The organism is Bacillus sp. Xin1, from assembly GCF_013314535.1.
Taxonomy (GTDB): Bacteria; Bacillota; Bacilli; order Bacillales; family Bacillaceae_G; genus Bacillus_A.
Window position 1 is genome coordinate 517025 of the sequence record NZ_JABUAE010000001.1, and the last position, 56144, is coordinate 573168.

The window sequence follows — 56144 nt, forward strand, 5'->3', positions numbered from 1 at the left end:
TAAACGTTGTCGCGGTTCATATGCCGCGTTCAGAGGAAGATTTAGAGCTTGAACAAGTGGAAACAGTCGCAAAAGAGAATGGAATCACGCAAACTATTTTAGTAGATAATCAACATAAAGTTACAGATGCATTTGAGAATCAATATGTACCAGCATATTATGTGTTTGATAAAAATGGTGTACTTCGTCATTTCCAAGCAGGTGGAAGTGGGATGAAAATGCTAACAAAACGAGTAAATCGTGTGTTAGATGAAGCGAAACAAGAAGTGGAATAAAATCTGAAATTTTCTACTTACGCATTAGGGGCAGTTTGGAAGTGGAAGTTTCTTTTGATATGCGCAAAAACCTCCTTTTTCATTAGGAGGTTTTTGGTTTTTATCTCATATTAACGTGCAGTAAGCTCTTGCCTTAAGGTTTTGATAGATAGGGGGCAGACAACTACCTGCAAAAGTTTGACTCGTGAGGGCTTTCCATCAGTGAAGGATAAAGAATGCCCCTGCTAATGGAAGCTTTACTTTAAAAATAGTAGAAGATATGGGAGATACGCCTATTGGTTGTTAGTTGAGAAATGAAAATTGTACTATAGGAAATAGAACTGTATGTTTTAGTTTACTTTTTATACGGAAAATGTGTAAAATCAATGTGATACATAGAAAAAAGGGTGGGGAATCAAGTGCAGATTGGCAGTGCAATCTTATGTTTCTTTTTATATGCATATGTTATAATTGCAGCGGTTTATTTCGGAATAAGTTTTTATGCATACCGTCTAACAAATAAACGCGATTATGAAGAAACATATAAATGGGTGAAAGGTTACTTATCACCAGTATTAGAAATCATGAATGGATTTGTTCTTTTTTTATTTATTGGTTTAATTGCTTTTTCAACAAGCTTAGTTGGAAATAAGACAACGTTATTTGTAATTGGCGTCATTATTTTTATGCTTTTAGGTATTCGAATAGGCAATGCTGTGTTTTGGAATGAAAGGAAAATTGACGGGTGGACAGGTATGCTGATTCCAAGTATGTTAGCAGCTATCGTTACGAATATAGAACATGAATATAATCAATTACATTTTTGGTTAATCATCGTATTAACAATTCTTTCGGTCTTGTATATAAGTACAGTATTTTTAACATATTGTGCAAATGAAAAAGGTGATTCTCATGGTCGCCGATTTTTTCGAAGTCGAGCGTTATTTTGGAGTGTTCCCACGATGTTGGTCATTGGAATCATTGCACTTGTTGTAAATGGATATAACTTCACAGGATGGAAAGTTTTTTTAGAAACTTGGTGGATTTTTATCATTTCATTTTGTGCATTTTTAGGAGCAACACATTATTTGTTTCATCAACATCATTATAAATGGGCGCTCTTATTTGCTTTTACACAACTCTTATTCGCTTTTTTTGGTCAAGAAACATTATTATTTGTGTTTCAAACGTTTAGTTCATTTGGAAATATTTTTGTATTTGGTATGCTCATTTGTATCATCGCATTTTATTTGCAGCAGTATTTCTATATACAAAAACAAAAATAATTATAGGTTAATTGCTATTCTTTGTAGTGAATATAAAGTATGCTACAATAAATATGGACAGGACTTGATGTTATTGGAGGAATTCATGTGAGTGAGAAAGAAAAAGAATTTGCTGTCATTGGACTTGGACGTTTTGGAGGCAGTATTTGTCGTGAATTGGCTCAATTAGGTATGGAAGTAATGGCTATTGATCTTGATGAAGATAAAATAAATGAATTTGCAAATATTGCTTCACATGCAGTGATTGCTGATTCAACAGATGAAATGGTGTTAAAAAGTCTCGGTATTCGTAATTTTGATCATGTTGTTGTTGCAATTGGTGATAATCTGAATGCAAGTATTTTAACGACACTTATTTTAAAGGAATTAGGCGTGAAAAATATTACAGTTAAGGCGCAAAATGATTATCATGAAAAAGTGTTAAGTAAAATTGGAGCTGACCATATTGTTCACCCAGAGAGAGATATGGGAAAACGAATTGCAAATAATATCGCTTCAAGTAACGTATTAGATTACTTAGAGCTTTCAGATGAGCATAGTATTGTAGAGATTATTGCTAATAAAAAGATTGATGGGCACTCTTTAATTGAACTAGATATTCGTGCGGAATTTGGATTAAACATTGTTGCAATTAAGCGAGGGAAGGAAGTTATTGTTTCTCCTCGAGCTACAGAAACCATCCAGGCCGGGGATATTCTAATTGTAATTGGTCATGATGATGAAGTGGATCGTTTTAAACATTATTTACGATAGAATGAAATGAAAAAGGACAATGCCCAGGAGGCATTGTCCTTTTTTATATTTCCATAATGATTGGTAAAATCATTGGACGACGTTTTGTTTTTTCGTATAAGAATGGTGCCAATGTATCTGTAATCTCATTTTTAATTTCAGACCATTGTGTCGTTTTTCGCTCCATTACTTTTTCGAGATGTGTTGTAATTAAAGTTTGAGCATCATTGATTAAATCGCTACTCTCACGCATATAAACGAATCCTCGAGAGATAATATCAGGTCCTGCTGCTACTTTAAATTCTTTCATATCAATGCTAACGACTACGATAACAAGTCCTTCTTCGGAAAGAATACGACGGTCGCGAAGTACAATGTTACCAATATCACCAATACCGTTTCCATCAATATAAACAGAACCGGATGGGATTTTCCCAGCAACGTTCGCTTCATCTGAACGTAAAGCAAGAACATCACCATTGTCCATAATGAAGCAATTTTCTTCTGGAATACCACAATCGTTTGCCAATTTCATATGCATACGTTGCATGCGGAATTCACCATGAATTGGCATGAAATATTTAGGTTTAATAAGACGTAGCATTAGCTTTTGTTCTTCTTGTCCACCATGTCCACTTGTATGGATGTTTGAAAGTTTTCCATGAATCACATCAGCACCAGCACGGTATAACATATTAATCGTACGGCTTACGCTAACTGTATTCCCTGGAATTGGTGAAGAAGAGAAAACAACTGTATCGCCAGGAATAATTTGAATTTGACGGTGTGTTCCATTGGCGATACGGGAAAGTGCCGCCATTGGTTCTCCTTGACTACCTGTACATAAAATAACAACTTTGTTAGCTGGTAGTCGATTGATCTGAGACGATTCAATAAATGTATCTTTTGGACAGCGAATATAACCAAGATTGTGACCAATCTCAATAGCAGCTTCCATACTTCGGCCAAATACAGCCACTTTACGATTATTTTCAACAGCAGCTTCAACAACTTGCTGCAGGCGATGAATATTTGAAGCGAAGGTTGCAAATATAATACGACCTTCCACTTTGCGGAAAATATCTTGAATACTATCGCCGACGCGGCGTTCAGACATAGTAAAGTTAGGTACTTCACTATTGGTACTATCAGATAAGAGGCAAAGCACGCCGTCCTTACCGATTTCAGCCATTTTTGTTAAGTCTGCTGGTTCACCCACTGGTGTGAAATCAAATTTAAAGTCTCCTGTATGAACAATTTGTCCTTGCGGTGTTTTCACCACAACACCGTATGAATCTGGAATACTGTGTGTTGTGCGGAAGAACGATACAGATGTCTTTTTAAATTTGATGACATCATCCTCTTGGATTTCGTATAATTTTGCTTTTCGAAGTAATCCGTGCTCTTCTAATTTGTTTTTAATTAAAGCAATTGCTAATTTACCGCCGTAAATTGGGATGTTCACTTGACGTAATAGGTAAGGGATGCCACCAATATGATCTTCATGACCATGAGTAATGAATAGACCCTTAATTTTATCTTCGTTTCGTACAAAATATGTGTAGTCAGGAATCACATAGTCGATTCCGAGAAGTTCGTCTTCTGGAAACTTAATTCCAGCATCAATTATAATAATTTCATCTTGAAATTGGACAGCGTATGTATTTTTGCCGATTTCACCGAGTCCACCAAGAGCGAAAACGGCTGCCTGATCATTTTTTAGGAATTTCATAAATTATACGATCTCCGTTAATGTTAAATCAGCATTTTGCTTTTCGTATTCAAGATGAGCGCCAGTAACAGATTGGACAAACTCAATATTATATGCGAACTTTTGTAATTTTGTACGAACGTCTTTTTGTGATTCAGCCTCTAAATATAAAACTTTTGTATTTTCACGTACTGGAACCTCAGTCATTTTTTCTTGATAGAATACTTTAAAAATCATTGGAAAAACCTCTCCTTGTCTATGTTTTGCATTATCTGTTACCTATTATAAAGCAAATAGTGATGATTTTCATGTTTTTTCGAATGAGAATGAAGAAAAAGCCCGAAATGGGCACGATTTAAGCCATAGTCTTTTTCTGGACTAAATTGTTTAAATACCGTTTTAGCTTTTTCTTCAGCTTCTTCAGCATGATTACTCCTTCCTTTCCTTATTTTCAAACATGCATACTTTTTATTTAATTGTAGTAACTCTTTATCTCTATATACTAGAAAATCATAGAAGATAAATGAGGGAATTACCGTCCGAATGTTTAGAGATTTGATTGGCTCATGCAGATGTAATCTTGTGTTATGTTTTTACTCTCACAGGCAGTATGCCCCCAGTTATGAATATAGTATGAGATAGATTAGAGAAGAAAATTCATTCAAACAAATATCAATATTCTTTTGATAGTATATGCATATTGTACGAATAAGGTTAGGAAGTGAACGCTTTCTTCACAGGTGTTTAATATGTTATACTTTTTTTTAGGATTTGAAAAGAAATAGTCAAGGTAGGAATAGAGGTAGGTTAGAAAGGATTTTAAGAATGAATGATAAAATCGTCTTTTTTGATATTGATGGAACATTACTAGACCATGATAAGAAAATTCCGCAATCTACAAGAGAAGCTGTACGTATGTTACAAGAAAAAGGAGTACATGTGGCAATTGCGACAGGGCGTGCACCTTTCATGTTTGAAGATATTCGTAATGAGCTTAATATCCATAATTATGTGAGTTTTAATGGACAATATGTTGTATTTGAAGGTGAGGTTATATTTAAAAATCCACTACAACCTAATGCATTACATACATTTACAACATTTGCGAAGCAAGAGGGATACCCACTTGTTTATTTAGATCATAAGGATATGAAGGCGACAGTAGAATACCATGATTATGTAAAAGAAGGCTTTGGTAGTCTACAATTTGAGCATCCGTTATATGAACCAAGTTTTTATGAAAATCGTGACATTTATCAAACTTTGCTCTTCTGCCAAGTGGGTGAGGAAGAAAAGTTTATTCATGATTATCCAGATTTTCATTTTATTCGTTGGCATGCATATTCTATGGACATTATTCCAAATGGCGGTTCAAAAGCAAAGGGAATTGAAAAATTCATTAAAAAATTAGGATTTAAGCGTGAACAAGTCTATGCTTTTGGAGATGGATTAAATGATTTAGAAATGATTGAAGCAGTCGGAACAGGCATTGTAATGGGGAATGGCCATGAAGATTTGAAAAAACTTGCTAATTATGTAACAAAAGATGTTAGTGAAGATGGGATTTTCCACGGTTTACAATGGGCGCGTTTATTGTAACAAAAGAGTATGAGAACCATTTCAGTATAGAAAAAAGCAGGAGCTTTAGCTCCTGCTTTTTTTATCTTTCGAATGGTTTTGCATCATCAGGAGATGCAAAAGGGTTTTCTTGATTAATATGGTCATAGAACATTACGCCGTTTAAATGATCAATTTCATGTTGAAATACAATTGCTGGTAACCCTTTTAAACGTAATTTTACCTCTTCACCATCGATAGTAGTTGCTTTAACTGTAATTCGTGTATAACGTGGAACATAGCCAGGTACTTCACGATCTACAGATAGGCAGCCTTCTCCGCCTGATAAATATGTACGTTCAACAGAGTGGCTAATAATTTTTGGATTGAATAAAGCATAGCTGTATAATGTCTCATTTGTATCAGTAACATGAACAGCAATCATTCTTTTTGAAATGCCGATTTGTGGTGCAGCAATCCCGATTCCTGGACGTAAATTATATTTTTCAACCATTTCAGGGTTTTGACTGTTAATTACAAGTTCAATCATTTTTTTAAGAGTACGTACATCTTCTTCACTTGCTGGCAGAGGTACTTCTTCTGCTACTGCTCGTAGAATGGGGTTTCCTTCACGAATTACATCATTCATTGTAAGCATTCACAATCTCTCCTTTCTCCTTTAGTCTACCAAAGGAGCTGAAAAAAGTCATGATAAAGTGCATAGTGCCTGCATAATTCGAGCGGATTAAGAGTATGTAAAGTAGGTATTTTCTTCATCAATATGTGCTTAATAAAAAAGAAAAGACGGCTGAGCCGCCTGTTTCTTTCTATAGTTGTTTTGTTTTACATTAACGAATGCAAGCAGCACCAACGATAATTAAAAGGATAAACAACACAACGATTAAGGCAAAGCCGCGTCCGGATCCTCCACAAGAACCTCCATAGCCATAGGAAGGATATGAACAAGTTGGATAACAATATGTGTATCCGTACATGAGATGACCTCCTTTATCATTTCCGTACATGAGATGACCTCCTTTATCATTTCCCGCTAATACTGCGGTTATTATAATGTATGGAATCGTGGTTAGGAGTGTATAGACATTCGCCTAGGAAAGGAAGATGTAATTGTATATTTTTATTATAAAGAGAGAAAAACTAAGAAGAATTAATCGTTTACAGATTATTCTATGATGAAAAGAGGGTTAAAAAGGGAATAATATAACAGTAGGTTATCACTTACTAATACAGGTGTGAAAATGAAAACGCCTATGTATAGTGAAAACCTCAATGTTATTCATAAAAAAACGTAACCAAAGTAATTGACATCGTGATTAGAATAGTTGTAAACTAAAAAACGTGATCAAGATTGTATTAATATGTTTCTGAAAAAACATTAGTACAGATTGTTAGGTACACAAAATTATTCTCAACCGACAAGGTTTCCTGTCGGTTTACATGGTTGCGTTTTCTTTCTAGCGGATTGCTAGTGAAAGCGTTTCAGAATATGGTTCAAGAGAGGAAGAGGTGAACGGAATGGGTACTAAAACAAAAAAGACCCTATTTAATGTTGATGAGCAAATGAAAGCTATCGCAGCTCAATTTGAAACATTACAAATTTTAAATGAAAAAGGCGAAGTTGTGAATGAAGCAGCAATGCCTGAATTAACTGATGATCAATTAAAAGAATTAATGCGTCGTATGGTGTATACTCGCGTACTAGATCAACGTTCTATTTCTTTAAACCGTCAAGGACGTTTAGGTTTCTACGCACCAACAGCTGGACAAGAAGCTTCTCAATTAGCAAGTCATTTCGCACTTGAAGCAGAAGATTTCATCTTACCAGGATATCGTGACGTTCCACAATTAGTATGGCATGGTTTACCATTATACCAAGCATTCTTATTCTCACGTGGACACTTCATGGGTAACCAAATGCCTGAAAATGTAAATGCACTTGCTCCGCAAATCATCATCGGTGCGCAAATCATCCAAACTGCTGGTGTTGCGTTAGGTATGAAATTACGTGGTAAAAAATCTGTTGCAATTACTTACACTGGTGACGGTGGTGCTTCACAAGGTGACTTCTACGAAGGTATGAACTTTGCGGGTGCATTCAAAGCTCCAGCAATCTTCGTTGTTCAAAATAACCGTTATGCAATCTCTACTCCAGTAGAAAAACAATCTGCAGCAAAAACTGTAGCACAAAAAGCAGTAGCAGCAGGTATTTACGGAATTCAAGTAGACGGTATGGATCCATTAGCTGTATACGCAGCAACTGCTTTTGCTCGTGAGCGTGCAGTAAATGGTGAAGGTCCTACTTTAATCGAGACTTTAACATTCCGTTATGGTCCACATACAATGGCTGGTGATGACCCAACTCGTTACCGTACAAAAGATATCGAAAACGAATGGGAACAAAAAGATCCAATCGTACGCTTCCGTGCATTCTTAGAAAACAAAGGCCTATGGTCTCAAGAAGTAGAAGAGAAAGTAATCGAAGAAGCAAAAGAAGATATCAAACAAGCAATTGCTAAGGCTGACCAAGCTCCAAAACAAAAAGTAACTGATTTAATGGAAATCATGTACGAAAAAATGCCTTACAACTTAGCTGAACAATATGAAATTTACAAAGAAAAGGAGTCGAAGTAAGCCATGGCTCAAATGACAATGATTCAAGCAATCACTGATGCTTTACGTGTTGAAATGAAAAATGATCCTAACGTACTTGTATTTGGTGAAGACGTTGGTGTAAACGGCGGAGTATTCCGTGCTACTGAAGGTTTACAAGCTGAATTCGGTGAAGACCGTGTAATGGATACTCCACTTGCAGAGTCTGGTATTGGTGGACTTGCAGTTGGACTTGCACTTGAAGGATTCCGTCCAGTTCCAGAAATCCAATTCTTCGGTTTCGTTTATGAAGTAATGGATTCAATTTCTGGTCAATTAGCTCGTATGCGTTACCGTTCTGGTGGACGTTGGACTGCTCCAGTAACAGTTCGTTCTCCATTCGGTGGCGGCGTTCATACTCCTGAACTACACGCTGATAGCTTAGAAGGATTAGTTGCACAACAACCAGGTCTAAAAGTTGTTATTCCATCTACTCCATACGATGCAAAAGGCCTTTTGATCTCTGCGATTCGTGACAACGATCCAGTTATCTACTTAGAGCATATGAAATTGTACCGTTCATTCCGTCAAGAAGTACCAGAAGGCGAATACACAATTGATTTAGGTAAAGCTGATATCAAACGTGAAGGTACAGATGTATCTGTTATCGCTTATGGTGCTATGGTTCATGCTGCATTAAAAGCTGCTGAAGAACTTGAAAAAGAAGGTATCTCTTTAGAGGTTGTTGACTTACGTACAGTTCAACCATTAGATATCGAAACAATCATCGCTTCTGTTGAAAAAACAGGCCGTGTAGTTGTAGTTCAAGAAGCTCAAAAACAAGCTGGTATTGCAGCAAACGTTGTAGCGGAAATTAACGACCGTGCAATCTTAAACTTAGAAGCTCCAGTTGTACGTGTTGCAGCTGCTGATACAGTATTCCCATTCTCTCAAGCTGAGAGCGTATGGTTACCAAACCATAAAGATATTGTTGAAGCTGTTAACAAAGTAATGAACTTCTAATTTTAGTTTCATGTGCAAAAGAAATCAGCACATGCTGATTTCTTTTGTGCTATTCCATAATAATGATATGAATCAGGGGGATGAATTCCGTGGCATTTGAATTTAAACTACCAGATATTGGTGAAGGTATCCACGAAGGTGAAATCGTAAAATGGTTTATTAAACCAGGCGATGAAGTAAATGAAGATGATGTACTTCTTGAAGTACAAAATGATAAAGCAGTAGTAGAAATTCCTTCTCCGGTTAAAGGTAAAGTACTTGAAGTACTTGTAGAAGAAGGTACAGTTGCAGTAGTAGGAGATACTTTAATTAAGTTTGACGCTCCTGGATACGAAAACCTTAAATTTAAAGGTGACGACCATGATGACGCTCCAAAAGCTGAAGAAGTGAAAGAAGAAGCTCCAGCAGCGGTAGCTACTCCAGCAGCAACTGAAGAAGTTGTAAATGAGCGCGTAATTGCTATGCCATCTGTACGTAAATACGCTCGTGAAAAAGGTGTAGATATCCATAAAGTAGCTGGTACTGGCAAAAACGGTCGCGTTGTAAAAGCTGATATCGATGCATTTGCAAATGGTGGACAAGCAGTAGCAGCAACTGAAGCTCCAGCAGCAGTAGAAGCTACTCCAGCAGCAAAAGAAGAAGCACCAAAAGCACAACCAATCCCAGCTGGTGAATACCCAGAAACTCGTGAGAAAATGAGTGGTATCCGTAAAGCAATTGCGAAAGCAATGGTTAACTCTAAACATACAGCTCCTCACGTAACATTAATGGACGAAGTAGATGTAACAGAACTTGTTGCTCACCGTAAAAAGTTCAAAGCAGTAGCAGCTGATAAAGGTATTAAATTAACTTACCTTCCATACGTTGTAAAAGCTTTAACATCTGCATTACGTGAATTCCCAATGCTGAACACTTCTTTAGATGATGCATCTTCAGAAATCGTTCATAAACATTACTTCAACATCGGTATCGCAGCTGATACAGACAAAGGTCTATTAGTACCAGTTGTTAAAGATACAGATCGTAAATCAATCTTCACTATTTCTAACGAGATCAATGATCTTGCTGGTAAAGCACGTGAAGGTCGCTTAGCTCCAGCTGAAATGAAAGGTGCTTCTTGCACAATTACAAACATTGGTTCTGCAGGTGGACAATGGTTCACTCCAGTTATCAACCACCCAGAAGTAGCAATCCTTGGTATCGGCCGCATTGCTGAGAAACCAGTTGTGAAAAACGGTGAAATCGTTGCAGCTCCAGTATTAGCATTATCTCTAAGCTTTGACCATCGTTTAATTGACGGCGCAACTGCTCAAAAAGCATTAAACCAAATTAAACGTCTATTGAATGACCCACAATTATTAGTAATGGAGGCGTAATAACAATGGTAGTAGGAGATTTCCCAATTGAATTAGATACAGTCGTTGTTGGTGCAGGTCCTGGTGGATACGTAGCGGCAATTCGTGCAGCACAATTAGGTCAAAAGGTAGCAATTATTGAAAAAGCTAACCTTGGTGGCGTATGCTTAAACGTTGGATGTATTCCTTCAAAAGCGTTAATCAATGCAGGTCATCGTTATGAGAATGCAATGCATTCTGATGACATGGGTATCACTGCAGAGAACGTAAAAGTTGACTTTACAAAAGTTCAAGAATGGAAAAACGGCGTAGTTAAGAAATTAACTGGCGGTGTTGAAGGCCTTCTTAAAGGTAACAAAGTTGAAATCATTCGCGGTGAAGCTTACTTCGTAGATGCTAACACATTACGCGTAATGACTGACGATGCAGCTCAAACTTATACGTTTAAAAATGCTGTTCTTGCAACTGGTTCTACACCAATCGAAATTCCTGGATTCAAATACTCTAAACGTGTTATCAACTCTACGGGTGCATTAAGCTTACCTGAAATTCCTAAAAAACTTGTTGTAATCGGCGGCGGTTATATCGGTATGGAATTAGGAACTGCATATGCTAACTTCGGTACAGAAGTTACTGTAGTAGAAGCTGGCGATGAAATCTTAGCTGGTTTCGAAAAAGCAATGAGCTCTGTTGTTAAGCGTGCTCTTCAGAAAAAAGGCAACGTAAACATCCATACAAAAGCTATGGCTAAAGGCGTTGAAGAAACAGAAAACGGCGTAACAGTTAGCTTCGAAGTTAAAGGCGAAGTACAAACTGTAGAAGCTGATTATGTATTAGTAACTGTAGGTCGTCGTCCAAATACGCAAGAAATCGGTCTTGAGCAAGTTGGAGTTAAAATGACTGACCGTGGCATCATCGAAATCGATGAGCAATGCCGTACAAACGTACCAAACATCTATGCAATCGGTGATATCGTTCCTGGACCACCATTAGCTCACAAAGCTTCTTACGAAGGTAAAGTAGCTGTTGAAGCAATTAGTGGCCATGCATCAGCAATCGATTACATCGGAATTCCAGCAGTATGCTTCACTGATCCAGAATTAGCATCTGTTGGTTACACTAAGAAACAAGCTGAAGAAGCTGGGATGAGTGTAGCTGTATCTAAGTTCCCATTCGCTGCAAACGGTCGTGCTTTATCATTAAACAGCACAGATGGTTTCTTACAACTTGTAACACGTAAAGAAGATGGTCTTCTTGTAGGTGCACAAGTTGCAGGTGCAGGTGCTTCTGATATTATCTCTGAGATTGGTTTAGCTATCGAAGCTGGAATGACAGCAGAAGATATCGCTCAAACAATCCACGCTCACCCAACATTAGGTGAAATCACAATGGAAGCAGCAGAAGTTGCTCTTGGAATGCCAATTCACATTGTAAAATAATAAGAACAAGCAAAATAACCCGCCTCTTATCTATTCAGAGGCGGGTTATTTTCTATTTAATAAATCTATCTATAAATACTTTAGAAGAGCTTATAGGGTCATTATGTGTATTTGTCGAATGGATATGTAATACTATATATCAAAAATGGGAATGCACGTTAATAGAAATAAACTGGACACAAATCCATTACATCTTTTTGTATTATGTAATGGATTTGTGTCCAGTACCATATCTTATTATAAAATAGAGCATGTCAAAGGAGACGGTTCCATGAAAATCATCCATGTTATATTTTATCATTTCCTTTTATGGAGTGGATTTTCTATTGTGTTATTCTTATCGAATGGTGATAAGCTTCATTATAAAGTGATGCTTTTTTTCGTGTTTCTTTACTTAGCATATGTAATTGCTTATGTTGTTCTTAGTGTAAGAAAGCAAGCGCTATTTCTTACTTGTGCAAATAGTATGTTCTTTTTAATAATATCTTGCTTTTTTAGAAATTAGCGTTTATAAAAGTACATTGTTCTCCCATTAAATAACCTTAATTCACCCTCTAGTTTCTTTGCTAAAAAACGGCAGAATTCATTTGCTTTTCCTTTATCCCCAAATGTGGCAGTAGAAGGCAAGGAGATTTGAACAAAAGCTTGCTCGTTTTCTGTTCCAACCCCCACATAAATAGAATTATATCGATCGTGACTAGATTTTAGTTCAAGTGTAGTCTCTGATGTATTAAGTATCTCATATGGAAATGCCACGTTAGTATATGCATAGCTAACTTGTGCACCAGTTTGGGAAGTAATTGTTTGATAATAATGAAAAAGTTGTTTTACATCTTCTAATGTGACAGCTTGTTGCTTAGATTTAGGTACAAGTTTAATAAATGCATGTTGCATAAAGAAATTCCTCCTGACGTAATATATATAGCTATTTTAACACTGTTGTAAATTTTTTGACAATTAAAAAGGAATCCTTACTCATTCTGTTTAATATATACAAGTAGAAAGTGCTGTGAAGAACGGAGGGAGTAAATGTTTGAAAAATTGTATGATGAACATGAAAGTGTGAAGGTACGATTTTTGGGATTTATGACACATGAAAACCGTTATGATTTTGGGGTTATTTATACAAATATGTTTTTTGGGAAACCTCTTGTTGTTTGCATGCAGACAGGGAGAGCGACTCTACTAGGTCAAGACGATGTAGATAATGTTCAACATTTACAGCAAGTCTTTAAATTACAATCGGAGGAAGAAGCGGATGATCTAGCACAATTTTTTAAATTTCTTGTACCGCCAACGTCCTTACATGCTGAATATGAAGAATAAATAAATGGAAACAGTCGTACTTATTAAGATATGACTGTTTTTTTATGTTATTGTCGCATACTAATATAAAATAAAATTTTTAATGTGTTATACTAAAAACCTATTGACTGAAAAAGTATAACATATTAAAATAAAGACAGAAAGTTAAGCGGTTACAAAAGTTTTTGGGATTATAAACTTAGGGGGAAATAGAAAATGGGAACAATCGTATGTCAAGATTGTGAAAGTACAATTGCACACTTCGAGGATGAGAAAGTAACAGTACTTTACGGGAAATGTGGATCTTGCGGATGTGATCACAAGGAGCATACAAAAGCCCAATAATATATAGGAATCTTGCTACTGAAAAAGTTTTTAGGACCATAAACTTAGGGGGAAATGAAAAATGGGAACAATCGTATGTCAAGTTTGCGAAGAAACAATTGCACACTTTGAAGATGAAAAGATAACAGTACTTTACGGAAAATGTGGATCTCATTGCGAATGTAATCACAAGGAACATACAAAAGCTAAGTAAATATATAGAACGTGTAAATATAAAGGTTTTCAATCATAATGTAAACTCAGGGGGAAATGAAAAATGGGAACAATCGTATGTCAAGTTTGCGAAGGAACAATTGCACACTTTGAAGATGAAAAGACAACAGTGCTTTACGGAAAATGTGGGTCTCATTGCGAATGTGGTCACAAAGAGCATACAAAAGCCCAATAATAAAAAGCGCCTGCATATTTGCAGGCGTTTTTTAATAAATTGTAGTTGTGTGACCAATGGTTGCAACAATTGCATCATCTCGAATGGGAATGAATTTGAAGGTGGTTTGTAAGGTATTAGTAGAAGCATGTTGGCTCATAAGGCGGCTATCTATGCGGGTAATAAGATCTGTTAAATATGCTGAGATAAAGGCATAGGGAATCCTTCGTTCATTTAATAAATAAATGATTTGTTCTTTTGTTTTTACTCCTACACCGTGTCCATAAAAAAAGAAATTACCTAAATAAAAAGCATTCTCTCCTTGCCACTCAACTGAAGCTGGACTTACTTGTGGATTTTTAAAGTAAACAAGATCGCCAGGAACGATATCCCCACCGGTTTTTGTCACCAGTTTTAAATCTCGATCATAATCCCATGTATATAGTAGAAGGTTTGCGAATAAGCGATTAAAAGTTTGCTCATCATATAGAGCTAAAAGTGCTTTGTAAAAAATAATAATCATCGCTGTTGCACATTCTGTTCCGTACTTTTTTCCATTTTTAAAAATATCTCTTATCGCGACGGAGGGTAGTACATTTGGAAGCAGTTGAAACCCTCCTAGTGGTGTCCTTTTCCAAAATTCAGGATTACAATAGGATTGTTGGAATGTACGGAACTGAAGCCCACTTTGAAAGAGCTCTAAGGCAGATGTAATAATATGGACTCGTAAATTCAGATCAAAACTAAGTTCGCCAACTGTTTGGAATGCATATACTTCTTGATTTCCAGCCATGATGGCTAAGATTTGTTGTTTTTCAGTAGCGAACGGTTCATTTTCACTCGTGATATAAGGATGTACAATGGAACGACCAATCACAATCATAACTGTATCCCCACCTATACGTTACATTCTTTAGTATGGTATGAGTAAAAGGAGAAATGGTGAAAAAAAAGCCTATCAAATGATAGGCTTATATTCTTTAATAACGCGTAATGTTTGTAATGTCATGTCTTCGGGACCTTGTACTGGTAGACCTGCTTCTAAATTTTTATGAATGTAGTCTAAGTTTTCTTGTGTAATAATTTCACCTGGAGTAAAGATTGGAATCCCTGGTGGATAAACCATTACAAAATCAGCTATAATGCGACCAGCAGCATTTTCAAACGGGATGACCTCTGTCTCTGAATAAAAAGCATCTCGAGGAGAGAGGGCAAGTACAGGGATTTCTGGAATTTCAACTTGTACTTGAACACCTTTGTCAGCTCTATCTTTAAATGTTGTTGCTAGTTCTTGTAAGGCTTTAATAAGAATGTTTGTCTCATCTTCTGTATCGCCCAATGTAACAAGGCATAAGATGTTATATAAGTCTGAGAGTTCAACTTCAATGTTATAACGCTCTCTTAACCATAACTCTGCCTCATGACCTGTAATTCCTAAGTCTTTTACAGATATAATTAGCTTTGTTGGGTCATAGTTAAATGTGGCATCTGTACCTAACATATCTTTTCCAGGACAATAAAGATGTTCAATATCATTTATGGCGTTACGAACCTGCTCAGCTAACTGTATTGTCTTTGATATTAATGCCTTTCCTTCAGTTGCAAGTCGTTTCCTTGCAACATCAAGGGAAGCAAGCAAAATGTAAGAAGTCGATGTTGTTGTAAGCATACTAATAATGGATTGGACATGTTTTACATTCACAAGGCCCTCTTTTACATTTAGAATAGAGCTTTGTGTTAACGAACCGCCGAGCTTATGCACACTTGTCGCTGCCATATCTGCCCCAGCTTGCATAGCTGACATTGGTAATTCGTCATGGAAATGAATATGAACACCATGAGCTTCATCAACTAATACAGGTATTTCGTAGGAGTGAGCTAATTCTACAATTTGCTGTAGGTCTGCAGCGAACCCAAAGTATGTTGGATTAATAACGAGTAATCCTTTTGCATCTGCATGTTCTTCGAGTGCTTTTTTTACAGATTGAATTGTAATTCCGTGTGAAATACCGAGCTTTGGATCAATTTCAGGATGAATGAAAATTGGTTTTGCTCCTGAGAAAATAATGGCTGACATTACAGATTTATGAACGTTTCGTGGTACAAGAATTTTATCCCCTGGGCCACAAACACTCATCACCATTGTCATAATCGCACCGCTTGTACCTTGAACGGAAAAGAAAGTATGATCTGCACCAAACGCAGCAGCGGCTAAATCTTGGGCCTCTTTAATCATACCCTTCGGATGATGTAAATCATCGAGCGGTGCGATATTAATTAAATCAATTGCTAATGCATTATGCCCAATAAATTCGCGAAACGTAGGATCCATTCCTTGTCCTTTTTTATGACCTGGGATATGGAATTGAATTGGATTTCGCTTACTGTGCTCTACTAAAGCGGTAAACAATGGTGTTTTGTATTGGGACAATCTATACACCCCTTCTTCTTAGTAATATTTATTATAGAGTTGTTTTATGTGTATCTTGTTCAATAAGAAAGTTATTTCCCCTTGTATAGTTATATAACCGTCTAGAAGAACTTGATTTGTTTACTTACCATTCAAAAGTTTTTTCATGGAAGCTTCACTTTATTTTCAATAAAACAAAAGCATTATATCACCAATGATTATATATGTATAGGGAAAATTATTATTTTTATTATATGCATAATTAGTAGTAAGTTTATCCCATTGTGTGTAAGTAATAAACGCTCATCTTAAGGTTTAAAGAAAGTGAGAAGACACGTTGGAATCTCGGCAATAGAAGTTTTGGTTTATCCTGCTCGTAGTCAATCAGATCTTTACAGCGGAATTTAGCGGAAGTAAAGGAGTTAGGTAAGGGGAAATAATACTTAAAGTTACATTTTTAGGTGGCTGAAGAGGTATATTTTTATTAATCTGCTATTTTCAATCTGGCGGGAGATAATTCCATCATAAAAGGGAAATAGTGTATAATGCAAAGTGACCATAGTGAAGAAGGATGGAAGTTTTATTTTAAGATAGCACAATGGTAAGGATAAAAATGAATGAGGTGTACATATGGAATATCAATACCCACTTGATTATGACTGGTCAAATGATGAGATGATTGCAATCGTGACATTCTATGAGGCCATTGAAAAGGCATATGAGAAAGGTATCGTAAGAGAAGAACTGATGGGACTATATCGTCGCTTTAAAGAAATTGTACCATCGAAAGCGGAAGAGAAGAAAATTGATAAAGAGTTTCAAGAGGTAAGTGGTTACTCAATATATCGGGTAATTCAAAGAGCAAAAGAAGTAGAAGAACAAAAGATTATAAAAATGTAAAAAGATTTTGAAAAATAAAACACACAGTGCTATAATGGGATAACAACTTAAAACGGACAATATTTATATTGTCCGTTTTCTACTATCGATTGCAAATTTTATATAAAGGAAGGAGTGAGTGCATAGTAGTTTCAACCTTCGCAAGAAATTGTTCATCAGTAAGTGTTGAAAATTCTTCTGGTGTGATGTGAATACCAACTAGTAACTCGGCTTTTTTTATAGTTGCTAAGCGTTCAATCATTTTTTGCAAATCAGTTATTTCAAGTGAGTTATGTAGTTTTACAGCTGGTTTAGTATGGTCAATGGACCAAACGAAGTCATTTGGTATACTTGTTTTTAAATCATTTAAATGTTCTAAGAAGGCATGAGCCGCTTCCACTTTTTGTGGACACTCATAGATTAAACCAAAGTATATGAAAGCATGGGTACCCCATAAACCAATTTGAAAATGTGGCAGCATTTTATATCCGCGTTTATTTGTTGAAAAAGCAACCCAAGTATCGTTTGGTGGATTGACTTTACGTCGTGCATGTTTTGCAACATGATAGAAAAAAGTTTCCCCAGTTTGTTCTGATAAATAATGAGAAAATTGCTCGCCTAGATCTTCTAATTTAGGATGAATATTCGTTTTAATAGCATTCATTCGTTCTTCGAGACCATCAACTGCAAAGACAGCAAAGTCAGTTGATTTAAATGTTTGTAATGTCATGATAGTTCCTCCAACTCCTAGTTTGTTTTTAATTTTAGCATAGCTTGTACGATTGATAAAAAAACAGTACAAAAAAATTTCAGTAAAAAAATATAATTTTGTTGCATAGATGATTTCTCCAACATAATATAGTATAAAACAAAAAATCAGAAAATTGAGTTAATTCTAGTCCGAGGGCAGACGAATATTGGGAGGAGGCAATAAAAATGAGACAGGTGATTAACGCGTTAAAGAGAACAGATGCTGAAAAAAGAATTCCGGTGCTAAGATTGGAGTTAGATTATGAATTAGCAACGCTATATGATGCAATGATGGAAAATGATAACCAGAAAAAAGAAGAGTGCGTGCAAAAATTAGAAGTGCTAAGACTTGAAATGATCCGTTTAGAGGCGTAATAATAGTATATGTATAAAAATTAAGTTGGTGCGAACCTTATAAAGGGTTCGTTTTTTCTGTGAACAGTATAGATCGGAGTGTTTAAACATGCAAGAGGTATGGAAAGAAATCGATACAAATGCGAAGCGGTGGATTCGAGAAGCTGGTGAGCGTTTAATGGCATCATTGCAAAAGACACTTACCATAGAGACGAAATCAAGTGCAGCTGATTTAGTAACGAATATGGATCGAGAAATAGAGCAGTTTTTGATTGGAGAAATTAAACAAACATTTCCAAATCATTATATTTTAGGTGAGGAAGGATATGGGGATGAAGTAGCTTCTTCTGAAGGAGTTGTTTGGCTAATTGATCCAATCGATGGCACGATGAATTTTGTGCATCAAAAAAGAAATTTTGCAATTTCAATTGGCATTTATGAGAACGGTATCGGAAGAATAGGCCTTATCTATGATCCAGTTCACGATGAGCTTTATCATGCTGTAAAAGGAGAAGGGGCTTTTTGTAACGGTGTATCCATCCCTTCTTTAGAGGAGAGTGCCATAGAGAATGGAATAATTGCTTTAAATGCAACTTGGCTCACCGATAATCCATTACTTAATATGGAGAAAATGATGCAACTTGTAAAATTGGCAAGGGGAACACGTTCATACGGATGTGCAGCATTAGAAATGGTTTATGTTGCAACGGGAAGACTAGATGCCTACGTGACACCTCGATTATCTCCATGGGATTTTGGCGGGGGAATGATTATTGTAGAAGAAGTCGGTGGTAAGGTAACGACATTCGCCGGCACGGTGCTTTCTATTGTTGAGAAGAGCAGTGTGTTAGTTGCAAAACCTGGAGTGTATGAAGAGTTATTACCATATGTATCACAGTAACAAAAAAGTAAGAGGCTCAAGATGTAGCTTCTTACTTTTTTATGTCACTGTGATTTGCGCATTTTGCGTTTTGTTATAAATCCATATCCGACTGTAACAAATGTACCAATAATGCAAATAATAATACCAATGGGACTATTTTCAGCAATCATAATGCCTATGCCAATTAAGAAAATAACACCGATGATAGCGGTTAATAAAAAGCGATATTGAATGTGTTCCATTTCTTCACCCTCCAATTTCATTTTACTTTCACAAAAGTAAGAATACAACTATATTTTCATTCTTGATTTTATTTTGATTGCCATTGTATCCCCTTCGCTCTTATAATAGAGAAGGATTAAAAAGACACTAGGAGTTGGACATGTTGAAAAAACGACAAGATTTACGTAATATAGCAATTATTGCCCACGTTGACCATGGTAAAACAACACTTGTTGACCAATTATTACGTCAAGCGGGGACGTTCCGTGCAAATGAGCATGTAGAAGAGCGTGCAATGGATTCGAACGATTTAGAAAGAGAACGCGGTATTACTATTTTAGCAAAAAATACAGCGATTCATTATGAAGATAAACGAATTAACATTTTAGATACACCAGGACACGCTGACTTCGGTGGTGAAGTAGAGCGTATCATGAAAATGGTTGATGGTGTTTTACTTGTTGTTGATGCATATGAAGGTTGTATGCCACAAACACGATTTGTTTTAAAGAAAGCTCTTGAGCAAAACTTAACTCCAATCGTTGTAGTAAACAAAATTGACCGTGACTTTGCTCGCCCGGATGAAGTAGTTGATGAAGTAATCGACTTATTCATTGAGCTTGGTGCAAACGAAGATCAGTTAGAGTTCCCAGTTGTATTCGCATCAGCAATGAACGGAACAGCAAGCTTAGATTCAAACCCAGCAAATCAAGAAGAGAATATGAAATCATTGTTTGACACAATTATTGAACATATTCCGGCACCAATTGATAATAGCGAAGAGCCACTTCAATTCCAAGTAGCACTTCTTGATTATAACGACTACGTTGGTCGTATTGGAGTTGGGCGTGTATTCCGCGGTACAATGAAAGTCGGACAACAAGTTGCATTAATGAAAGTTGACGGAAGTGTAAAACAATTCCGTGTAACGAAATTGTTTGGTTACATGGGCTTAAAACGTCAAGAAATTGAAGAAGCAAAAGCTGGAGATCTAGTAGCTGTTTCAGGTATGGAAGACATTAACGTTGGTGAAACAGTATGTCCAGTTGAACAACAAGAGGCTTTACCATTATTACGTATCGATGAGCCAACATTACAAATGACGTTCCTTGTAAATAACAGCCCATTTGCAGGTCGTGAAGGTAAATACATTACATCTCGTAAAATTGAAGAGCGTCTTCGTTCACAATTAGAAACAGATGTGAGTTTACGTGTAGATAATACAGAATCTCCTGATGCATGGATTGTATCTGGACGTGGAGAGTTACATTTATCTATCTTAATTGAAAACATGCGTCGTGAAGGATATGAATTACAGGTATCTAAACCAGAAGTAATCATTAAAGAGGTTGACGGCGTAAGATGTGAGCCGGTAGAACGTGTACAAATTGATGTACCAGAAGAATATACTGGTTCTATTATGGAATCAATGGGTGCACGTAAAGGTGAAATGTTAGATATGGTCAATAATGGAAACGGCCAAGTTCGTCTTACATTTATGGTGCCAGCACGTGGATTAATTGGTTACACAACAGAATTCCTAACATTGACTCGTGGTTATGGTATTTTAAACCATACATTCGATTGCTACCAACCAGTACATGCTGGACAAGTTGGTGGACGTCGCCAAGGTGTTCTTGTTTCACTTGAAACAGGAAAAGCATCACAATATGGTATTATGCAAGTTGAAGATCGCGGTGTAATCTTCGTTGAACCAGGTACAGAAGTATATGCTGGTATGATTGTTGGGGAACATACACGTGAGAATGATTTAACAGTTAACGTTGTAAAAATGAAACAACAAACTAACATTCGTTCTGCAACAAAAGACCAGACATCAACAATGAAAAAACCACGTATTATGACTTTAGAAGAGTCATTAGAATACTTAAATGAAGATGAATACTGTGAAGTAACACCAGAATCGATTCGTCTTCGTAAAAAGATTCTTGATAAGAGCGAACGCGAAAGAGCTGCTAAGAAAAAGAAATCTGTAGAAGCATAAAAAATGAAGAAGCTGCCTTTTTATGAAAAGGCAGCTTTTTTTATTTAAATATTTTTAGAAAATTTCTTCATTTATCTAGACAGTATTTTTTCTGCAAGGTACTCTTATAGTAGGTAGCATAGAGTCTGAAAATGGAGATAAGGCATTACTAGTTAGTGAAAAGTGTTTATAGGGATTTTATTAGATAGGGGGGAAGTGTAATGATAGAGAGAATGTCATTTTTCGCAAAGTTATACAATGTAGAAACGAATCCAGAAATAGGTATGTGGCTACTTTATGGTACGATGATTATTTTGAGTATGCTTGTATATAATTTAGGTTTTGCAAGGAAATTATCGTTATTACAAAATGTTGTGATCTATGTGGTATTAGCGATTGGGTGTACGGTTCTAACTTTTTTTGCGGTATTTTTACCAGTGGGAGAAGGTCTTGTTGTGGCGGCAGCTGTGCTTGGCATTTATAGATTGCGCTTACATCAAGCGCGGAAACAGAGAGTGAATTAGGGAGGAGATGTTTCATGCGCTCTGTACAAGATACATTATATAATTGGTTAACGATTAAAACAGTTGCGGAAGCACGTCCGCATGATGAAGCTGCACAAGAAACTTATATACTGTTCCATAGTACGTTACATGAAGATCATCAATTAAGAGAGGTAACGGTAGAAAAGAAAGAAGATATGTATTTGGTTACGTATGAACAAGAAGGGGAAAAGCATTCTACAAGATTTCCAGTAGAGCTTATAGATTGTTTCTTAGATCAAATGAAACGAGAGCCGGAGAAATATAAATAAGTCCTCATCTGAATGATTGAGGACTTATTTGGCAGTTTACCACTCATCTTCTATTGTTTTATCACGATATAAGTGGAATTTTCCGGTTGCATGGCGTTCCATTGTACGTTCTGCAATACGTTCTGTGCATTCCATGCACATATATGTATGAATAGGACGGTTACGAAGCCTTTTGGCCATAGGATTTTCGTCATCTAACTCTTCTTTTTTATCACAAAGCATGCATTTGACTCTCATTTCGTCACCTCAATACAAATTCTATCGATATAAGTATATCATGTAAAATTGATATTTTTGAACTATAGGGGGAAAAAATAATATTTTCGCAATTCAAAAAATAAGTTATTATTAGGATAAAGAAAAATTTGGAGGTGGAAATATGGCAAATGTAGTAGAACCTGCATTGACAGATTCTTTAATTCAATCTTTACGGGAAGGGCATATCATTACAATTGCAACGATTGATTTTGAAAAGACTATTCCAAATGTAAGTGCTATTTCATGGGTATATGCAATGAATAAGACAAGCATACGATTTGCAGTTGATCAACGCTCTCGCATTGTGGAAAATTTACGCCATCAGCCAGGGCTTGTACTTACTGTCATGGCAAATGAATCTGTATTTTCCATTAGCGGTGAAGCAAAGATTTTAAAGGAGAGATTGGAAGGTATTCCGCTTAAGTTAACTGTAGTAGAAGTATCTGTTCAAGAAGTGCGTGATGTTATGTTTTATGGAGCAAAGCTTACTTCGGAACCAACATATGAAAAAACATATGATCTTCGTGCTGCTGAAAAACTTGATAATCAAGTTTTGACAGCAATGAAAGAATTATAGAAATGGATGAACGCGAGGAGTTTCATCCTTTTTTATTCTTTCAGCCAAAGTAAATAGCTGAACTTTGTTACATGTTAGAATATAAATTTTGCAGAAAGAATACGATACCTAGTAATAAATATGAAAAAATGAAGAAGAAAAGTTTTAATTTCTATGAATTTCGATTCTACCTCGTTAATACATTACATATAATTATAACAATGGTTCGTCCATATCACGATCATGGATGAAACCCTTGTTCTACAAATTTAAAAGTGGAGTCAGGGGGTAACAGGTTGGATAAAATTTATGTGTTAGATACGAATGTACTTTTGCAGGATCCTTTATCTATTTTTTCTTTTGAAACAAATGAGGTAGTGATTCCAGCAGTTGTATTAGAAGAGGTTGATTCGAAAAAACGCTACATGGATGAAGTTGGACGAAATGCCCGTTATGTATCTAAGTTGATAGATAAATTTCGCGAATTAGGAAAATTGCATGAGAGTATACCTCTTGAAAATGGAGGGACATTTCGTATTGAATTAAACCATCGCTCATTTGTTCAACTGCAAGATATTTTTGTTGAAAAAACAAACGATAATCGCATTTTAGCTGTGGCGAAAAATTTATTTTTGGAAGAGCAAGAGAAAGAGAATGGAAAGTCTGTCATTTTAGTCAGTAAGGATGTGCTTGTAAGAGTAAAGGCGGATGCTCTTGGTTTACAAGCTGAAGATTATTTAAGTGATCGTGTAATTGAAGTGGACAATATATATTCAGGTTTTTTAGAAGGCTACATATCAAAAGAAAAATTAAATCATTTTTATGAAAAAGGAGAGCTTCCTTTATCAGAAATTGCAAATCATCCATTTTATCCGAATCAGTTTATTGTGATGAAAGATGCGCTCGGTGGTTCTAGCTCTGCACTTGGAATTGTTGATTTTTCAGGAAAAAAAGTGAAGAAACTGGTTTTTCATAATGAGCAAGTTTGGGGAATACGTCCGCGGAATGTGCAGCAAACTATGGGATTGGAATTATTGCTTCGTGAAGATATTCCGCTTGTAACATTAACGGGTAAAGCAGGAACTGGAAAAACTTTACTTGCGCTAGCAGCTGGCCTTATGCAAACAGAGGATTTAGGATTGTACAAAAAACTCCTCGTTGCCCGGCCGATTGTTCCGGTTGGAAAAGATATCGGTTATTTACCAGGGGAAAAAGAGGAAAAATTAAGACCATGGATGCAGCCGATTTTCGATAATCTAGAGTATTTATTTAATACAAAAAAACCAGGTGAATTAGATGCGATTTTAGCGGGAATGGGTTCAATTGAAGTAGAGGCGCTTACTTATATAAGAGGGCGAAGTATTCCAGATCAATTTATTATTATTGATGAAGCGCAAAATTTAACAAAACATGAAGTAAAGACAATATTAACAAGGGTTGGAGAAAAGAGTAAAATTGTCTTAATGGGAGATCCGCAACAAATTGATCATCCTTACTTAGATGAATATAATAATGGTTTAACGTATGTTGTAGAGAAATTTAAAGAACAAAAAATTAGTGGACATGTAAAGTTTGTAAAAGGAGAACGTTCAAATTTAGCGCAGCTAGCAGCAGATTTATTATAAAAAGGAGTGGGACTTTGTCCCACTCCTTTTTATATAATTGTAAACTTACGGATGTCTCGAATTGGATTGTTTATATTAGAGCCATTACCAAAATAAAGGTGGACAGGTCCGTCTTCTCGTAATGGTTTTCCGTCTTTTGAAAATCCAAGAATAATTTCGTTTGCTTCTTCTAATGAAAGACTGATGATATCATGCAGTGTATGAATTTCAACATGTGTCGCTTCAGCTTTAATTTCAGCGTTTTTTAAAAAGGGATGAAGTGGTATACCAAACGTTCCTGTAATGAGCTGTTCTTTTTTGAATTTTTTTACACTCTTTTGAATAGGTGGGAAAGCGGCACCATCACGGATTTCACGATCCCAATGTTCAGAAGTATGCTTGAGATAGTCTTCTAATTCAGATTTTTCTTCTCTAGTTTCGGTGAAGTAAGTTGTTAAATCTACTTTTCGATCATCAAAAATCCAAACGCTTGGATCAAGTGTGATTGGAAAACGGACTTTCCCGTTTATAAATAAAATTTCACTCATTGTTGTTCCCCCATTTGTAATATGCTCCCACTTTTCAGTATAATAGCATTAGACACGATTGTCACAAAAAATGTTTCTATTGCAATTTATGAAAACTATCGCTAATATTAATAGATAGGATAGGAGAGTAGGACGGAAACGGAGGGAATCAATTTGGCGTCTGAGACAGTAGCAAATCATCAGGAAAAGGCACTTGCCCTTCTACAAGCGGATGCGGAGAAGATTTTAAGACTTATTAAGGTGCAAATGGACCACCTTACAATGCCGCAATGTCCATTATATGAAGAAGTGCTCGATACACAAATGTTTGGATTATCCCGTGAAGTTGACTTTGCGGTTCGTCTTGGTCTTATTGCAGAAGAGCAAGGGAAAGATATGCTAGGAGAGCTCGAACGGGAATTATCGGCACTTCATGAAGCGTTTACAAACAAGCAATCTTAACGGGTTCAAATAAGGGGGCTCAAACTGACTAAGTTTGAGCTTTTTATTTGTATAATAAAGCAGGAAGAATTCTAATACATATGGAATACAACAATTAAACGAAAACAGAAAGAGGATATTGAATGAAAAAAGTATGGAAGTCGATGGATTATTCATTATTGCTTCCACTTGTTATTTTATGTGTACTGGGAGTTATAATGGTATACAGTGCTAGCTCTATTGTAGCGATTACAAGGTTTGAAAAAGCGGCTAATTACTTTTTTAATAAGCAATTAATAGCATTAAGTATAGGTACAGTATTGGGGTTAGGGATAATCGCTGTGATTCCATACCAGTTTTGGAGAAAAAGAATTGTTTTATTACTCATGATGCTAGGAAGTATTGGTTTGCTATCGTTAGCGTTATTACTAGGAAAAGAAACTAATGGTGCGCAAGCTTGGGTATTTGGTATACAGCCAGCTGAATTTGTTAAACTAGCTATCATTATCATACTCGCGCGTTTCTTTGCAAGAAGGCAAGAAACGGATACCTCAGTATGGAAAGGATCGGCAGGTACAATTCTGTTTATAGGGTTAATCATATTTTTAATCCTAAAACAAAATGATTTGGGGACAGTTCTGTTAATCATTGGTATTGTCGGAATTATGTTCCTTTGCTCTGGTATTCCGATTAACAAGTGGATAAAGCGTATTTTATTAAGTACAATTGTATGGATTCCGCTTTTGTATTTAGTTGGTAACTTTGCATTGAAGCCTTATCAAAAAGCACGTTTTTCAGTGTTTTTAAATCCGTTTGAAGATCCACAAGGTGATGGGTTCCAATTGGTAAATTCTTTTATTGGTATTGCTTCGGGTGAATTAAACGGAAGAGGTCTTGGGAATAGTATACAAAAATTTGGATATCTACCGGAGCCTCATACAGATTTTATTATGGCAATTATATCGGAAGAGCTTGGTTTTATTGGAGTAGCGATTGTTTTGATTAGCTTATTGCTTATTATTATTCGTTCACTTCGAATTGCTCAAAAGTGTAAAGATCCATTTGGAAGTTTAATTGCTATAGGTATTGCTAGTATGCTTGGCGTGCAGACGTTTGTTAATATTGCTGGTATGTCTGGGCTAATGCCTCTTACTGGCGTGCCTTTGCCATTTGTCAGTTATGGAGGCAGTTCTTTAATGGCGAACCTATTTGCAATGGGGATATTATTGAATGTGGGTAGTTATGTGAAGCGACAAGAGAAACAAAAAGAAAAACAACAAATAGTGAAAAAAGAACCAGGTGAACCACATCTTGTTGTTGTGAAATAAAAAGGCTTTGTGTTTGATGCACAAAGCCTTTTTATTATGGTCTTTTAAATAAGTTATACTTTCCGGGATTAAAACATCAATAGAGTGTCATATTTATTTTAATGTGTTATACAATAAATCTATCAGAAAAAGAAGAGTTGTGCTATACTATTTTTGTGAAACAAATTGATCAGAAAACTTATCATTTGTTGAAAAATAAGGTATGATGTATAAAAATAAAGTGAAGCTTTCCGATTATAGTTTAGAAAAGAAAGTGAAGAACTTCACGCTCTTTAGAGCGTGTACCTATTTAATCTCTAGAGTGGTAGGAAAGTAGAGGGGGAAAATCATGACAAAGCTGCAACGTATTCAAAAAGTATTAGTAGCTAACCGTGGAGAAATTGCAATTCGTGTATTCAGAGCTTGTTCAGAACTTGGATTAAACACAGTTGCAATTTACTCAAAAGAGGATAGCGGTTCTTACCATCGCTATAAAGCAGATGAATCTTATTTAGTGGGAGAAGGAAAAAAGCCAATCGATGCCTATCTTGATATTGAAGGTATTATTGAGATTGCGAAAAGCAATCATGTGGATGCAATTCACCCAGGATATGGTTTCTTGTCAGAAAATATTCAATTTGCTAGACGCTGTGAAGAAGAAGGGATTATCTTTATCGGACCAAAAAGTAAACATTTAGATATGTTTGGAGATAAAGTAAAAGCAAGAACGCAAGCGCAATTAGCTAATATTCCAGTTATTCCTGGTAGCGATGGACCTGTTAATTCACTAGAAGAAGTTGAAGAATTTGCTAAAAATTATGATTACCCGATAATTATTAAAGCATCACTTGGTGGTGGTGGCCGTGGTATGCGTATCGTACGTAACGGTAATGAATTAAAAGAATCTTATGATCGTGCAAAATCAGAAGCGAAAGCAGCTTTTGGTAACGATGAAGTGTATGTTGAAAAATTCGTTGAAAAACCTAAACATATAGAAGTCCAAATATTAGCTGATGAAGAAGGAAATGTTGTACATTTATACGAACGTGACTGTTCTGTACAACGTCGTCATCAAAAAGTAGTTGAAATTGCACCAAGTGTATCGCTCCCAGATGAACTTCGTCATCGTATTTGTGAAGCGGCAGTAAAGCTAACAAAAAACGTAAACTATTTAAATGCTGGTACAGTTGAATTCCTTGTAAAAGGTAATGAGTTTTATTTCATTGAAGTAAATCCACGTGTTCAAGTAGAACATACCATTACAGAAATGATTACAGGAATTGATATTGTACAGTCTCAAATTTTAATTGCTGATGGACACTCTTTACATAGTTCAACAGTGAGTGTACCAAAACAAGAAGACGTCGTTGTGCATGGATATGCAATCCAATCTCGTGTAACAACAGAAGATCCACTGAATAATTTTATGCCTGATACAGGAAAGATTATGGCATATCGTTCTGGTGGTGGTTTTGGTGTTCGTCTTGACACAGGTAACAGCTTCCAAGGAGCCGTTATTACGCCGTATTATGATTCATTACTTGTTAAAGTAACAACTTGGGCACTTACATTTGAACAAGCAGCGGCGAAAATGGAGCGTAACTTAAAAGAGTTCCGTATTCGTGGTATTAAAACAAATATTCCATTCTTAGAGAATGTTGTAAAACATAAAAATTTCTTATCAGGAGAGTATGATACATCGTTTATCGATGCTTCACCTGAACTGTTCGTCTTTCCAAAGCGTAAAGACCGTGGAACAAAGATGTTAAGTTACGTAGGTACAGTAACAGTAAATGGTTTCCCTGGTGTAGGAAAGAAAGAAAAACCGATTTTCCCGGATGCACGTATACCAAATGTGAAACATTCTGAACCAGTTCAAAATGGAACGAAACAAATTTTGGATGAACGTGGTGCAGATGGGTTAGTAAAATGGGTACAAGATCAAAAACGTGTACTATTAACGGATACTACATTCCGTGATGCACATCAATCATTACTTGCAACACGTATTCGTACAAAAGATTTAAACACAATCGCTGAGCCGACAGCTAGACTGTTACCAAACTTATTTTCAGCGGAAATGTGGGGCGGTGCAACATTCGATGTTGCGTATCGTTTCTTAAAAGAAGATCCATGGGAACGCTTATTAGAACTTCGTGAAAGAATGCCAAATGTTTTATTCCAGATGCTTCTGCGTTCATCGAACGCAGTTGGTTATAAAAACTACCCAGATAATTTAATTCAAAAATTTGTAGAATGTTCAGCGCAAGCTGGTATCGATGTATTCCGTATTTTTGATAGCTTGAACTGGGTGGAAGGTATGAGAGTTGCTATTGATGCTGTAAGAGACAGTGGTAAAATTGCAGAAGCAACAATGTGTTATACAGGGGATATCCATGATCCAATGCGTAGTAAATATGACTTGAATTATTATAAAAACTTAGCAAAAGAATTAGAAGCATCAGGAGCGCATATTCTAGGTATTAAAGATATGGCGGGACTATTAAAACCTAATGCAGCTTATGATTTAGTTTCTGCTTTAAAAGAAACGGTATCGATTCCGATTCACCTTCACACGCATGATACAAGTGGAAATGGTGTTTTAACGTATACAAAAGCTATTGAAGCGGGTGTTGATATTGTCGATGTAGCTGTAAGCTCAATGGCTGGTCTGACATCGCAACCAAGTGCAAATACGTTATATTATGCGCTAGGTGGAAATGAAAGACAACCAGATGTGAATGTGGATTCATTAGAAAAACTTTCACATTACTGGGAAGATGTTCGTAAATATTACACATCATTTGAAAGTGGTATGAATGCACCTCATACAGAAGTATATATGCATGAAATGCCAGGTGGTCAATATAGTAACTTGCAACAACAAGCGAAAGCAGTTGGTTTAGGAGATCGATTTGATGAAGTGAAAGTGATGTATCGCCGTGTAAATGATATGTTTGGGGATATTGTAAAAGTAACACCTTCATCAAAAGTTGTTGGCGATATGGCATTATTCATGGTACAGAATCATCTTACAGAACAAGATATTTTTGAACGTGGCCATTCGCTAGATTTCCCAGGTTCTGTTGTAGAAATGTTCTCTGGAGATCTTGGACAGCCTTACGGCGGTTTCCCGAAAGAATTACAAAAAATCATTTTAAAAGGGAAAGAGCCATTAACAGTAAGACCAGGAGAATTATTAGAACCAGTTGATTTTGACGCTTTAAAAGAAGAGTTATTCCATAAGCTTGGACGTGAAGTAACGATTTTTGATGTTGTTGCATATGCACTATATCCAAAAGTATTTATGGATTATCAAAAGGTAACTGGACTTTATGGAAATGTATCTGTACTTGATACACCAACATTCTTCTATGGAATGAGACTGGGTGAAGAAATTGGTGTGGAAATTGAACGTGGTAAAACATTAATTGTTAAGTTAGTGTCAATTGGTGAACCGCAACCAGATGGAACGCGTGTACTTTACTTTGAATTTAATGGGCAACCACGTGAAATTGTTGTGAAAGATGAAAATATTAAAGCAACAGTTGCGCAACGTGTGAAAGGGAACCGTGAGAATCCCAATCATATTAGTGCAACAATGCCAGGGACAGTCATTAAAGTCGTTGTAAACGAAGGCGATGAAGTGAAAAAAGGTGATTCCATGACAATTACAGAAGCGATGAAAATGGAAACAACGGTTCAGGCGCCATTCAATGGGAAAGTAAAGAAAGTACATGTAAAAGATGGCGATGCGATTCAAACAGGAGATTTACTGATTGAATTAGAGCAATAATCATAAAGAAAAGAGCTACTTAAAAGTAGCTCTTTTCTTTATATAAAAATAATAAATCATCATAATGGTAAGTTATTAAAAGGATTGGTTATTTTGCGTTGTAGTGGATTGTTGGGTCTTTTTTTCATTTGCTGTGCTTCGTGTACCTAACATAACTAAATAGCATAGTACAGCAAAGAGGCAAGATATAAAGAGCGAATGTAACAAAGCCATTGATAAACTTGCATTTGTATAAACGACTAAAATACCAACAATTGCTTGAAGTGTAACAAGAATAAACGAAATAATCCATCCCCAATATATCACTCGTTGCTGTTTGTAGTGGCGAATAGCAAGAATCATCGCGTATAGGATCCAAGCGAATATTAATATTGCAGCAGCCCTATGTCCCATTTGCACCCATTCATGCAACTGAGTAGGCCAGGGTCTACTTTTACTACAAAGTGGGAAGTCTGGACAAGCTAAACTAGCACGCTCATGACGTACTAAAGCTCCTGTATAGACAACAATATAGCTGTAAATTGTTACACCATAAATATGAAATTTCATTTTTTTGTCCATAATGAGGGACCGTGCATCGAATTTTTTGTCAATCTCAAAAATAAGACATGCTAGTAAAATAACAGAAGCAAATGAAATTAAGGAGATACCAAAATGAATAGCAAGTACAGCAGGTACTTGTCCCCATACAACTGCGGCTGCTCCCATTAATGCCTGCGCAACTAGAAATACAAAGGATAAAATAGCAAGCGTTTTTGTTTCACGTACATGCTTATAATATTTCCATGATAGTATACAAAGAAGTGTAACGAGAATTCCAGCAGATCCTGATGTTAAACGGTGACTTAGTTCAATAATCGTTTCCATTGATAAATTTGAAGGGACGAGTTCACCATTACAAAGTGGCCATGATTTACCGCAACCTTGTCCTGAACCTGTTTTTGTAACTAAAGCCCCTCCTAATAAAACAAATAATAGGTCGAGACTTGTAATGACTGCTAACCATTTAATAAAACGTTGCAATCTTTTCACCATCTTTCTGTTATGAAGTTATTGCGAAATATTTTCATTCCATCAATTTTATAGAACAAAACGTGCTACAGTCCTATGATATATAAAAAATAATAAAATAGCAAAGGAATGGGAGGATTGATAAAGTGCTTGCAAAAAACAAAAAAATGGAATAAAAAACACCTATTTTAGGGGGAAATACTTCTATTATAAAAAGAAATAGGGGGAATATATGCCAAATATGACAAAATAGTTTATTATAGAAGATAATCTCATGTTATGATAGGGAGTAATAGGAGAAACTTTTTTGTTGTTCGACACAAAAAGTTCATGTTTTCTTCACAAATTATTTAGGAAATATGATTTAATATATTCGAGTATGAGCGTAGATTAGTAGTAGAGTAAGAAAACAACATTTCTACTGTAATAATATTGCTAAATAGAAGCGTACTACTCTTGTAAAGTAAAGACGCGAAAGAAGGATGAAAGTTTTAAGAGGGGGTTGAAATGATGAACCATGCAACAAGTGAGCTGCATGATGAGTCAGCTATAACAGATGTGCCGGAAACAACACGTGTACAAGATTTATTAGCGCTCGTTAAGATGGGGATTGTAAACTCGAATACACTTACGGTGTTTACAGGATTTTGGTTAGCTTTACATTTTAATGGATTGAATGCTGCTAACCATTTGGATAAAATGTTCTTTACAATTGTCGGTTCTGCTTTAATTATGGCAGGATCATGTAGCTTGAATAATTATATTGACCGGGATATCGATCATTTAATGGAACGGACAAAAAATCGTCCAACCGTAACCGGGAAATATAAACCTAGTTTTGCGTTAACATTAGGTATTACTTTATTGCTTCTTGGTTTTGTATTCTTGCTATTTACAACACCAATGGCAGCAATTATAGGTTTTATTGGTGCTTTCACATATGTTGTTTTATATTCGCTTTGGACAAAACGAGCATATACACTAAATACAGTAGTAGGTAGTGTATCTGGAGCAGTTCCACCTTTAATTGGTTGGGCAGCAATTGATCCTAGTTTAGATCATCCGATTGCTTGGATGTTATTTTTAATTATGTTTATTTGGCAAATCCCACATTTCCTCGCATTAGCGATGAAACGTGTTGATGAATATCGAAATGCAGGCATTCCAATGCTTCCTGTTGTACACGGATTTGATATTACAAAACGTCAAATCATGATTTGGACAATATGTTTATTACCACTACCATTTTATATGAGTGGACTTGGAGTAACATTCATGGTAATTGCAACATTGCTTAACATCGGATGGATTGTATTAGGATTCTATGGATTCCGTAAGAAAGATGACATCAAATGGTCCGTACAAATGTTTGTTTACTCCTTGAATTACTTGACAATCTTATTTGTGTCAATGATTGTAGTTACATTCTTCTAAGACAACGACATAAGGGGATTTCTTTACGTTGAGATTTACTTTACTTACTATAAATAAAGTACAATCTAATTCACAAAGAAAGTGGGGGTTGTTTGTATGAAGAAACAGTGGCGACTGCTTTCATTCGTTTCACTGCTGGCTTTACTGTTAGGGGGATGCGGTAAAGCCTTTCAATCTACTTTAATTCCGCAAGGTGAAGTAGCAAAAATGCAATATGATTTACTCTTGTTAGCAAGTGCGATTATGGTAGGCGTTGTACTTGTAGTTACTATTATTTTCTTGTATGTAATTGTGCGTTTCCGACAAAAGAAGGGTCAAGAGGATTATATCCCAGAGCAGGTTGAAGGAAATCACAAACTAGAAATTATATGGACAGTCATTCCAATTATTCTTTTGCTAATATTGGCTGTTCCGACTGTTACATATACCTTCAAGCTTGCTGACGTAAGTGCGATGGAGAAAAAGAATATTGATAAAGATACAATCGTTGTTGATGTAACAGCGAATCTTTATTGGTGGGAATTTTCTTACAAATCAGAAAAGATAGTAACTTCGCAAGATTTAGTTATCCCTACAGGTAAAAAAGTGTATTTGAATCTGAAAGGTGCTGATATTAAACATTCGTTTTGGGTTCCATCTTTAGCTGGAAAAATGGATACGAATACAGATAATGTCAACAAAATGTGGTTAAAGGCAGATAAATCGGGCACTTATAATGGTTTTTGTACAGAATTTTGCGGCCCATCACATTCTTTAATGCAATTTAAAGTAAAAGCTGTTGATGAAAGCGAGTACAAAACTTGGATTGCAGATATGAAGAAACTTGATGGCAAGAAGGAAGTAGCTTCTACAGAAGAACAAGAAGGTAAAGAAATATTCAACAAAAGCTGTATCGGTTGTCATGCAACTGGATCAAATGATAGTAGACCACCTTCTGCACGTATCGCACCGAACCTAGCGAATTTTGCTGATCGCGATATGGTTGCCGGCATTGCTGAAAATAATGAAGAAAACCTAAAAAAATGGCTAAAGGATCCTGAAAATATGAAGCCAGGAAATAAAATGACTGGTAAATATGGCAACTTAACGGATAACGAAGTAGAGGCGTTAAATGCCTATTTGAAAACGTTAAAAGTTGAGAAGTAAAGAGGGATTATTTGCGAAGGGGAGGTTGAAAACGTGAGTTCTGTAGCAAAGAAACAGGGGATGGGTGCTGTTATATGGGATTATTTGACGACAGTAGACCATAAAAAAATTGCCATTCTCTATTTAATTGCAGGTGGATTATTTTTTATCATCGGCGGAATAGAAGCATTATTTATCCGTCTTCAATTAGCCATTCCAAACAATGCTTTTCTTGTTGGGGATGCTTACAATCAAGTATTAACAATGCACGGTACAACAATGATTTTCCTCGCAGCTATGCCGCTCGTGTTTGCATTTATGAACGCTGCTGTGCCACTTCAAATTGGGGCACGCGATGTGGCGTTTCCATTTTTAAATTCACTTGGATTTTGGTTGTTTTTCTTTGGTGGAGTATTTTTAAACTTAAGTTGGTTTTTGGGAGGAGCACCTGATGCAGGATGGACATCTTATGCATCGTTATCACTTGCTTCTAAAGGACATGGTGTTGACTTTTATGTGCTAGGATTACAAATATCGGGTATAGGTACACTGATTGGTGGTATAAACTTCCTAGTCACAATTATTAATATGCGTGCACCTGGAATGACATATATGCGTATGCCGATGTTTACATGGACAACATTTGTAACGTCTTCACTTATTTTATTTGCCTTTCCACCATTAACAGTCGGATTGGCACTACTTATGTTAGATCGCCTATTTGGTACAAGTTTCTTTAACCCAGCTTTAGGGGGGAATACGATTATATGGGAGCATTTATTCTGGATCTTCGGTCACCCAGAAGTGTACATTCTTATACTCCCAGCTTTCGGAATATTCTCAGAAATCTTCGCTACATTTTCTAAAAAACGCCTATTTGGTTACTCGTCTATGGTATTTGCAACAGTATTGATAGGATTTTTAGGATTTATGGTATGGGCGCATCACATGTTCACAGTTGGTCTTGGTCCTGTTGCGAATGCTATTTTTTCAGTGGCAACAATGGCAATTGCAGTTCCGACCGGTATTAAAATATTTAACTGGCTCTTTACCATGTGGGGCGGGAGTATCAGGTTTACAACACCAATGATGTGGGCTGTTGCATTTATTCCATCATTTGTAATGGGTGGGGTAACAGGGGTTATGCTTGCTTCAGCTCCTGCTGATTATCAATTCCATGATAACTATTTCGTTGTGGCGCATTTTCACTACGTAATCGTTGGTGGGGTTGTATTTGGATTATTAGCAGGCGCGCATTATTATTGGCCGCTTATGTTTAACAGAGTATTAAATGAAACACTCGGAAAAATCACATTTTGGTTGTTCTTTATCGGGTTCCATTTAACATTCTTTATCCAGCATTTCCTTGGTTTAATTGGTATGCCGCGTCGTTACTTTACGTATTTACCAGGACAAGGATTGGAGACAGGGAATTTAATTAGTTCAATTGGTGCTGTATTTATGGCTCTTGGAACGATTGTTCTTTTATTCAATGTTGTAAAAACATCGTTGTCTAAAGAAAAAGCGGGCCGCGATCCATGGGATGGCCGCACATTAGAATGGACAATGCCAGCACCAACGCCAGAATATAACTTTAAGCAATTGCCGTTCGTTCGAGGGCTGGATCCGTTTTGGATTGAGAAACGTGAAGGGAATAAAGAAATGACACCAGCAGAGCCTGTTAGTGACATTCATATGCCGAACTCTTCATTTTCGCCATTTGTTATATCGCTTGGATTATTTATAGCGGCATTTGGTGCAATGTATATGGAAGGTGGAAAAGATAAGTTTTGGTTATTAGTTGCAATTATTGGGCTTATCATTACGTTTGGTGCAATGTTCTTCCGTTCAGTAATTGATGATCATGGGTATCATATTCATAAAGAAGATTTGGATGATAAGGGGGGCACAGCGTAATGCATGTAGAGGAAAAATTAACAAATGAAACATTTCCAGCAGAGCCTGAAAAAGCAACCCTTGAGGGGAAAAATAAGTTTGTTGGATTTTGGCTATTTCTTGGAGGCGAAACAGTATTGTTCGCTTCCTTATTTGGCACATATTTAGCGTTGAAAAATTCTACAAATGGTGGCCCCACTTCTCAAGAAATGTTTCAAATGCCACTTGTCTTTATTATGACAATGCTTTTGCTAACAAGTAGTTTAACAAGTGTGTATGCGATGTATCATATGAAGAACTTTAACTTTAAGCAGATGCAGCTTTGGTTAATTGTTACAGTATTATTAGGGTTAGGGTTTTTAGGGTTTGAGATTTATGAATTTTATCATTACACACATGAATTCAAACATACGATGAGAAGTAGTGCATTTGGTTCAGCGTTTTATGCGCTTGTTGGGACTCATGGATTACACGTGTTGTTTGGATTGCTATGGATCTTAACATTAGTTTTTCGGAATGCAAAGCGGGGACTGAATTTATATAATGCCCCGAAGTTTTATGTTGCATCTATTTACTGGCACTTTATTGATGTAGTTTGGGTGTTTATTTTCACTGTAGTATATTTGATGGGAATGGTGGGATAAACAATGGCGATAAAGCAAACAAATACAAGTAACTCAAAGGTAGATCTCGTTTATCGTAGAAAAAAAAGTGCAGAGGAAATGAGGCATCAAGTGATTACATTTGGGTTAATGATTTTCTTAACGATTGTAGCTTTTGTGGCAGTCGCTTATCCGAAAACATTTAGTCCTCTTTTTTCAGTACCATTTATTTTATTACTAGCTGTTGTGCAAGTAATATTTCAATTGTATTATTTCATGCATATGAGTCATAAGGGGCATGAAGCAGCAGCCTTTTTTCTATATTCGGGATTATTAGTAGGGTTGCTAACAATTTTAGCTTTTATGACGATTGTGTGGGTTTAAAAAAGTAAAGGCTAGGGAGCATGAAGTCATCTTCGCTCCCTTTTTCCTATGAGGGTAAGGAGTTCATATTGAAAGGGTGGGTGTAAAAGTGAGCAACTTATGGATATTTGGTTTTCAAGCTTTATGGAGCCCGATCTTTTTACTGTTTATGGTTTCTATCCTTATCTGTTACTTTCTTATTATCGGGCCATATAGGAATCGGTTCGAAAATGCAGAAAAGGTAAATAAAAAACAGATATTTTATTTTACGACTGGGATTGTCCTATTATATTTTGTAAAGGGCGGACCTATTGATTTACTGGGACATATTGTTTTTAGTGCGCATATGTTTGAAATGGCAGTAATGTATATTGCGGTACCACCATTGTTATTATTAGGGATTCCGGTTTGGCTATACAAATATATTACTTCTTTTCGTTTTGTCCAAGTGATATTGACCGTTTTTGCTAAACCACTTATTGCTCTGTTTGTCTTTAATGGATTATTCTCCATTTACCATTTACCTGTTGTGTTTGATGCTGTAAAGCAAAATCAAGTTGCTCATCCTATTTTTCTAGCTGTTATATTTTTCACGGCAATGATGCTGTGGTGGCCAATGTTAAATCCACTGCCGGAATATCAAACATTAAGTGAGATTAAAAAAATCGGTTATATGTTTGCGAATGGTGTATTATTAACACCAGCTTGTGCATTAATTATTTTTGCAAGCGAGTCGTTGTTTGCTACATATACAGATCCTAGTGCATGGATGAAAGCGATGGAACTTTGTGTACCTGCAGGAATGCTAACGGATTTAAATATAACTGGACCAGAATTTTTACACTGGATACCGATTGTACAAGATCAACAAACAGGTGGAATTATTATGAAAATTGTCCAGGAAATAGTGTATGGTACAATTATTGGTTATGTATTCTTTAAATGGGCACGTAAAGAACGCAAAAAAGATGAAGAACAACTACAGGCAGTGCCTCCGTATTTGCAAACGAAATAAAAGAGGCATGTCCATATGGGCATGCCTCTTTTATTTACTCGATAATTTGAAATTCCTTCAATTCTTTTTCGATATTTTGCAAAAGTTGTTCGCTTTTTTGAAGTACATTTGTAGGGAAATTTTCATTCTCTCCATATTCAACACCATGTGGATAATAATGTTTTCCTAACAATGGAGGAAGTAATTTAACTTGTGCATGCCTTCCTCCGATTTCTCCTTCTATAGCAAGTCCTTGTACCCGTAAATAGTATACATCCTTTAATATTTCAAACTTATAGTCGTATGTAACTCGCTCATAATCCCATTGCCCAGCAAGTACAAAATGTTGATTTTGCATGACCTCCGTTAATAATGTGAAATCAACTACTGCACCTATAATTTTTGAATGTGTAAATTGCATGGAATCCCTCCTTATTTTTATTTGAAACTCTTTAATTTTATAATAGTATGAATAATAAGAAATCGCAATTCGTATTGAGAGAAAAGGGTGAATCACGGCTTTTTTTATGAAAGTATGATATAGTGAAAATAGTACGGTACACACAAAAAAGAAGGAAATATTTGTGTATATCTCAATTTCGTGTTTGACCAGGAGGTATATTGTTTGAAAAAATTATTACGTATCGTAATGATTACGGTTTTTATTTTAGCAATTGATTTATACGGGAAATTACTCGTTTCGCAATATATATTACCGCCATCTCACTCCAAACAGGAACATAAGATTATTAAGAAAAAGAAACAGATAAATGAAGGGTTCCCAGAGACAATCTCTCAATTAATAGGTAGCGACTCGGAAAGCTTATTAGCAAAATGGGGTGAGCCAGCTCGAATTGAACCTTCTGCGTATGGCTATGAGTGGTGGATTTATAATCAAGATTTATCAAAGTATGTACAATTTGGTGTTGCAGAACATAAAATTGTAACAGCTTATGTTGGTGGAAACCAGTTGGATATTGCTCCATTTCGGATGAATGAAAAATATGAAAATGCTTATAAAAAAAGTCCATTTTCACATGAAATTTCGTTGAAAGAAGGAAGGAGTAGTTATCAATTTGAATTATCTGATAATGAAATGACAGAACAACCACTTGTTTCAATAGAGGATGGTTGGGCGCAATTATATTTTGATAAATTCACACATGAACTTGTTGGAGTTCGGTATATGGATGATGAGACATTGCTTCGACAAAGACCGTATCAGCTTGTATATTCTGGAGAATTAGAGGAAAATCAGCCAATCACTCCAGAAAAAATGACACAAATAGAACAGGGGAACATGCAACAAATTTTAGATTTAACGAATATTATCCGTAGTCGCCATCAGTTGCCATTACTAATATGGGATCAACAAACTGCTGAAGTGGCTTTAGGACATAGTAAAGATATGAAAGAAAATAATTATTTCTCACATGATTCACCAAAGTTTGGGACTTTAGGTGATCGATTACAGCGTGGTCAAGTTGCATTTCAACTCGCAGGTGAAAATATAGCAGCGCAACATACTGATGGGATCGCGGCAGTACAAGGTTGGCTGAATAGTGAAGGACATCGAAAAAACTTGTTAAATGACCAATTTACTGGGCTAGGTGTTGGAGTGTTTGATAAGTTTTATACACAAAATTTCATTAGGAAATAGGAGAAGGTGCATGAATCGTTAAAAAATAGGCGAACCATGCGCCTTTTTTTTCTTACAATATAGTAGATATATCTGAAGAGGTGAGGATTATGACAAAAACAAAAGGACCATTACATCCTTCTGTTCAACAATTTAAAGAGTTTGTAAACCATCACCCTAAAATGGTTCATGAAGTTCGAAATGGTCAAAAAACATGGCAACAATTTTATGAGGAATGGTATTTACTTGGGGAGAAAGACGAGATATGGAAGGCCTATAAAGCAGATGGAGAAGCAATTTCTTCACCAGCACAAGAAGAAATGAATGATGAAAAAGTGGCCGATTTGATGGGGCAAATGCTTTCTTTTTTTAAAAAATTAGATGCAGAGCAAATGCAGCAACATTTAGCTAATGTAACGAGTGCAATTGGGAGTGTGCAACAGGTTATTCAACAATTTCAAGGAAACCGTACACAACCTGAGCAAAGACCTTCTGAAAATAATCCATTTTTCTTTCGAAAAGATTAGGAGGAAAAGAGGATGAGGGCAGAGCTTATGGAGTTTATAAAAGCTGATAAAGATTTAGAGCGCTATATTCGTGAGCAACCCCATTGGTATCGAAAATTATCACGTAATCCGGAAGAGAAGGAAGCATTTGAATTAGCAGCCTTAGAGTATTATAAAAAGACAATTCCAGATAAAGTTGCAAAATTTCAAAATCAATTGGCGGTTGCTTCTATTATGATTGACATGTTCCAATATATGAAGCAGCAAAATACAACTTAATTGGCAGGGGAAACTATGTCCGTCATGCGAAACTTTTGTTACAATAGAAACAGATTATTGAAAAAAGGAGTTATAGCATGACGGAAATTTGTTTAGTACGACATGGACAAACTGATTGGAATTTTCAAGAGATTATTCAAGGACGTGAAGATATTCCACTTAATGAAGTTGGGAAAAAGCAAGCGAGTCAAAGTGCAGCTGCATTAAAGTTGGAAACGTGGGATGTAATTATTAGCAGTCCCCTAATTAGAGCACAAGAAACAGCACAGGCAATCGCAGGTGCTGTTGGAATGCAGTCTATTCTTCTAGATGAGCGATTTGTTGAACGGAATTTTGGAGAGGCATCAGGAAAACCAATTCCTACAGTTAGAGAGCTTATTGCAGAGGGAAATGTAGAAGGTATGGAGACAGATGAAGAGATTGTAAATCGCTGCTTTTCCGCATTGAAAGATGTTGCACAAACACATGAAGGTAAACGTATTATTATTGTCGCGCATTCACATGCGATAAAAGCAATTTTACATGCAATTTTACCTAATGAAATTACATTTAAAACCCCATTGAAAAATGCGTGTATTAGTTATGTGAAAGTGGAGAATGGCAGCTGGGATGTACTACGGTATAATATCGCGGAGCATATTTGTGTATAAGAGATTAGGGTAATGTGTGTTGTCCATATAGAACGGTTCACTTTATCTAGAGATGTAATATTCAAATTAGTAGTTCTGCTTTAAATGTGTTATGATGGATACTCGGAGGTGTCTCTCATGATTGTAGCGACGCTTGAAAGCGTAAGGATATTAGACGAGGCAGAACAGCTTGCAAAAGCGATTGTCTGTTCAGATATAGCAGAGAGTTATCGTGAATGTTATAAGGCGTTACAGGAAGATTTGGAGGCTCAAACATTAATTGGTCAATTTACAGTAATGAAAGAGCGATATGAAGAAGTGCAACGCTTTGGAAAATACCATCCTGATTATACTTTCGTTTCGAAAAATATGCGGGAATTAAAACGTTCTGTAGACTTGCATGAAAAGATATCTGCTTTTAAAAAAGCAGAAAATGCTTTGCAAAAACTATTAGATGAAGTCAGTGTAGCGATTGGTTCTGAAGTATCATCTGCTATTAAAGTTCCTACGGGAAATCCGTTTTTTGATGCAGGTGGATGCGGAGGCGGTTGTGGCTCTGGTGGAAGTTGTGGTTGTAAAAAAACGGGGTGATATACCCCGTTTTTTAGAATGTGAAAGAAACCGTATACAGAACTCATTCTACAACATACTATAATTTCACAAATTTCTGATTGGTGTTTATAAGATACAAGAATATGTGTATATAAAAGGAGAAGATGGAGAAGATTATGTTCGGGCAACGACAAAGTATGATTGTTTATTTACATTCATTGAAACATGCCAAGATTTTAAGGAAATATGGTAATATACATTACATATCAAAGCGTTTGAAATATGCAGTCGTATATTGTGATATGGAACAAATAGAGCATATGATGCAAAAACTAAATAAACTTCCTTTTGTGAAAAAAATTGAGCAATCATATCGCCCGTTTCTTAAAACGGAATTTGAGAATTCACGTCCGGATCGCGCGAAAGAATACGACTATAGTTAAAAAGAAAGACCCCCACTAAATTTTGGTGGGGGTTTCTTTATACTAATAAAAATACAATGAGTATAAACATTGCTACTGCATTGGGGGGATGAAATGATTCATTCGCAAGATGCCGATAAGGTGATTAAAATATAATTCTTTTTCTGGGAAAATTGTAGAAGATTTTACTGTAAAGGAAGTAACCTTTTTCCCGATCTGTTCAGCCATTTCTTCGAATAAAACGATTCGTTTACTTTTTGTATCATCAAGTATAGGGATCCCTTCACGGCATATGTATAGCGGCTGGAAGTCACCAACTGTTGTTGGTTTAAGAACAACAACAAGTGAGCATACTTTTTTATCGTTTTTTAAGGTTTCGAATTGTAACATATGTGATACACGATCTTTATTTGTTTTTGCAATCTCAAGCAATTCATATAAATCGGAGTAGCCTTCTCCTAGTTCAATAAAACGTTGAATCATATTATTTCCTCCTCTTTCTTTTACTGTATCATTTCATTTTTAAAATGAAAAGCAGGCAAAGAAAAAAACCCTGCAAAGCAGGGCCCTTCTTATACTAGTATGTACTAGTAAGAAGGCAAAGGGAGAGGAGAAACCGGAGGAAGAACTTATGGGGAAACGTAAGTCTTCTCCGCGGTTGGCAACAACATCGAAGGTGATGTTGTTATATTTATTTATGTCCAATCTAAATGAAGATATACATAATGAATTTAAAATTTATCGGAGGCTTTTTATTTTTCTTTCTTTTATTTTATGATAGGATAAAAAAGATAAAGTGAACCTTGTGTTAGTGGAGGAGATCTTACTCGCAAATAGCGAGATGAATATACAGATGGAACACTGACAAGCTATCATACAATGATGGCTTTAAAAAAATAAATTGTTTTTTCTTTTAATAGGTAGCAGATTCAGTTACCCTTTAATGGAAAAATATCTAGAAAACAGCGGGATTTGATAGCGATTATGGAGGACGGATATACGTTTGTAATAATCGCTCGATAGATTGAAATAAAGGTAGTGACAGCGAATGAGAGTAGTTTCTGGAAAATGTAAAGGGCATCCGCTTAAGGCTGTGCCAGGTAATACGACGCGACCGACAACAGATAAAGTAAAAGAAGCCATCTTTAATATGATTGGTCCTTATTTCGAAGGAGGGGTTGCCCTCGATTTGTTTGGAGGTAGCGGAGGACTTGGAATTGAAGCGCTTAGTAGAGGAATCGACAAAGCGATTTTTGTTGATCGAGATAATAAAGCGGTGAAGGTGATTCATCAAAATTTAGAAAGCTGCAAAGTACATGAGCAAGCTGAAGTGTACAGAAATGATGCAGAGCGTGCTGTAAAGGCGTTGATTAAACGTGAATTATCATTTGACCTTATACTACTAGATCCACCATACAAAGATCAAAAAATCATTTCATTAATTAGTGTTATGGACCAACATGGGTTATTGAATAAAGATGGATTGATTATGGCAGAACATGGGGATGATGTAGTCTTACCTGAGACAATAGGAGGACTTGTAAAGGTGAGGGCGGAAAATTATGGAATTACAGCAATTTCGATTTATAAGTATGAAGGTGAGGGGACCGAATGACAAGTATAGCAATTTCTTCAGGGAGTTTTGATCCAATAACTCTTGGGCATTTGGATATTATTAAAAGGGGCGCAAAGGTGTTTGACGAAGTATATGTTGTCGTTTTAAATAACTCTTCTAAAAAACCGTTCTTTTCAGTCGAAGAGCGCTTAGAGTTAATTCGAGAGGCAACAAAAGATATCCCAAATGTAAAAGTTGATTCACACAGTGGATTGTTAGTTGAATATGCAAAGATGCGTAATGCAAATGCAATTTTGCGTGGTTTACGTGCAGTTTCCGATTTTGAATATGAGATGCAAATTACATCGATGAATCGTAAGTTGGATGAAAATATTGAAACCTTTTTTATTATGACAAATAATCAATATTCATTTTTAAGTTCGAGCATTGTGAAGGAAGTGGCTCGCTATGGTGGAAATGTAGCTGGTCTTGTTCCTCCTATTGTAGAACGCGCTTTAAAAGAAAAGTTTCAAACCCCGTTAAGATGAACGGGGTTTTTCTTTGTTTATTATGCGTAAGAATAATAAAATAACATATAGATATAAACAAAGTAGTGTAAAGGTAGGACCATAGTCAAGCAATAGTTCCCAAGCCTTCATAAGAATAGAAGAATGGTTTAATAAAAATACAGGAATATCTTGTTGATTCGGTGAAAAAGAATGTAAATTTTCATAAAGTGGTACCCAAAATATAAAAGTGTAAATTGGTGCTAAAATACTTTGAATAATTCTTGCAAAGAAATATGGTTTAAAGCGAATATCAGTTTCGGCTAAAATACTGGCTACCTGAGCTTGGATAGAAAGGCCGCTGAATGCTAGAATAAAGCTCGTTACCATTGCTTGTTCAAGAATTGTAGTCTGATTGGTTTGGCTAATCATTTGGCTACCTAGTGTCATTTCAAAAAGTCCTGATAAGATGGGAACGCTAAAGTGTGGCGATAGTTGGAAGAAAGTTAAAATGTTTTGCATAATAAAAGTTAGTGCTGTCGTGAGTTGGAAGACAGTAATCATTTTATTTAAAACGGAGAATAAAATAATAAATCCACCAATCATGAGTAAAGTTTGAATAGAGGAGATAATTGCATCACCAAGTAGTTTCCCAATGGGTCTGTTTTCTTGCAAACGTGTCTCGTGGAGAATTGAAAAAGCGTGTTGTAAGGGCCGCTTTTGAGTAGATTGTTTTTCTTTTATGTAAGTATTATTATTGCCGTAAAAACGCATAAGTAACCCGACAGTAAAGTTGCTAACATAATGTGCAACAGCGAGTATGAAACCTAATTTTGGATTATTAAAAAAGCCAATAGAAATAGCTCCAAAAATAAATAATGGATTAGAAGAGTTTGTAAACGATACGAGTCGTTCTGCTTCGATTTGTGTTAACTGATTACTTTGCCTTAGTCTCGCGCTTAATTTGGCGCCTGCAGGAAAGCCGGAGGCCATTCCCATTGCCCAAACAAAGCCGCCAATACCAGGTAAACGAAAGAGTGGACGCATAAGTGGCTCTAGTATCACACCGATAAACTTTACAACACCTATACTAATTAAAAGCTCCGCAACGATAAAAAAAGGTAGTAGCGAAGGAAAGACAACTTCCCACCATATATTTAACCCGCGAATAGAAGATTGCAAAGCGGCTTGGGGGTGAAGTACGAGAGAAAATGTTAGAAATAGCATCGTTATGGTGAGAAAAGCTGTTTTCCATTTTTCATACATTTTAACGTAACCCCCTTTGTCCCAAAAATGTTCATTTCAGTATACGTGGATACATGGTAAGTTTAGACCATAAGTATGAAAAAGAGGATGAAAAAATTTTAAGGGTGAGGGAAATGAATGAACCGAAAATAGGCTTAGCTCTTGGATCTGGAGGTGCAAAAGGTTTTGCACATGTAGGAGTTATTAAAGTGCTACGTGAAGCGAATATCCCTATTGATATGATTGCAGGAAGTAGCATGGGAGCATTAATTGGGACATTTTATGCGGCGGGTTGTAACGTTGAGCGACTCTATCGAATGGCGACTGTATTTAAAAGGAAGTATTATTTGGATTTTACTGTACCCAAAATGGGATTTATTTCTGGAAAACGTGTAAAAGATATGATTAAAATGTTTACATATAATAAAAAAATAGAAGAGTTAGATATCCCAACTGCAGTTGTGGCCACTGACATTTTAAAGGGGGAAAAAGTTGTATTTACAAGCGGTTCTATTGCGGATGCAGTGAGGGCGAGTATTTCTGTGCCAGGAGTGTTTGTACCGGAGAAGATAGACGATCGTTTATTAGTAGATGGTGGGGTGATTGATCGTATTCCTGTATCCGTTGTAAAAGACTTAGGCGCTGATATTGTAATTGCTGTGGATGTATCTCCAATTAAGGTGAACGGAGAAGTCACATCCATTTACGATGTTATTATGCAGAGTATTGAAATTATGCAACATGAACTGGTTGTTAATCGGCAAATTGCTTCAGATTTAATGATGCGTCCAGCAGTAGAACAATTTAGTTCTCGTGCTTTCACCAATATTGAAGACATTATTCGAGTTGGAGAAGAAGAGGCTGAAAAACACATTCAGAAAATTCACTTATTAATTGAGCAGTGGAAGGAGAAAAATAATGTTTAAGCGCTTTCGGTTTCTATATGCAATTTTAATTGGGGTTATATTGGCAATGTTACTTGTCTATGTACGCCTTCCGTATTATATAACAAAGCCAGGTATGGCGGCAAAATTAGAACCATATGTACAAGTTGATGGTGGAAAGAAAGAATCAGGTGATTTTATGCTCGTGACAGTTTCAATGGGGCCTGCAAATGTTATAAATTTAATAGCTGCCCAATTTAATAAATATAATCACATTTCTAAAGCAGAGGAAATTTTACAAAAAGGCGAGAGCGATGAGGAGTATCAGTTTCGTCAAGCGTATGCAATGAAAGAATCTCAAAATGCAGCGATTTATAATGCTTATAAACGTGCAAATCGTTCAGTTTCCTTTCAAGAGAAAGGAGTATTAGTTGCTGGGGTTGCTAAAAATATGTCCGCCGAAGGAAAATTAAAACTTGGGGATGTAATTGTCGCTGTTGATGGTCAGCCCTTTGAAGGGATAGACCAATTTATTGCGCACATGGCAGGAAAAAAAGAAGGTGAAGTAGTAAATATTGAATATATTCGGGGGGGGAAGCGTTCATCGGAAAAGTTAACACTAAAACAAATTCCTGATGGTAAGGGTCGTGCAGGAATTGGGGTTTCAATTGCTCCTTATAAGGAATTAGTAGTAGATCCAAAAGTGAAAATCGATTCACATGAAATTGGTGGTCCCTCGGCGGGATTAATGTTTACATTGGAAATTTATAATCAATTAATTGAAAAAGATATGACGAAAGGCCATGAAATTGCAGGGACAGGAACCATTAATGAAAAGGGAGAAATTGGTCCGATTGGCGGTATTCAACAAAAGGTTGTAGCTGCTAGTGATGCGGGTGCAGAAATATTCTTTGCTCCAAATGAAAAAGGGGCACCAAAATCGAATTATAAAGAAGCGCTTGAAGCAGCGAAAGATATTAAGACGAAGATGAAAATTGTACCAGTAGATACATTGGATGATGCGTTAACATATTTAGAAAAAATGTTAGAAAAAAAGTAAACCTCTCGCTCTAGAGAGGTTTTTTTATAAAAAGGTATTCGTCGTTTCATCGTATCGAATAGGATGTTGCGTTATATCCTTTTGTATACATTTTGTACGTAAAGGTTCTTGTAACACTGAAAAATAAACAGCATTTGCTCTTCGGTCTATATCTAGAACTGGATGCTTGAATGTCTTCGTATGTGTAAGAAGTGGGAGCCCTAGATTTTTTTTATGTTTCGAAATATAAGTTTGTCCTTTTTGTGACATACCAAGTAAACGGATATATGGTGAATGGTGTTCTATATGTGCTTTTTCCATTCCCTCTTTTGTTGTATTCGTTAAAATATGTGTACATGCTCGTTGTAATCTAGTCCATGTATAACGTTTCGTTTTTAACGCTTCCATGAAAGTAAGAAATGAGGAGGCATTATATATTTTTGATAAAATACGATGCTCCAATCCTTCCTCTATTTCATATATATGTTGTAATTCCAGAGAAGACATCGTAAGGAGTTTGTATTTGAAAAATGGGAAATAATTTTCCCAACAATGTAGCGTATGGTATGTTCGCTTATAGTATTCTAAAAGAGATGCAGTATCATTTGGTACAAATGGATAAATGGTTTTGAATGAATCATTGTTACTAAATAACTGTTTGCGAATGCTAGTTGCACTTGCGATATGATTATCTTGAAAGGTTTCGTCATGGTAATGGGAGGCGAACCTTTCGATGGTATGTGCATGAATTGAACTCTTTTGTGAAAGAATTGCTTCGATGTAGTGTAAGCCCAATATATTATTTGGCTGGGACATATCAACAGTATTGACACCCGATAAAATATGTGAGAAGGCTTGAGATGTTGCTTTAGCATAGCTGTTTCCAGCATCTATAAATTGCTGCACCAGTTGATTGAAAGTACCATTTTCTTGTTGACGTAAAGAAATGGTGTTATAGAAATTTTGAACTTCTCCATCCTCACTGCCGAAGCAAATTTCAGAAACGCCAAGAGCATCTAAAATAGAAATAGCTCCGTTAGCAAATGTTTCGGCTTTTTGTGTTGCGAATGTATAAGGGAGCTCAACAACAAGATCTATACCACCAGCTAGAGCCATCTTGGTTCGATACCATTTTGATACGAGAGCTGGTTCGCCGCGTTGTAAAAAAGGTCCGCTCATGACAGCGATTGTAATGTCAGACTGTGTTAACTTTTTTGTTTGTTGCACATGATAAGCATGACCGTTATGAAAGGGGTTATATTCAACAATAATACCGCTTGCCTTTATGATAATCTCTCCTTTCGATGTAGCATCTTTTCTAAAAACATGATAATCTATATATTATTTCCTATAATGACTTCATTATAGTGTAAAGAAAAAACATTGACAAATATAAAATGGCTAGCTATAATTTTGTTTGTTGCCTTGAGGTGATATGATATGAAATGGTCCATCCATCAATTAAACAAATTGAGACATAAAGGATTGACATTGGATGAGATGGTAGATGTAAGTGAGCTAAAAGAAGTCGAGAAAGAAATTCGCGAAATTAATCCTGTTCATGTAACAGGTAGAGTTGATTTTGGCTCCAGTAAGTTTACGTTTCATCTACATATAACTGGAAGCATGGTTTTACCATGTTCTCGCTCTTTAGTAGATGTAACATTACCATTTGACATTAAAACAACTGAGGTGTTCCAAACTTCAGTAGAAGAGTACGAAACGGAAGCGGAAATCCATTACTTAGAAGGAGAAGTACTTGACTTACTCCCTATAATCAAGGAGAATATACTTTTGGAGATTCCAATGCAAATTTTCAGTGATGATGTTTCCGGTGGAGCACCGACGCAAGGTCAAGACTGGCAAGTGATTTCGGAAGAAAGCAAAGAAAAGCCTGTTGATCCAAGATTAGCAGGACTTGCGAAGTTTTTTGACAAATAATCGGAAGACTGGTTCAGGCCTTCATATGAAAATAACTATTTCTTTTAAGGAGGTGGGAAGAATGGCTGTACCTTTTAGAAGAACTTCTAAAACAGTAAAAAGAAAGCGTCGTACGCATTTCAAATTATCAGTACCTGGTATGGTAGAGTGCCCAAGCTGTGGTGAAGCGAAATTAGCTCACCGTGTATGTAAAGCATGCGGTACTTACAAAGGTAAAGAAGTAATCAGCAAATAATTGCAGAAATAAACGCAGAAGATATTCTTCTGCGTTTATTTTTTGTCTTTTTTTCTATCTTGAAGAAAGAAGAGGTTTTTTATCATTCTCCTCGAACATAGTTTTGTGAAATGAAAGGGGAGATGATTGATAATGAAACTTTTGGCGGAGCGGAAAGAAGATGTAATGTGGATTACACTAAATCGCCCAAAGAATCACAATGCAATTGATAAAGAAATGACGAATTCATTAGAAAAATTGATAAAAGAAATAAGGCGAGAAGATTGGATTAAATGTGTGGTTATTGCAGGAAATGGAAAATCATTTTGCGCAGGAGGAGACTTAGAGGAGTTTCATGGATTGAAAACGGAAAAGGCTGCTTATGAGATGCTCGAACGAATGGGAAGGGTTTTGTATGATATTATGACGCTTCCTGTCCCTACAGTAGCGCTTATAAATGGTGCGGCTATTGGAGGGGGATGTGAACTTGCTGTGGCGTGTGATTATCGTTTTGCCTCTAAAGATGCGGTCATTGGCTTTATCCAAGGGAATTTAGGAATTATAACTGGGTGGGGAGGGGCCGCGATGTTGCATGAGAGGGTTTGCTATTATCAAGCGATGACAATGCTTTGTTCAGCACATCGTTTTTCTGCCGAGGAAGCAAGTAACTATGGATTTGTAAATGAGGTATTTCCCGGTGATGTCATGAAAGCGTGTCATAAATGGTTAGAGAATATGATTGTTCCGAATATCAAAGTTCAAAAAGCGTATAAAGCTGTTGCGATTCGAAAGTGGGAAGAAAATAATTTACGAGAGCGGATGAAAGAAGAAATAACCGAATGTGCACGTTTATGGGAGTCTGAAGAGCATAGTCAGGCTATTGCAGCATTTTTAAGAAAATAGAAAAATATATTCTTTACATGTTTGTATTCTATCTTTTCTAGTAACTGCATATGTTTAATAAAAAATGCATAAGGAGGACTAGAGGGATGGCGACAACAAGACAAGATGCATGGACTGATGATGAAGATTTACTTCTGGCAGAAGTGGTACTCCGGCATATTCGTGAAGGCGGAACGCAACTTTCCGCATTTAAAGAAGTAGGTAAACATTTATCTCGTACACCTGCAGCATGTGGATTTAGATGGAATTCTTACGTTAGAAAGCAATATAAAGAACGTATTGAAGAGGCAAAACAAATTCGTAAGGTAGAAAATTATGAAGTAAGGCAACCGAAAGTGGCGGAGTTTTCTCCTGTATCGATTACATTAGAGGATGTCATTGCTTTTTTACAAAAATATAAAGGTGAAGAAGAAGTAAAAGAATCCCACCAAAAAATTGAGTTGTTACAAAAGGAAAAAGAACAGCTTCTTCAGCGATTAGCTGTATATGAGGAAGAGTATCGTACTTTGCTTGATTATATTGATCGAAAAAGAAGTGTGATGGTGCTAGAAACAAAAGGGAAAGATACAATTTATGAGCATGAAACACTAGAAAAGTTGAAAAAATAAAAACAGCTGAATAACAGCTGTTTTTATTTTATGCTGATTCTTCGTTTGTAACCGCATTCAAATTGGTTTCTGGATGCCAAATATAAAATTCACCATCAGTCGTTGATACTTGCCTGAAATTTTGTTTATCCCAAAACGCAGCCGATTGAATGCGGGCTGTTGTTTTGATTGGAAATTGTAGCTGTTTTGCGTAGTTAACAAGCATTTGACCAAAACCTTGTTTTTGAAAGTTTGGTAACACTTCAAGCTTTGAAAGTTCTACGTAAGTTCCAGTAATCTCAAGATCTGATTCACCATGTCTCCTCATATACAAGCTCATACGCGCGATAAGGGATCCACCGTAATAAATGCCGTAAAAAGGAGACTCGCTGCCGTTTTCAATAATATTTGCTTGTAATTCTTCAAACATGGAGAGTTCTTGAGCACCGCAGCCTTTAAATTTTTTAAATTCGTCTAATGTTTTATAATTGATGAGCAAACGCTCAACTTTTGGGAATGTCATTACATCACATCCTTTTCTCGTTTTGAAAAAATAAAGAAAAGTATAAATATTCTCAATAATATTATAACTCATTTTTTCATTTTTATGAAGAAAATAGAATATTTCTTTCAGTATTTTTTTGAAGAGTTTGCTACACTAGTCATAGGAAGGCGATTTATACATATTTATGAAATGTACTTTCGATTGTTGAAATATAAATAAGATATAATTAATGTTAGGGCAAGTATAGAGGGGAGGAAATCAGAAGGCTTTTAATTAATGGCAGAATATATTTCTTTTTGGCACTCGTTAGGAGCTTCTGAAGGATAGAGATGAAAATTGGGATTGTTGGTCCGGGAGCGATTGGTTTGTTATTTGCCTTTTATTTAAAAAAGAACAAACAGGATGTTACATTATTTACAAGAACAGTAGAACAAGCTGAAAAGTTAATGCAGGAAGGGATAAGGTGTATTCGTAAGGGAGAAGTGGAAACGGTATTTATAAATGTTATGCCATTAGAGAATATTGTAGACGAACAAATGGACTATATGTTCATTGCTGTTAAACAATATCATTTAGCGAATATACTTCCTTTCATAAAAGAACAAAGACGGATTATCTTTTTACAAAATGGGATGTCTCATCTGCACATCTTGCAAGAAATAAAGTGTAAAAATGTAGCGGTGGGGATTGTAGAGCATGGGGCAAAAAAAGAAAATGAATATACAGTGAAGCATACAGGGGTAGGGGTTACGAAATTTGGAGTGGTACATGGTGATTTGTCTCAATTTGAGTCACTATTAGATTGTTTTTCTCTAAAATATTTTCGGGTGCAAGTAGAAGAAAATTGGAAACAGACGATGTGTTATAAACTTGTAATAAATGCCTGTATTAATCCGCTAACAGCTTTATACGGTATACAAAATGGAGAATTATTGTCGAATCCTTATTTTTATAAAGTTATGGAGCAAATATTTCAAGAGGTTGTGTTTCTTGCAGGGGAGGGCGAAAAAGAAGAGCTGTGGCAATTGGTTTGTCGTGTATGTGAAACCACAGCCAGTAATACCTCTTCTATGTTAGCTGATGTAAGAGAGAATCGACAGACGGAAATTGATGCTATTGTTGGCTATGCGATAGAAGAAGCGAGGAAACAACAAAAACAAGTTCCCACACTGCAATTTTTATACAATTCAATAAAGGGATTAGCATGATAAGAGATATTCTTTGCTTTTACATCGAACATTGACTACAATTTGGATTGGTGAGAGAACAGGATAGGAAAGGAAGAATTATATGGAGATAAAAGAAATCTCTGTTCCACTACAAGGTGTTGTGGCGGACTATATGAAGGGTAAAAAAGAAGTGCAGGCATACTTCGATTATCCGTTAACAGAAGATGGATTCGGACAACGTCTGCATGATTTGCGTGATAAAAAGTTTTTCCGTCAGGACTTAGTGGCACATTTATTAGAATATAATACGAATTTACATGCTGGAGAGCATACTCTTCGGAATATAGAGGCGCTAGCGGATGAAAATACATATGTTGTTGTTGGAGGACAACAGGCAGGACTATTAACAGGACCTCTTTATACTGTGCATAAGATTATTTCGATTTTACAGCTTGCAAAAGAAAAAGAAGCAAGTTTAGGAGTTCGAGTCGTTCCAGTTTTTTGGATTGCTGGCGAAGACCACGATATCGATGAAATTAACCATGTGTTTGTAATGAAAAATAAAAAAATAAAAAAGACAATTTTTCATGATCGTCATCCGAAAAAGGCGAGTGCGTCTGAATCTGACATTTCGATAGAAGATTGTAGAAAGTGGCTTGAAGAAATTTTTAAAACATATCCAGAAACGAATTTTACAAAGGATGTATTACAGTTTGTTGAAGATGCTTTGCAGAATTCACGTACATATGTAGATTTCTTTGCGCATCTTATTATGAAATTATTTGTAGATTCAGGTTTGATTCTCGTTGATTCGCATCATCCAGCGTTAAGGAAATTGGAAGTCTCCTTTTTTAAACAAATACTAAGTCGATATAAAGAAGTGCAGACGAGTCTTCAAAAACAACAGCAATTAGTAAGGGAGCAAGGATATAAACCAATTATTGAAACGAAACCAAATGCAGTGCATATATTTATGCAAATTGATGAAGAACGTGTGTTGTTAGAAGAAGAGAATGGAAAATTTATTGGAAAAGATGGTACTTATTCGTTTTCGTATGAAGAATTGATAGCAGAAATGGAAAGAAATCCGGAACGATTTAGCAATAATGTTGTAACAAGACCGCTTATGCAAGAATATATATTTCCGACATTAGCGTTTATTGGAGGGCCTGGTGAAATTGCTTACTGGAGTGAATTACAGCAAGTATTTCATGTGTTTGGTTTTCGTGTGCCTCCCGTTGTTCCAAGACTTACAATGAGCTACATGGAACGCGATATTTTTACAGATCTACACGATTTGCGATTACAAGAGAGTGATCCGTTTTTGAATGATATAAGTAAGTTACGTGAAGAGTGGCTTTCTAACCAAATAGAAGAACCGATTGATAAGCAGTTTATAGAAGCGACGGAGAAAATGATGGATATTCATAGCTCTTTACAGGCGTTTGTAAAAAAAGTAGACCCAGGACTACAATCGTTTGCTGAGAAAAATGAATGGAAAATTAAAGAGCAAATGGAGCTGCTAGAAAGAACGTTAAAGCGGAATGTTGAGAAAAAACATGAAGTAGAGCTAAATAAATTCCGTCGTTTGCAATATGCGCTTCGCCCGTTAGGTGCGCCGCAAGAACGGGTATGGAATATATGTTATTATTTAAATCAATTTGGATTAGACTTTGTTGAACGGGTGATGAAGCAATCCTACTCTTGGGACGGTAAACATCATATTATAAAACTATAAAATCTTGCTCTTAGGAGCAGGATTTTATTTTTGATTTGTGGAATTTACTGTAAAGTGTTTTTTCTGAATTATCGAACGAATTAACTAGGAGTATGATATTGACAATGAAACGCGTGCATATGACAAAATAGAACAAAATGTAAACGTATTATTGTGCTTTTCGACATGTTTTTATTTAATTTCCCGCAAAAAATGATAAAATTTAGTATATAATAAAGTGAGACTGCGATTTGTGGATATTAGATTTCCACTGACGCCAAGTTGGATGTGATATGTTTTCGGAGTATTAATTTGCTCGCACATTGTGTGGGTTATTAAAAGAAAAAAGGAGACATTCAACGTAATTATTTTGCAAAAAGTAGGTGCAACAATGTTTAAACACGTAACAGTTCTTTTAAAAGAAACAGTAGATGGTTTGGATATAAAACCCGGTGGTACATATGTGGATTGTACGCTAGGTGGCGGGGGACATAGTTCTTATTTATTATCCCAACTAACGGAAGGAGGAAAGTTAATTGCATTTGATCAAGATGAGATTGCGATTCAAAATGCAAAAGAAAAATTTTCTTCTTATGGTGATCAATTTGTAACAGTGAAGAGTAATTTCCGCTATTTATCAGAGAAATTACACGAATTAGGAATAACAGAAGTAGATGGTATTTTATTCGATTTAGGTGTTTCATCCCCACAATTAGATACACCAGAACGTGGTTTTAGTTATCATCATGATGCACCCTTAGATATGAGGATGGATCAAGATGCCTCATTAACGGCATATGATGTTGTGAACAACTGGTCATATGAACAACTCGTAAGAATCTTTTTCCAATATGGTGAAGAAAAATTCTCAAAGCAAATTGCAAGGAAAATTGAAGCATATCGTGAGAATAAGACGATTGAAACAACAGGAGAGTTAGTGGAGTTAATTAAAGAAGGAATTCCAGCTCCAGCACGTAGAACGGGAGGACATCCTGCAAAACGAGTATTCCAAGCGATTCGTATTGCTGTAAATGACGAATTGAAAGTGTTTGAAGAAGCGCTAGAATCTGCGATTGGAATGGTTAAGCCTGGTGGAAGAATTAGTGTCATTACGTTCCATTCGTTGGAAGATCGTATTTGTAAAACAACATTTAAACGAAATAGTTCAACGCCACAGCTTCCTCCAGGATTACCAATTATTCCGGATGAATTTAAGCCGAAACTAAAACTCATTACAAGAAAACCGATTTTACCTTCTGATGAAGAGTTAGAAGAAAATAATCGAGCTCGTTCTGCAAAGTTACGGATCGCTGAAAAACGATAAAAAGGAGAGAGAGGTATGACAAATTTAGCTGTAAAGTATAAACAACAACAAGTACAAGAGCAAGAACAAACTCAAATTCCACAGCAAAAAGTACAATCAAAGGTAAAAACAAAGATTACAAGAATTGAAAAATTGATGTACGTAGCTTTTGTTGGTTTTTTATTATACGCTTGCGTTGCTTTTATTGGAAATAAAGCAGGACTGTACCAAGTTGATGCGGAAGCAGCAAAAATAGAGAATTCCATTGTGAAACAACAAAAAACAAATCAAGAATTACAAGCTGAAGTGGAAAAGTTAAGCCGCTATGAACGTATCGCAGAAATCGCAAAAAAAC

Annotated in this window: 65 protein-coding genes (2 of these 65 running past the window's edge); 48 read left to right on the top strand and 17 right to left on the bottom strand. The window is 36.1% G+C overall.

Features of this window, described 5'->3' with window-relative positions; genetic code table 11:
• The 3 genes from HRG09_RS02800 to HRG09_RS02810 all read left to right on the top strand — a co-directional run.
• On the top strand, window positions 1-275 hold the 3' portion of the coding sequence (locus HRG09_RS02800; RefSeq protein ID WP_174099240.1) for a TlpA disulfide reductase family protein. 184 nt of this gene lie to the left of the window's left edge; only the last 275 of its 459 coding nucleotides appear in the window; the start codon falls outside the window, past its left edge; its stop codon occupies window positions 273-275.
• Between the two features lie 398 nt (window positions 276-673).
• Window positions 674-1540: a cytochrome C oxidase assembly protein gene (locus HRG09_RS02805; protein ID WP_174099241.1), complete on the top strand. Its 867-nt coding sequence runs from the start codon at window positions 674-676 to the stop codon at window positions 1538-1540.
• 87 nt (window positions 1541-1627) lie between these two features.
• Window positions 1628-2293, top strand: coding sequence for a potassium channel family protein (locus tag HRG09_RS02810; RefSeq protein ID WP_174099242.1), 666 nt, complete (start codon window positions 1628-1630; stop codon window positions 2291-2293).
• Window positions 2294-2336: 43 nt separating this feature from the next.
• Here HRG09_RS02810 and rnjA read toward each other — a convergent pair whose 3' ends face one another.
• The gene (gene rnjA, locus HRG09_RS02815) at window positions 2337-4004 is read right to left on the bottom strand and encodes a ribonuclease J1 (RefSeq protein WP_174099243.1); all 1668 of its coding nucleotides are present in this window, start codon (window positions 4002-4004) and stop codon (window positions 2337-2339) included.
• A gap of 3 nt (window positions 4005-4007) precedes the next feature.
• Window positions 4008-4220 carry a DNA-dependent RNA polymerase subunit epsilon gene (locus tag HRG09_RS02820; protein ID WP_098336064.1) on the bottom strand — a complete coding sequence of 71 codons (213 nt, stop codon included), beginning with the start codon at window positions 4218-4220 and terminating at the stop codon, window positions 4008-4010.
• Window positions 4221-4808: 588 nt separating this feature from the next.
• On the opposite strand from HRG09_RS02820, the gene HRG09_RS02825 reads away from it, so the two are divergent.
• Window positions 4809-5582 (top strand): Cof-type HAD-IIB family hydrolase, encoded by a 774-nt coding sequence (locus HRG09_RS02825; protein ID WP_174099244.1) that lies wholly within the window; start codon window positions 4809-4811, stop codon window positions 5580-5582.
• 61 nt (window positions 5583-5643) lie between these two features.
• Here HRG09_RS02825 and def read toward each other — a convergent pair whose 3' ends face one another.
• Both def and HRG09_RS02835 read right to left on the bottom strand, forming a co-directional pair.
• Window positions 5644-6198 carry a peptide deformylase gene (def, locus tag HRG09_RS02830; protein WP_174099245.1) on the bottom strand — a complete coding sequence of 185 codons (555 nt, stop codon included), beginning with the start codon at window positions 6196-6198 and terminating at the stop codon, window positions 5644-5646.
• A gap of 190 nt (window positions 6199-6388) precedes the next feature.
• Window positions 6389-6535 (bottom strand): YjcZ family sporulation protein, encoded by a 147-nt coding sequence (locus HRG09_RS02835; RefSeq protein WP_000274566.1) that lies wholly within the window; start codon window positions 6533-6535, stop codon window positions 6389-6391.
• A gap of 541 nt (window positions 6536-7076) precedes the next feature.
• On the opposite strand from HRG09_RS02835, the gene pdhA reads away from it, so the two are divergent.
• From pdhA to HRG09_RS02860, 5 genes are all read left to right on the top strand, one after another.
• Window positions 7077-8192 (top strand): pyruvate dehydrogenase E1 component subunit alpha, encoded by a 1116-nt coding sequence (gene pdhA / locus HRG09_RS02840; protein WP_000536894.1) that lies wholly within the window; start codon window positions 7077-7079, stop codon window positions 8190-8192.
• A 3-nt stretch (window positions 8193-8195) separates the two neighbouring features.
• Complete coding sequence (gene pdhB / locus HRG09_RS02845) at window positions 8196-9173, top strand: pyruvate dehydrogenase complex E1 component subunit beta (RefSeq protein WP_174099246.1); 978 nt, start codon at window positions 8196-8198, stop codon at window positions 9171-9173.
• A gap of 89 nt (window positions 9174-9262) precedes the next feature.
• Window positions 9263-10549 (top strand): pyruvate dehydrogenase complex dihydrolipoyllysine-residue acetyltransferase, encoded by a 1287-nt coding sequence (pdhC, locus tag HRG09_RS02850; RefSeq protein ID WP_174099247.1) that lies wholly within the window; start codon window positions 9263-9265, stop codon window positions 10547-10549.
• Between the two features lie 5 nt (window positions 10550-10554).
• On the top strand, window positions 10555-11967 hold the full coding sequence (gene lpdA / locus HRG09_RS02855) for a dihydrolipoyl dehydrogenase (protein WP_174099248.1): 1413 nt from the start codon (window positions 10555-10557) through the stop codon (window positions 11965-11967).
• Between the two features lie 271 nt (window positions 11968-12238).
• Window positions 12239-12472 carry a hypothetical protein gene (locus HRG09_RS02860; RefSeq protein ID WP_000691318.1) on the top strand — a complete coding sequence of 78 codons (234 nt, stop codon included), beginning with the start codon at window positions 12239-12241 and terminating at the stop codon, window positions 12470-12472.
• On the opposite strand, the gene HRG09_RS02865 is transcribed toward HRG09_RS02860, so the two are convergent.
• Complete coding sequence (locus tag HRG09_RS02865; RefSeq protein ID WP_174099249.1) at window positions 12469-12861, bottom strand: DUF1885 family protein; 393 nt, start codon at window positions 12859-12861, stop codon at window positions 12469-12471. The two genes, HRG09_RS02860 and HRG09_RS02865, sit on opposite strands and share 4 nt — an antisense overlap.
• 135 nt (window positions 12862-12996) lie before the next feature.
• On the opposite strand from HRG09_RS02865, the gene HRG09_RS02870 reads away from it, so the two are divergent.
• From HRG09_RS02870 to HRG09_RS02885, 4 genes are all read left to right on the top strand, one after another.
• Window positions 12997-13293 carry a DUF3055 domain-containing protein gene (locus HRG09_RS02870; protein WP_003199960.1) on the top strand — a complete coding sequence of 99 codons (297 nt, stop codon included), beginning with the start codon at window positions 12997-12999 and terminating at the stop codon, window positions 13291-13293.
• Window positions 13294-13488: 195 nt separating this feature from the next.
• Window positions 13489-13617: a GapA-binding peptide SR1P gene (locus HRG09_RS02875; RefSeq protein ID WP_000536782.1), complete on the top strand. Its 129-nt coding sequence runs from the start codon at window positions 13489-13491 to the stop codon at window positions 13615-13617.
• A 61-nt stretch (window positions 13618-13678) separates the two neighbouring features.
• On the top strand, window positions 13679-13810 hold the full coding sequence (locus HRG09_RS02880; RefSeq protein ID WP_174099250.1) for a GapA-binding peptide SR1P: 132 nt from the start codon (window positions 13679-13681) through the stop codon (window positions 13808-13810).
• A gap of 63 nt (window positions 13811-13873) precedes the next feature.
• Window positions 13874-14005 (top strand): GapA-binding peptide SR1P, encoded by a 132-nt coding sequence (locus HRG09_RS02885; protein ID WP_090687296.1) that lies wholly within the window; start codon window positions 13874-13876, stop codon window positions 14003-14005.
• A 31-nt stretch (window positions 14006-14036) separates the two neighbouring features.
• Here the strand turns inward: HRG09_RS02885 and HRG09_RS02890 are convergent, their stop codons facing one another.
• Entirely contained in the window at window positions 14037-14867 is an 831-nt protein-coding gene (locus HRG09_RS02890; RefSeq protein WP_174099251.1) for a protein-glutamine gamma-glutamyltransferase, read from the bottom strand.
• A gap of 75 nt (window positions 14868-14942) precedes the next feature.
• On the bottom strand, window positions 14943-16415 hold the full coding sequence (locus HRG09_RS02895; protein ID WP_217447878.1) for an aminotransferase class I/II-fold pyridoxal phosphate-dependent enzyme: 1473 nt from the start codon (window positions 16413-16415) through the stop codon (window positions 14943-14945).
• A gap of 609 nt (window positions 16416-17024) precedes the next feature.
• Here HRG09_RS02895 and HRG09_RS02900 point away from each other — a divergent pair.
• Window positions 17025-17294: a UPF0223 family protein gene (locus HRG09_RS02900; protein WP_174099253.1), complete on the top strand. Its 270-nt coding sequence runs from the start codon at window positions 17025-17027 to the stop codon at window positions 17292-17294.
• Between the two features lie 82 nt (window positions 17295-17376).
• On the opposite strand, the gene HRG09_RS02905 is transcribed toward HRG09_RS02900, so the two are convergent.
• Window positions 17377-18003: a YktB family protein gene (locus tag HRG09_RS02905; RefSeq protein WP_174099254.1), complete on the bottom strand. Its 627-nt coding sequence runs from the start codon at window positions 18001-18003 to the stop codon at window positions 17377-17379.
• Window positions 18004-18209: 206 nt separating this feature from the next.
• Between HRG09_RS02905 and HRG09_RS02910 the strand changes: the two genes are divergently transcribed.
• A complete protein-coding gene (locus HRG09_RS02910) occupies window positions 18210-18398 on the top strand; it encodes a hypothetical protein (RefSeq protein ID WP_001250169.1) in 189 nt (62 codons plus the stop codon).
• 88 nt (window positions 18399-18486) lie between these two features.
• Window positions 18487-19278: an inositol monophosphatase family protein gene (locus tag HRG09_RS02915; RefSeq protein ID WP_174099255.1), complete on the top strand. Its 792-nt coding sequence runs from the start codon at window positions 18487-18489 to the stop codon at window positions 19276-19278.
• Window positions 19279-19322: 44 nt separating this feature from the next.
• Here HRG09_RS02915 and HRG09_RS02920 read toward each other — a convergent pair whose 3' ends face one another.
• The gene (locus tag HRG09_RS02920; RefSeq protein ID WP_000400124.1) at window positions 19323-19502 is read right to left on the bottom strand and encodes a DUF5325 family protein; all 180 of its coding nucleotides are present in this window, start codon (window positions 19500-19502) and stop codon (window positions 19323-19325) included.
• 140 nt (window positions 19503-19642) lie between these two features.
• Here HRG09_RS02920 and typA point away from each other — a divergent pair, with 140 nt between their 5' ends.
• From typA to HRG09_RS02935, 3 genes are all read left to right on the top strand, one after another.
• Window positions 19643-21487: a translational GTPase TypA gene (gene typA, locus HRG09_RS02925; protein WP_174099256.1), complete on the top strand. Its 1845-nt coding sequence runs from the start codon at window positions 19643-19645 to the stop codon at window positions 21485-21487.
• Window positions 21488-21687: 200 nt separating this feature from the next.
• Window positions 21688-21990 (top strand): YlaH-like family protein, encoded by a 303-nt coding sequence (locus HRG09_RS02930; RefSeq protein WP_174099257.1) that lies wholly within the window; start codon window positions 21688-21690, stop codon window positions 21988-21990.
• A gap of 14 nt (window positions 21991-22004) precedes the next feature.
• Complete coding sequence (locus HRG09_RS02935) at window positions 22005-22280, top strand: hypothetical protein (RefSeq protein WP_174099258.1); 276 nt, start codon at window positions 22005-22007, stop codon at window positions 22278-22280.
• Between the two features lie 36 nt (window positions 22281-22316).
• On the opposite strand, the gene HRG09_RS02940 is transcribed toward HRG09_RS02935, so the two are convergent.
• Window positions 22317-22517, bottom strand: a complete 201-nt coding sequence (locus HRG09_RS02940; RefSeq protein WP_026049164.1) for a YlaI family protein — start codon at window positions 22515-22517, stop codon at window positions 22317-22319.
• A 142-nt stretch (window positions 22518-22659) separates the two neighbouring features.
• On the opposite strand from HRG09_RS02940, the gene HRG09_RS02945 reads away from it, so the two are divergent.
• Together HRG09_RS02945 and HRG09_RS02950 are read left to right on the top strand one after the other, a co-directional pair.
• Complete coding sequence (locus HRG09_RS02945; protein ID WP_174099259.1) at window positions 22660-23115, top strand: pyridoxamine 5'-phosphate oxidase family protein; 456 nt, start codon at window positions 22660-22662, stop codon at window positions 23113-23115.
• Between the two features lie 275 nt (window positions 23116-23390).
• On the top strand, window positions 23391-24719 hold the full coding sequence (locus HRG09_RS02950) for a PhoH family protein (RefSeq protein ID WP_174099260.1): 1329 nt from the start codon (window positions 23391-23393) through the stop codon (window positions 24717-24719).
• A gap of 29 nt (window positions 24720-24748) precedes the next feature.
• Here the strand turns inward: HRG09_RS02950 and HRG09_RS02955 are convergent, their stop codons facing one another.
• Window positions 24749-25246, bottom strand: a complete 498-nt coding sequence (locus tag HRG09_RS02955) for a molybdopterin-binding protein (protein WP_174099261.1) — start codon at window positions 25244-25246, stop codon at window positions 24749-24751.
• A gap of 153 nt (window positions 25247-25399) precedes the next feature.
• Between HRG09_RS02955 and HRG09_RS02960 the strand changes: the two genes are divergently transcribed.
• From HRG09_RS02960 to pyc, 3 genes are all read left to right on the top strand, one after another.
• Window positions 25400-25687 (top strand): Fpa/YlaN family protein, encoded by a 288-nt coding sequence (locus tag HRG09_RS02960; RefSeq protein WP_174099262.1) that lies wholly within the window; start codon window positions 25400-25402, stop codon window positions 25685-25687.
• A gap of 122 nt (window positions 25688-25809) precedes the next feature.
• On the top strand, window positions 25810-26994 hold the full coding sequence (locus HRG09_RS02965; protein WP_174099263.1) for an FtsW/RodA/SpoVE family cell cycle protein: 1185 nt from the start codon (window positions 25810-25812) through the stop codon (window positions 26992-26994).
• 328 nt (window positions 26995-27322) lie between these two features.
• Window positions 27323-30769, top strand: coding sequence for a pyruvate carboxylase (pyc, locus tag HRG09_RS02970; protein WP_174099264.1), 3447 nt, complete (start codon window positions 27323-27325; stop codon window positions 30767-30769).
• A 75-nt stretch (window positions 30770-30844) separates the two neighbouring features.
• Here the strand turns inward: pyc and HRG09_RS02975 are convergent, their stop codons facing one another.
• Window positions 30845-31792 carry a COX15/CtaA family protein gene (locus HRG09_RS02975; RefSeq protein WP_174099265.1) on the bottom strand — a complete coding sequence of 316 codons (948 nt, stop codon included), beginning with the start codon at window positions 31790-31792 and terminating at the stop codon, window positions 30845-30847.
• A gap of 498 nt (window positions 31793-32290) precedes the next feature.
• On the opposite strand from HRG09_RS02975, the gene cyoE reads away from it, so the two are divergent.
• From cyoE to ctaG, 6 genes are all read left to right on the top strand, one after another.
• Window positions 32291-33214 (top strand): heme o synthase, encoded by a 924-nt coding sequence (cyoE, locus tag HRG09_RS02980; RefSeq protein WP_174099266.1) that lies wholly within the window; start codon window positions 32291-32293, stop codon window positions 33212-33214.
• A gap of 96 nt (window positions 33215-33310) precedes the next feature.
• Window positions 33311-34360: a cytochrome c oxidase subunit II gene (coxB, locus tag HRG09_RS02985; RefSeq protein WP_174099267.1), complete on the top strand. Its 1050-nt coding sequence runs from the start codon at window positions 33311-33313 to the stop codon at window positions 34358-34360.
• 60 nt (window positions 34361-34420) lie between these two features.
• Complete coding sequence (gene ctaD / locus HRG09_RS02990) at window positions 34421-36256, top strand: cytochrome c oxidase subunit I (RefSeq protein WP_174099316.1); 1836 nt, start codon at window positions 34421-34423, stop codon at window positions 36254-36256.
• Window positions 36256-36879 carry a cytochrome c oxidase subunit III gene (gene ctaE / locus HRG09_RS02995; RefSeq protein ID WP_000557899.1) on the top strand — a complete coding sequence of 208 codons (624 nt, stop codon included), beginning with the start codon at window positions 36256-36258 and terminating at the stop codon, window positions 36877-36879. Before ctaD ends, ctaE begins: the two co-directional genes overlap by 1 nt.
• Before the next feature lie 3 nt (window positions 36880-36882).
• On the top strand, window positions 36883-37221 hold the full coding sequence (gene ctaF, locus HRG09_RS03000) for a cytochrome c oxidase subunit IVB (RefSeq protein ID WP_017151147.1): 339 nt from the start codon (window positions 36883-36885) through the stop codon (window positions 37219-37221).
• A gap of 88 nt (window positions 37222-37309) precedes the next feature.
• Window positions 37310-38215, top strand: a complete 906-nt coding sequence (gene ctaG / locus HRG09_RS03005; protein WP_174099268.1) for a cytochrome c oxidase assembly factor CtaG — start codon at window positions 37310-37312, stop codon at window positions 38213-38215.
• Window positions 38216-38249: 34 nt separating this feature from the next.
• On the opposite strand, the gene HRG09_RS03010 is transcribed toward ctaG, so the two are convergent.
• On the bottom strand, window positions 38250-38615 hold the full coding sequence (locus HRG09_RS03010) for a YugN family protein (protein ID WP_174099269.1): 366 nt from the start codon (window positions 38613-38615) through the stop codon (window positions 38250-38252).
• 204 nt (window positions 38616-38819) lie between these two features.
• Here HRG09_RS03010 and HRG09_RS03015 point away from each other — a divergent pair, with 204 nt between their 5' ends.
• The 6 genes from HRG09_RS03015 to HRG09_RS03040 all read left to right on the top strand — a co-directional run bounded on the left by HRG09_RS03015 (window position 38820) and on the right by HRG09_RS03040 (window position 42242).
• Entirely contained in the window at window positions 38820-39854 is a 1035-nt protein-coding gene (locus HRG09_RS03015) for a CAP domain-containing protein (RefSeq protein ID WP_174099270.1), read from the top strand.
• Window positions 39855-39943: 89 nt separating this feature from the next.
• Window positions 39944-40360, top strand: coding sequence for a YlbD family protein (locus HRG09_RS03020; protein ID WP_174099271.1), 417 nt, complete (start codon window positions 39944-39946; stop codon window positions 40358-40360).
• A gap of 12 nt (window positions 40361-40372) precedes the next feature.
• Window positions 40373-40618, top strand: coding sequence for a YlbE-like family protein (locus HRG09_RS03025; protein ID WP_174099272.1), 246 nt, complete (start codon window positions 40373-40375; stop codon window positions 40616-40618).
• 77 nt (window positions 40619-40695) lie between these two features.
• The gene (locus HRG09_RS03030) at window positions 40696-41268 is read left to right on the top strand and encodes a histidine phosphatase family protein (protein WP_174099273.1); all 573 of its coding nucleotides are present in this window, start codon (window positions 40696-40698) and stop codon (window positions 41266-41268) included.
• Between the two features lie 117 nt (window positions 41269-41385).
• A complete protein-coding gene (locus HRG09_RS03035) occupies window positions 41386-41838 on the top strand; it encodes a YlbF/YmcA family competence regulator (protein ID WP_174099274.1) in 453 nt (150 codons plus the stop codon).
• Between the two features lie 137 nt (window positions 41839-41975).
• Window positions 41976-42242: a YlbG family protein gene (locus HRG09_RS03040; RefSeq protein WP_026049165.1), complete on the top strand. Its 267-nt coding sequence runs from the start codon at window positions 41976-41978 to the stop codon at window positions 42240-42242.
• Window positions 42243-42314: 72 nt separating this feature from the next.
• Here HRG09_RS03040 and HRG09_RS03045 read toward each other — a convergent pair whose 3' ends face one another.
• On the bottom strand, window positions 42315-42704 hold the full coding sequence (locus HRG09_RS03045; RefSeq protein WP_174099275.1) for a DUF7147 family protein: 390 nt from the start codon (window positions 42702-42704) through the stop codon (window positions 42315-42317).
• 565 nt (window positions 42705-43269) lie between these two features.
• Here HRG09_RS03045 and rsmD point away from each other — a divergent pair.
• Both rsmD and coaD read left to right on the top strand, forming a co-directional pair.
• Entirely contained in the window at window positions 43270-43836 is a 567-nt protein-coding gene (gene rsmD, locus HRG09_RS03050; RefSeq protein WP_174099276.1) for a 16S rRNA (guanine(966)-N(2))-methyltransferase RsmD, read from the top strand.
• Entirely contained in the window at window positions 43833-44324 is a 492-nt protein-coding gene (gene coaD / locus HRG09_RS03055; protein ID WP_017151158.1) for a pantetheine-phosphate adenylyltransferase, read from the top strand. The genes rsmD and coaD overlap by 4 nt, the downstream gene beginning before the upstream one ends.
• Here coaD and ylbJ read toward each other — a convergent pair.
• A complete protein-coding gene (gene ylbJ / locus HRG09_RS03060; protein WP_174099277.1) occupies window positions 44316-45548 on the bottom strand; it encodes a sporulation integral membrane protein YlbJ in 1233 nt (410 codons plus the stop codon). The genes coaD and ylbJ overlap by 9 nt on opposite strands.
• A gap of 113 nt (window positions 45549-45661) precedes the next feature.
• On the opposite strand from ylbJ, the gene HRG09_RS03065 reads away from it, so the two are divergent.
• Both HRG09_RS03065 and HRG09_RS03070 read left to right on the top strand, forming a co-directional pair.
• Window positions 45662-46453, top strand: coding sequence for a patatin-like phospholipase family protein (locus tag HRG09_RS03065; protein WP_174099278.1), 792 nt, complete (start codon window positions 45662-45664; stop codon window positions 46451-46453).
• Window positions 46446-47471, top strand: a complete 1026-nt coding sequence (locus HRG09_RS03070) for a SepM family pheromone-processing serine protease (RefSeq protein ID WP_174099279.1) — start codon at window positions 46446-46448, stop codon at window positions 47469-47471. Before HRG09_RS03065 ends, HRG09_RS03070 begins: the two co-directional genes overlap by 8 nt.
• Before the next feature lie 24 nt (window positions 47472-47495).
• Here HRG09_RS03070 and HRG09_RS03075 read toward each other — a convergent pair whose 3' ends face one another.
• A complete protein-coding gene (locus HRG09_RS03075; RefSeq protein WP_174099317.1) occupies window positions 47496-48737 on the bottom strand; it encodes a nucleotidyltransferase in 1242 nt (413 codons plus the stop codon).
• Between the two features lie 153 nt (window positions 48738-48890).
• Between HRG09_RS03075 and HRG09_RS03080 the strand changes: the two genes are divergently transcribed.
• The 4 genes from HRG09_RS03080 to HRG09_RS03095 all read left to right on the top strand — a co-directional run bounded on the left by HRG09_RS03080 (window position 48891) and on the right by HRG09_RS03095 (window position 51116).
• Window positions 48891-49391, top strand: a complete 501-nt coding sequence (locus HRG09_RS03080) for a YceD family protein (protein ID WP_098336022.1) — start codon at window positions 48891-48893, stop codon at window positions 49389-49391.
• A gap of 61 nt (window positions 49392-49452) precedes the next feature.
• Entirely contained in the window at window positions 49453-49626 is a 174-nt protein-coding gene (rpmF, locus tag HRG09_RS03085) for a 50S ribosomal protein L32 (RefSeq protein WP_001984764.1), read from the top strand.
• 132 nt (window positions 49627-49758) lie between these two features.
• On the top strand, window positions 49759-50508 hold the full coding sequence (locus HRG09_RS03090; RefSeq protein WP_217447879.1) for an enoyl-CoA hydratase/isomerase family protein: 750 nt from the start codon (window positions 49759-49761) through the stop codon (window positions 50506-50508).
• A gap of 86 nt (window positions 50509-50594) precedes the next feature.
• Entirely contained in the window at window positions 50595-51116 is a 522-nt protein-coding gene (locus HRG09_RS03095; protein ID WP_174099280.1) for an RsfA family transcriptional regulator, read from the top strand.
• 28 nt (window positions 51117-51144) lie between these two features.
• Here HRG09_RS03095 and HRG09_RS03100 read toward each other — a convergent pair whose 3' ends face one another.
• Window positions 51145-51618, bottom strand: a complete 474-nt coding sequence (locus HRG09_RS03100; RefSeq protein ID WP_174099281.1) for an N-acetyltransferase — start codon at window positions 51616-51618, stop codon at window positions 51145-51147.
• A 311-nt stretch (window positions 51619-51929) separates the two neighbouring features.
• Here HRG09_RS03100 and HRG09_RS03105 point away from each other — a divergent pair, with 311 nt between their 5' ends.
• From HRG09_RS03105 to ftsL, 4 genes are all read left to right on the top strand, one after another.
• Window positions 51930-52808, top strand: a complete 879-nt coding sequence (locus HRG09_RS03105; protein ID WP_174099282.1) for a 2-dehydropantoate 2-reductase — start codon at window positions 51930-51932, stop codon at window positions 52806-52808.
• A gap of 82 nt (window positions 52809-52890) precedes the next feature.
• Complete coding sequence (gene bshC, locus HRG09_RS03110) at window positions 52891-54507, top strand: bacillithiol biosynthesis cysteine-adding enzyme BshC (RefSeq protein WP_174099283.1); 1617 nt, start codon at window positions 52891-52893, stop codon at window positions 54505-54507.
• Window positions 54508-54877: 370 nt separating this feature from the next.
• A complete protein-coding gene (gene rsmH, locus HRG09_RS03115; RefSeq protein WP_174099284.1) occupies window positions 54878-55810 on the top strand; it encodes a 16S rRNA (cytosine(1402)-N(4))-methyltransferase RsmH in 933 nt (310 codons plus the stop codon).
• A gap of 15 nt (window positions 55811-55825) precedes the next feature.
• Window positions 55826-56144, top strand: the 5' portion of a protein-coding gene (gene ftsL, locus HRG09_RS03120) for a cell division protein FtsL (RefSeq protein ID WP_174099285.1). Its footprint extends 44 nt past the window's final position; only the first 319 of its 363 coding nucleotides appear in the window; the start codon lies at window positions 55826-55828; the stop codon falls past the right edge of the window.

Excerpts from the sequence above, each read along its gene's own strand:
- rnjA (WP_174099243.1), bottom strand. The coding sequence starts at position 4,004 with ATGAAATTCCTAAAAAATGATCAGGCAGCCGTTTTCGCTCTTGGTGGA.
- HRG09_RS02820 (WP_098336064.1), bottom strand. The coding sequence starts at position 4,220 with ATGATTTTTAAAGTATTCTATCAAGAAAAAATGACTGAGGTTCCAGTA.
- HRG09_RS02825 (WP_174099244.1), top strand. The coding sequence starts at position 4,809 with ATGAATGATAAAATCGTCTTTTTTGATATTGATGGAACATTACTAGAC.
- def (WP_174099245.1), bottom strand. The coding sequence starts at position 6,198 with ATGCTTACAATGAATGATGTAATTCGTGAAGGAAACCCCATTCTACGA.
- HRG09_RS02835 (WP_000274566.1), bottom strand. The coding sequence starts at position 6,535 with ATGTACGGATACACATATTGTTATCCAACTTGTTCATATCCTTCCTAT.
- pdhA (WP_000536894.1), top strand. The coding sequence starts at position 7,077 with ATGGGTACTAAAACAAAAAAGACCCTATTTAATGTTGATGAGCAAATG.
- pdhB (WP_174099246.1), top strand. The coding sequence starts at position 8,196 with ATGGCTCAAATGACAATGATTCAAGCAATCACTGATGCTTTACGTGTT.
- lpdA (WP_174099248.1), top strand. The coding sequence starts at position 10,555 with ATGGTAGTAGGAGATTTCCCAATTGAATTAGATACAGTCGTTGTTGGT.
- HRG09_RS02860 (WP_000691318.1), top strand. The coding sequence starts at position 12,239 with ATGAAAATCATCCATGTTATATTTTATCATTTCCTTTTATGGAGTGGA.
- HRG09_RS02865 (WP_174099249.1), bottom strand. The coding sequence starts at position 12,861 with ATGCAACATGCATTTATTAAACTTGTACCTAAATCTAAGCAACAAGCT.
- HRG09_RS02870 (WP_003199960.1), top strand. The coding sequence starts at position 12,997 with ATGTTTGAAAAATTGTATGATGAACATGAAAGTGTGAAGGTACGATTT.
- HRG09_RS02875 (WP_000536782.1), top strand. The coding sequence starts at position 13,489 with ATGGGAACAATCGTATGTCAAGATTGTGAAAGTACAATTGCACACTTC.
- HRG09_RS02880 (WP_174099250.1), top strand. The coding sequence starts at position 13,679 with ATGGGAACAATCGTATGTCAAGTTTGCGAAGAAACAATTGCACACTTT.
- HRG09_RS02885 (WP_090687296.1), top strand. The coding sequence starts at position 13,874 with ATGGGAACAATCGTATGTCAAGTTTGCGAAGGAACAATTGCACACTTT.
- HRG09_RS02890 (WP_174099251.1), bottom strand. The coding sequence starts at position 14,867 with ATGATTGTGATTGGTCGTTCCATTGTACATCCTTATATCACGAGTGAA.
- HRG09_RS02900 (WP_174099253.1), top strand. The coding sequence starts at position 17,025 with ATGGAATATCAATACCCACTTGATTATGACTGGTCAAATGATGAGATG.
- HRG09_RS02905 (WP_174099254.1), bottom strand. The coding sequence starts at position 18,003 with ATGACATTACAAACATTTAAATCAACTGACTTTGCTGTCTTTGCAGTT.
- HRG09_RS02910 (WP_001250169.1), top strand. The coding sequence starts at position 18,210 with ATGAGACAGGTGATTAACGCGTTAAAGAGAACAGATGCTGAAAAAAGA.
- HRG09_RS02915 (WP_174099255.1), top strand. The coding sequence starts at position 18,487 with ATGCAAGAGGTATGGAAAGAAATCGATACAAATGCGAAGCGGTGGATT.
- HRG09_RS02920 (WP_000400124.1), bottom strand. The coding sequence starts at position 19,502 with ATGGAACACATTCAATATCGCTTTTTATTAACCGCTATCATCGGTGTT.
- typA (WP_174099256.1), top strand. The coding sequence starts at position 19,643 with ATGTTGAAAAAACGACAAGATTTACGTAATATAGCAATTATTGCCCAC.
- HRG09_RS02930 (WP_174099257.1), top strand. The coding sequence starts at position 21,688 with ATGATAGAGAGAATGTCATTTTTCGCAAAGTTATACAATGTAGAAACG.
- HRG09_RS02935 (WP_174099258.1), top strand. The coding sequence starts at position 22,005 with ATGCGCTCTGTACAAGATACATTATATAATTGGTTAACGATTAAAACA.
- HRG09_RS02940 (WP_026049164.1), bottom strand. The coding sequence starts at position 22,517 with ATGAGAGTCAAATGCATGCTTTGTGATAAAAAAGAAGAGTTAGATGAC.
- HRG09_RS02945 (WP_174099259.1), top strand. The coding sequence starts at position 22,660 with ATGGCAAATGTAGTAGAACCTGCATTGACAGATTCTTTAATTCAATCT.
- HRG09_RS02955 (WP_174099261.1), bottom strand. The coding sequence starts at position 25,246 with ATGAGTGAAATTTTATTTATAAACGGGAAAGTCCGTTTTCCAATCACA.
- HRG09_RS02965 (WP_174099263.1), top strand. The coding sequence starts at position 25,810 with ATGAAAAAAGTATGGAAGTCGATGGATTATTCATTATTGCTTCCACTT.
- pyc (WP_174099264.1), top strand. The coding sequence starts at position 27,323 with ATGACAAAGCTGCAACGTATTCAAAAAGTATTAGTAGCTAACCGTGGA.
- cyoE (WP_174099266.1), top strand. The coding sequence starts at position 32,291 with ATGAACCATGCAACAAGTGAGCTGCATGATGAGTCAGCTATAACAGAT.
- coxB (WP_174099267.1), top strand. The coding sequence starts at position 33,311 with ATGAAGAAACAGTGGCGACTGCTTTCATTCGTTTCACTGCTGGCTTTA.
- ctaD (WP_174099316.1), top strand. The coding sequence starts at position 34,421 with ATGGGTGCTGTTATATGGGATTATTTGACGACAGTAGACCATAAAAAA.
- ctaE (WP_000557899.1), top strand. The coding sequence starts at position 36,256 with ATGCATGTAGAGGAAAAATTAACAAATGAAACATTTCCAGCAGAGCCT.
- ctaF (WP_017151147.1), top strand. The coding sequence starts at position 36,883 with ATGGCGATAAAGCAAACAAATACAAGTAACTCAAAGGTAGATCTCGTT.
- HRG09_RS03010 (WP_174099269.1), bottom strand. The coding sequence starts at position 38,615 with ATGCAATTTACACATTCAAAAATTATAGGTGCAGTAGTTGATTTCACA.
- HRG09_RS03020 (WP_174099271.1), top strand. The coding sequence starts at position 39,944 with ATGACAAAAACAAAAGGACCATTACATCCTTCTGTTCAACAATTTAAA.
- HRG09_RS03025 (WP_174099272.1), top strand. The coding sequence starts at position 40,373 with ATGAGGGCAGAGCTTATGGAGTTTATAAAAGCTGATAAAGATTTAGAG.
- HRG09_RS03030 (WP_174099273.1), top strand. The coding sequence starts at position 40,696 with ATGACGGAAATTTGTTTAGTACGACATGGACAAACTGATTGGAATTTT.
- HRG09_RS03035 (WP_174099274.1), top strand. The coding sequence starts at position 41,386 with ATGATTGTAGCGACGCTTGAAAGCGTAAGGATATTAGACGAGGCAGAA.
- HRG09_RS03040 (WP_026049165.1), top strand. The coding sequence starts at position 41,976 with ATGTTCGGGCAACGACAAAGTATGATTGTTTATTTACATTCATTGAAA.
- HRG09_RS03045 (WP_174099275.1), bottom strand. The coding sequence starts at position 42,704 with ATGATTCAACGTTTTATTGAACTAGGAGAAGGCTACTCCGATTTATAT.
- rsmD (WP_174099276.1), top strand. The coding sequence starts at position 43,270 with ATGAGAGTAGTTTCTGGAAAATGTAAAGGGCATCCGCTTAAGGCTGTG.
- coaD (WP_017151158.1), top strand. The coding sequence starts at position 43,833 with ATGACAAGTATAGCAATTTCTTCAGGGAGTTTTGATCCAATAACTCTT.
- ylbJ (WP_174099277.1), bottom strand. The coding sequence starts at position 45,548 with ATGTATGAAAAATGGAAAACAGCTTTTCTCACCATAACGATGCTATTT.
- HRG09_RS03065 (WP_174099278.1), top strand. The coding sequence starts at position 45,662 with ATGAATGAACCGAAAATAGGCTTAGCTCTTGGATCTGGAGGTGCAAAA.
- HRG09_RS03070 (WP_174099279.1), top strand. The coding sequence starts at position 46,446 with ATGTTTAAGCGCTTTCGGTTTCTATATGCAATTTTAATTGGGGTTATA.
- HRG09_RS03080 (WP_098336022.1), top strand. The coding sequence starts at position 48,891 with ATGAAATGGTCCATCCATCAATTAAACAAATTGAGACATAAAGGATTG.
- rpmF (WP_001984764.1), top strand. The coding sequence starts at position 49,453 with ATGGCTGTACCTTTTAGAAGAACTTCTAAAACAGTAAAAAGAAAGCGT.
- HRG09_RS03090 (WP_217447879.1), top strand. The coding sequence starts at position 49,759 with ATGAAACTTTTGGCGGAGCGGAAAGAAGATGTAATGTGGATTACACTA.
- HRG09_RS03095 (WP_174099280.1), top strand. The coding sequence starts at position 50,595 with ATGGCGACAACAAGACAAGATGCATGGACTGATGATGAAGATTTACTT.
- HRG09_RS03100 (WP_174099281.1), bottom strand. The coding sequence starts at position 51,618 with ATGACATTCCCAAAAGTTGAGCGTTTGCTCATCAATTATAAAACATTA.
- HRG09_RS03105 (WP_174099282.1), top strand. The coding sequence starts at position 51,930 with ATGAAAATTGGGATTGTTGGTCCGGGAGCGATTGGTTTGTTATTTGCC.
- bshC (WP_174099283.1), top strand. The coding sequence starts at position 52,891 with ATGGAGATAAAAGAAATCTCTGTTCCACTACAAGGTGTTGTGGCGGAC.
- rsmH (WP_174099284.1), top strand. The coding sequence starts at position 54,878 with ATGTTTAAACACGTAACAGTTCTTTTAAAAGAAACAGTAGATGGTTTG.